This is a genomic window from Agrobacterium sp. FDAARGOS_525, assembly GCF_003938925.1.
Classification (GTDB): Bacteria; Pseudomonadota; Alphaproteobacteria; order Rhizobiales; family Rhizobiaceae; genus Agrobacterium; species Agrobacterium pusense.
The window spans coordinates 920,483-977,079 of the sequence record NZ_RKIU01000004.1 but is presented as its reverse complement, the minus strand read 5'-3'; the positions used below and the strand labels follow the sequence as shown (position 1 = coordinate 977,079).

General features: G+C 59.3%; 54 protein-coding genes (2 of these 54 running past the window's edge). 20 read left to right on the top strand and 34 right to left on the bottom strand.

The genetic code is table 11. The annotated features are described in order from the left end of the window. On the top strand, positions 1-244 hold the 3' portion of the coding sequence (locus EGT36_RS20895) for a hypothetical protein (protein WP_125271431.1). The gene continues 119 nt to the left of window position 1, outside the view; only the last 244 of its 363 coding nucleotides appear in the window; its start codon lies off the left edge, out of view; its stop codon occupies positions 242-244. Between the two features lie 176 nt (positions 245-420). Here EGT36_RS20895 and EGT36_RS20890 read toward each other — a convergent pair whose 3' ends face one another. The 3 genes from EGT36_RS20890 to EGT36_RS20880 form a co-directional block, all read right to left on the bottom strand. Continuing rightward, on the bottom strand, positions 421-1,350 hold the full coding sequence (locus EGT36_RS20890) for a sugar phosphate isomerase/epimerase family protein (protein WP_125270982.1): 930 nt from the start codon (positions 1,348-1,350) through the stop codon (positions 421-423). 182 nt (positions 1,351-1,532) lie between these two features. Next, on the bottom strand, positions 1,533-2,705 hold the full coding sequence (locus tag EGT36_RS20885; RefSeq protein ID WP_125270981.1) for a Gfo/Idh/MocA family protein: 1,173 nt from the start codon (positions 2,703-2,705) through the stop codon (positions 1,533-1,535). Positions 2,706-2,786: 81 nt separating this feature from the next. Beyond that, positions 2,787-3,689 carry a sugar phosphate isomerase/epimerase family protein gene (locus EGT36_RS20880; RefSeq protein WP_125270980.1) on the bottom strand — a complete coding sequence of 301 codons (903 nt, stop codon included), beginning with the start codon at positions 3,687-3,689 and terminating at the stop codon, positions 2,787-2,789. Here EGT36_RS20880 and EGT36_RS20875 point away from each other — a divergent pair. Continuing rightward, positions 3,676-3,957, top strand: a complete 282-nt coding sequence (locus EGT36_RS20875; RefSeq protein ID WP_125270979.1) for a hypothetical protein — start codon at positions 3,676-3,678, stop codon at positions 3,955-3,957. The two genes, EGT36_RS20880 and EGT36_RS20875, sit on opposite strands and share 14 nt — an antisense overlap. Next, on the top strand, positions 3,954-4,994 hold the full coding sequence (locus EGT36_RS20870) for a LacI family DNA-binding transcriptional regulator (protein WP_125270978.1): 1,041 nt from the start codon (positions 3,954-3,956) through the stop codon (positions 4,992-4,994). The genes EGT36_RS20875 and EGT36_RS20870 overlap by 4 nt, the downstream gene beginning before the upstream one ends. A gap of 185 nt (positions 4,995-5,179) precedes the next feature. Here the strand turns inward: EGT36_RS20870 and ehuA are convergent, their stop codons facing one another. The 11 genes from ehuA to EGT36_RS20815 form a co-directional block, all read right to left on the bottom strand. Continuing rightward, positions 5,180-5,959, bottom strand: a complete 780-nt coding sequence (gene ehuA / locus EGT36_RS20865) for an ectoine/hydroxyectoine ABC transporter ATP-binding protein EhuA (protein WP_006699965.1) — start codon at positions 5,957-5,959, stop codon at positions 5,180-5,182. Next, positions 5,956-6,648, bottom strand: a complete 693-nt coding sequence (gene ehuD / locus EGT36_RS20860; RefSeq protein ID WP_125270977.1) for an ectoine/hydroxyectoine ABC transporter permease subunit EhuD — start codon at positions 6,646-6,648, stop codon at positions 5,956-5,958. The genes ehuA and ehuD overlap by 4 nt, the downstream gene beginning before the upstream one ends. 12 nt (positions 6,649-6,660) lie before the next feature. After that, positions 6,661-7,326, bottom strand: coding sequence for an ectoine/hydroxyectoine ABC transporter permease subunit EhuC (gene ehuC / locus EGT36_RS20855; protein ID WP_037090508.1), 666 nt, complete (start codon positions 7,324-7,326; stop codon positions 6,661-6,663). A gap of 60 nt (positions 7,327-7,386) precedes the next feature. Beyond that, entirely contained in the window at positions 7,387-8,238 is an 852-nt protein-coding gene (gene ehuB, locus EGT36_RS20850; protein WP_004437452.1) for an ectoine/hydroxyectoine ABC transporter substrate-binding protein EhuB, read from the bottom strand. Between the two features lie 60 nt (positions 8,239-8,298). After that, entirely contained in the window at positions 8,299-9,312 is a 1,014-nt protein-coding gene (doeB, locus tag EGT36_RS20845; RefSeq protein ID WP_125270976.1) for a N(2)-acetyl-L-2,4-diaminobutanoate deacetylase DoeB, read from the bottom strand. Between the two features lie 4 nt (positions 9,313-9,316). Continuing rightward, positions 9,317-10,495 (bottom strand): ectoine hydrolase DoeA, encoded by a 1,179-nt coding sequence (doeA, locus tag EGT36_RS20840; RefSeq protein ID WP_004437460.1) that lies wholly within the window; start codon positions 10,493-10,495, stop codon positions 9,317-9,319. After that, the gene (gene eutC, locus EGT36_RS20835; protein WP_125270975.1) at positions 10,492-11,505 is read right to left on the bottom strand and encodes an ectoine utilization protein EutC; all 1,014 of its coding nucleotides are present in this window, start codon (positions 11,503-11,505) and stop codon (positions 10,492-10,494) included. The genes doeA and eutC overlap by 4 nt, the downstream gene beginning before the upstream one ends. Further along, positions 11,502-12,521 carry a hydroxyectoine utilization dehydratase EutB gene (gene eutB, locus EGT36_RS20830; protein WP_125270974.1) on the bottom strand — a complete coding sequence of 340 codons (1,020 nt, stop codon included), beginning with the start codon at positions 12,519-12,521 and terminating at the stop codon, positions 11,502-11,504. Before eutB ends, eutC begins: the two co-directional genes overlap by 4 nt. 68 nt (positions 12,522-12,589) lie before the next feature. After that, entirely contained in the window at positions 12,590-14,038 is a 1,449-nt protein-coding gene (gene ehuR, locus EGT36_RS20825) for a MocR-like ectoine utilization transcription factor EhuR (RefSeq protein ID WP_125270973.1), read from the bottom strand. Positions 14,039-14,207: 169 nt separating this feature from the next. Then, positions 14,208-15,611: an aspartate aminotransferase family protein gene (locus EGT36_RS20820; RefSeq protein WP_125270972.1), complete on the bottom strand. Its 1,404-nt coding sequence runs from the start codon at positions 15,609-15,611 to the stop codon at positions 14,208-14,210. Between the two features lie 13 nt (positions 15,612-15,624). Further along, positions 15,625-17,103, bottom strand: a complete 1,479-nt coding sequence (locus EGT36_RS20815; protein WP_022563372.1) for an NAD-dependent succinate-semialdehyde dehydrogenase — start codon at positions 17,101-17,103, stop codon at positions 15,625-15,627. 121 nt (positions 17,104-17,224) lie between these two features. On the opposite strand from EGT36_RS20815, the gene EGT36_RS20810 reads away from it, so the two are divergent. Then, on the top strand, positions 17,225-17,692 hold the full coding sequence (locus tag EGT36_RS20810) for an Lrp/AsnC family transcriptional regulator (RefSeq protein ID WP_006699972.1): 468 nt from the start codon (positions 17,225-17,227) through the stop codon (positions 17,690-17,692). A 218-nt stretch (positions 17,693-17,910) separates the two neighbouring features. On the opposite strand, the gene EGT36_RS20805 is transcribed toward EGT36_RS20810, so the two are convergent. The 3 genes from EGT36_RS20805 to EGT36_RS20795 form a co-directional block, all read right to left on the bottom strand. Continuing rightward, a complete protein-coding gene (locus EGT36_RS20805; protein ID WP_022563373.1) occupies positions 17,911-18,354 on the bottom strand; it encodes an SRPBCC family protein in 444 nt (147 codons plus the stop codon). A gap of 23 nt (positions 18,355-18,377) precedes the next feature. Then, complete coding sequence (locus EGT36_RS20800) at positions 18,378-19,001, bottom strand: TetR/AcrR family transcriptional regulator (RefSeq protein ID WP_125270971.1); 624 nt, start codon at positions 18,999-19,001, stop codon at positions 18,378-18,380. Positions 19,002-19,196: 195 nt separating this feature from the next. Continuing rightward, positions 19,197-20,096: a LysR family transcriptional regulator gene (locus EGT36_RS20795; RefSeq protein ID WP_004437488.1), complete on the bottom strand. Its 900-nt coding sequence runs from the start codon at positions 20,094-20,096 to the stop codon at positions 19,197-19,199. A gap of 119 nt (positions 20,097-20,215) precedes the next feature. Between EGT36_RS20795 and EGT36_RS20790 the strand changes: the two genes are divergently transcribed. From EGT36_RS20790 to EGT36_RS20765, 6 genes are all read left to right on the top strand, one after another. Further along, the gene (locus tag EGT36_RS20790; protein ID WP_072495008.1) at positions 20,216-21,148 is read left to right on the top strand and encodes a ring-cleaving dioxygenase; all 933 of its coding nucleotides are present in this window, start codon (positions 20,216-20,218) and stop codon (positions 21,146-21,148) included. A 140-nt stretch (positions 21,149-21,288) separates the two neighbouring features. Continuing rightward, positions 21,289-21,978: a hydrolase gene (locus EGT36_RS20785; RefSeq protein ID WP_004437494.1), complete on the top strand. Its 690-nt coding sequence runs from the start codon at positions 21,289-21,291 to the stop codon at positions 21,976-21,978. Positions 21,979-22,051: 73 nt separating this feature from the next. Next, a complete protein-coding gene (locus tag EGT36_RS20780) occupies positions 22,052-22,342 on the top strand; it encodes a XapX domain-containing protein (RefSeq protein WP_006699976.1) in 291 nt (96 codons plus the stop codon). After that, positions 22,342-24,324: an amidohydrolase gene (locus EGT36_RS20775; protein WP_004437500.1), complete on the top strand. Its 1,983-nt coding sequence runs from the start codon at positions 22,342-22,344 to the stop codon at positions 24,322-24,324. Before EGT36_RS20780 ends, EGT36_RS20775 begins: the two co-directional genes overlap by 1 nt. Before the next feature lie 203 nt (positions 24,325-24,527). Beyond that, the gene (locus EGT36_RS20770) at positions 24,528-24,968 is read left to right on the top strand and encodes a DoxX family protein (protein WP_125270970.1); all 441 of its coding nucleotides are present in this window, start codon (positions 24,528-24,530) and stop codon (positions 24,966-24,968) included. Next, on the top strand, positions 24,965-26,563 hold the full coding sequence (locus tag EGT36_RS20765; protein ID WP_006700134.1) for an MFS transporter: 1,599 nt from the start codon (positions 24,965-24,967) through the stop codon (positions 26,561-26,563). The genes EGT36_RS20770 and EGT36_RS20765 overlap by 4 nt, the downstream gene beginning before the upstream one ends. A gap of 48 nt (positions 26,564-26,611) precedes the next feature. Here EGT36_RS20765 and EGT36_RS20760 read toward each other — a convergent pair whose 3' ends face one another. Next, on the bottom strand, positions 26,612-27,394 hold the full coding sequence (locus EGT36_RS20760) for a pyrroline-5-carboxylate reductase (protein WP_125270969.1): 783 nt from the start codon (positions 27,392-27,394) through the stop codon (positions 26,612-26,614). A 119-nt stretch (positions 27,395-27,513) separates the two neighbouring features. Next, the gene (locus EGT36_RS20755; protein ID WP_004437510.1) at positions 27,514-28,365 is read right to left on the bottom strand and encodes a LysR family transcriptional regulator; all 852 of its coding nucleotides are present in this window, start codon (positions 28,363-28,365) and stop codon (positions 27,514-27,516) included. Between the two features lie 170 nt (positions 28,366-28,535). Between EGT36_RS20755 and EGT36_RS20750 the strand changes: the two genes are divergently transcribed. Then, on the top strand, positions 28,536-30,014 hold the full coding sequence (locus EGT36_RS20750) for an MFS transporter (protein WP_479829581.1): 1,479 nt from the start codon (positions 28,536-28,538) through the stop codon (positions 30,012-30,014). An 8-nt stretch (positions 30,015-30,022) separates the two neighbouring features. Here the strand turns inward: EGT36_RS20750 and EGT36_RS20745 are convergent, their stop codons facing one another. Beyond that, positions 30,023-31,180: an ATP-binding protein gene (locus EGT36_RS20745; RefSeq protein WP_125270967.1), complete on the bottom strand. Its 1,158-nt coding sequence runs from the start codon at positions 31,178-31,180 to the stop codon at positions 30,023-30,025. Continuing rightward, positions 31,177-31,875: a response regulator gene (locus EGT36_RS20740; protein WP_004437520.1), complete on the bottom strand. Its 699-nt coding sequence runs from the start codon at positions 31,873-31,875 to the stop codon at positions 31,177-31,179. Before EGT36_RS20740 ends, EGT36_RS20745 begins: the two co-directional genes overlap by 4 nt. A gap of 298 nt (positions 31,876-32,173) precedes the next feature. Here EGT36_RS20740 and EGT36_RS20735 point away from each other — a divergent pair, with 298 nt between their 5' ends. Then, positions 32,174-32,884 (top strand): phosphatase PAP2 family protein, encoded by a 711-nt coding sequence (locus EGT36_RS20735; protein WP_286084235.1) that lies wholly within the window; start codon positions 32,174-32,176, stop codon positions 32,882-32,884. An 86-nt stretch (positions 32,885-32,970) separates the two neighbouring features. Here EGT36_RS20735 and EGT36_RS20730 read toward each other — a convergent pair whose 3' ends face one another. The 7 genes from EGT36_RS20730 to EGT36_RS20700 all read right to left on the bottom strand — a co-directional run bounded on the left by EGT36_RS20730 (position 32,971) and on the right by EGT36_RS20700 (position 38,088). Further along, positions 32,971-33,255 (bottom strand): copper-binding protein, encoded by a 285-nt coding sequence (locus EGT36_RS20730; RefSeq protein WP_125270965.1) that lies wholly within the window; start codon positions 33,253-33,255, stop codon positions 32,971-32,973. Between the two features lie 23 nt (positions 33,256-33,278). Beyond that, positions 33,279-33,755, bottom strand: a complete 477-nt coding sequence (locus tag EGT36_RS20725) for a cupredoxin domain-containing protein (RefSeq protein ID WP_003498666.1) — start codon at positions 33,753-33,755, stop codon at positions 33,279-33,281. A gap of 35 nt (positions 33,756-33,790) precedes the next feature. Next, positions 33,791-35,140, bottom strand: coding sequence for a multicopper oxidase family protein (locus EGT36_RS20720; protein WP_125270964.1), 1,350 nt, complete (start codon positions 35,138-35,140; stop codon positions 33,791-33,793). A 14-nt stretch (positions 35,141-35,154) separates the two neighbouring features. Beyond that, a complete protein-coding gene (locus EGT36_RS20715) occupies positions 35,155-36,633 on the bottom strand; it encodes a TolC family protein (RefSeq protein ID WP_111814089.1) in 1,479 nt (492 codons plus the stop codon). Then, entirely contained in the window at positions 36,630-36,860 is a 231-nt protein-coding gene (locus EGT36_RS20710) for a hypothetical protein (protein ID WP_004437539.1), read from the bottom strand. The genes EGT36_RS20715 and EGT36_RS20710 overlap by 4 nt, the downstream gene beginning before the upstream one ends. Positions 36,861-36,946: 86 nt before the next feature. After that, positions 36,947-37,375, bottom strand: coding sequence for a hypothetical protein (locus tag EGT36_RS20705; protein ID WP_042936008.1), 429 nt, complete (start codon positions 37,373-37,375; stop codon positions 36,947-36,949). Positions 37,376-37,641: 266 nt separating this feature from the next. After that, a complete protein-coding gene (locus EGT36_RS20700) occupies positions 37,642-38,088 on the bottom strand; it encodes an acetyltransferase (protein ID WP_035207483.1) in 447 nt (148 codons plus the stop codon). 240 nt (positions 38,089-38,328) lie between these two features. Between EGT36_RS20700 and bioB the strand changes: the two genes are divergently transcribed. Genes bioB through bioZ form a run of 5 tightly spaced genes read left to right on the top strand, consistent with a single transcriptional unit; the run spans position 38,329 to position 43,429 of the window. Next, on the top strand, positions 38,329-39,339 hold the full coding sequence (gene bioB, locus EGT36_RS20695; protein ID WP_502697449.1) for a biotin synthase BioB: 1,011 nt from the start codon (positions 38,329-38,331) through the stop codon (positions 39,337-39,339). Next, the gene (locus EGT36_RS20690; RefSeq protein WP_125270962.1) at positions 39,336-40,481 is read left to right on the top strand and encodes an 8-amino-7-oxononanoate synthase; all 1,146 of its coding nucleotides are present in this window, start codon (positions 39,336-39,338) and stop codon (positions 40,479-40,481) included. The genes bioB and EGT36_RS20690 overlap by 4 nt, the downstream gene beginning before the upstream one ends. After that, a complete protein-coding gene (gene bioD, locus EGT36_RS20685) occupies positions 40,478-41,116 on the top strand; it encodes a dethiobiotin synthase (protein ID WP_125270961.1) in 639 nt (212 codons plus the stop codon). The genes EGT36_RS20690 and bioD overlap by 4 nt, the downstream gene beginning before the upstream one ends. Beyond that, positions 41,113-42,405, top strand: a complete 1,293-nt coding sequence (locus tag EGT36_RS20680; RefSeq protein ID WP_125270960.1) for an adenosylmethionine--8-amino-7-oxononanoate transaminase — start codon at positions 41,113-41,115, stop codon at positions 42,403-42,405. Before bioD ends, EGT36_RS20680 begins: the two co-directional genes overlap by 4 nt. 37 nt (positions 42,406-42,442) lie before the next feature. Continuing rightward, complete coding sequence (bioZ, locus tag EGT36_RS20675; protein ID WP_035207617.1) at positions 42,443-43,429, top strand: 3-oxopimeloyl-[acyl-carrier-protein] synthase BioZ; 987 nt, start codon at positions 42,443-42,445, stop codon at positions 43,427-43,429. 14 nt (positions 43,430-43,443) lie between these two features. Here the strand turns inward: bioZ and EGT36_RS20670 are convergent, their stop codons facing one another. Beyond that, positions 43,444-44,337 carry a DMT family transporter gene (locus EGT36_RS20670; RefSeq protein ID WP_022563395.1) on the bottom strand — a complete coding sequence of 298 codons (894 nt, stop codon included), beginning with the start codon at positions 44,335-44,337 and terminating at the stop codon, positions 43,444-43,446. Between the two features lie 44 nt (positions 44,338-44,381). Further along, entirely contained in the window at positions 44,382-44,783 is a 402-nt protein-coding gene (locus EGT36_RS20665; protein ID WP_034500184.1) for a tautomerase family protein, read from the bottom strand. A 90-nt stretch (positions 44,784-44,873) separates the two neighbouring features. Here EGT36_RS20665 and EGT36_RS20660 point away from each other — a divergent pair, with 90 nt between their 5' ends. Further along, complete coding sequence (locus EGT36_RS20660) at positions 44,874-45,716, top strand: LysR family transcriptional regulator (protein ID WP_125270959.1); 843 nt, start codon at positions 44,874-44,876, stop codon at positions 45,714-45,716. 457 nt (positions 45,717-46,173) lie between these two features. Here EGT36_RS20660 and EGT36_RS20655 read toward each other — a convergent pair whose 3' ends face one another. The 4 genes from EGT36_RS20655 to zorA form a co-directional block, all read right to left on the bottom strand. Continuing rightward, positions 46,174-48,906 carry a DEAD/DEAH box helicase gene (locus EGT36_RS20655; protein WP_172965682.1) on the bottom strand — a complete coding sequence of 911 codons (2,733 nt, stop codon included), beginning with the start codon at positions 48,904-48,906 and terminating at the stop codon, positions 46,174-46,176. Positions 48,907-49,139: 233 nt separating this feature from the next. Next, complete coding sequence (locus EGT36_RS20650; protein ID WP_125270957.1) at positions 49,140-50,564, bottom strand: EH signature domain-containing protein; 1,425 nt, start codon at positions 50,562-50,564, stop codon at positions 49,140-49,142. Next, a complete protein-coding gene (locus tag EGT36_RS20645) occupies positions 50,561-51,505 on the bottom strand; it encodes an OmpA family protein (RefSeq protein WP_125270956.1) in 945 nt (314 codons plus the stop codon). Before EGT36_RS20645 ends, EGT36_RS20650 begins: the two co-directional genes overlap by 4 nt. 7 nt (positions 51,506-51,512) lie before the next feature. After that, entirely contained in the window at positions 51,513-53,672 is a 2,160-nt protein-coding gene (zorA, locus tag EGT36_RS20640) for an anti-phage ZorAB system protein ZorA (protein WP_125270955.1), read from the bottom strand. A 348-nt stretch (positions 53,673-54,020) separates the two neighbouring features. Between zorA and EGT36_RS20635 the strand changes: the two genes are divergently transcribed. Then, complete coding sequence (locus EGT36_RS20635) at positions 54,021-55,571, top strand: class I SAM-dependent DNA methyltransferase (protein ID WP_125270954.1); 1,551 nt, start codon at positions 54,021-54,023, stop codon at positions 55,569-55,571. Positions 55,572-55,648: 77 nt separating this feature from the next. Further along, on the top strand, positions 55,649-56,597 hold the 5' portion of the coding sequence (locus EGT36_RS20630; RefSeq protein WP_210211235.1) for a restriction endonuclease subunit S. It continues 332 nt past the right edge of the window; the window shows 949 of its 1,281 coding nt (coding positions 1-949); it begins with the start codon at positions 55,649-55,651; its stop codon lies off the right edge, out of view.

Genomic DNA, 56,597 nt, shown 5'->3' with positions numbered 1-56,597 from the left:
AGTTCGTATCAGCCAGCAGGACTTCGAGAAAATTTGGCCGCTTGCCGAGGCTCGCTATCGGTTGAACGGCAGGTTTGCGGGCAAGGCCATTACGCTGATCGCCAATAATCCCCATTACCAGAAGTGGCATCCCTCCGATGGCGGCAGTGTCGAAAGCGTGTCGGATAGCGGTCAAAAATATACCACGCCTTATGTGATGGTGCACTTTCTGCTGGATGATGTCCGCGAGCCTGTCGAGGTTTAGTTCGCAGAGCCGCCTGCCGTCAGTTAGCCCCGGCCTTTCATGGCGTCCCGATATTGGACGTTGCGGGAATAGTCTCTCGCTTCAAAGGCTCTCGCATATGATCGAACGATCATTGAAGATTGAGGCAGCCATTGTATGAAAACGGGAGACGCGGCCGCTGGCCGCGCCCTTCGGGTTCAGAAGCCGCTTTTTGCAAGAAATGCCCTGCTGGCTGCCAGATCATCGAGAATGCTGCCAGTATTACGCGGATCGCGTTCCTGTTCGATGGTGATATAGCCGCCATAACCAAGTTCGGTCAGGAGGCTGCGGATGGCTGGATAGTCAATCGAGCCGCGGCCTATCGGACACATCACGCCCTTGGCGCAGGCCTCGAAGAAGCGGATGCGCTCCGCCATCACTTCCTGAAAGACCGCGGCGTCGATATCCTTGAAATGAATGTAGTCGACGCGATCCCAATAGCGGCGCAACGTGGCGACGGGGTCCATGCCGGAATAGGCCATATGGCCGGTATCGAGGCAGAAACCCGCAAGATCTGCGGGAATGTCCTCAACGATCTGCTGCAACTCATCGGCAAACTCGATGTAGCCGCCGGCATGGGGATGTAAGGTGGCGCGCACGCCATATTTGTCCCGGGCGAGCGTTGCGATGGCCCGGATGTTCTCCACCATGCCCCGCCAGGCGGTTTTATCGAGACGTGGCGCGCGGTCAGAATGTCCGGCGGCATAATCACGCTCGTCATGGCCCCAGTCCATCACCGTCAGATAGGGGGCGGAAAAGCGTTGGCCCGCATGGGTTTCCGGCTTTGGCAGGCGCGTTATCAGCGCGCAGATCTCCTCAGTCTGGCGTAGCAGATTGTCGCAATTTCCGGGTGAGACCAGATCGTCGAAGATGGTGCCGGCGACGATCTTGAGGCCTCGTTCATCCAGCGCCTGCGAAACGCGCCTGAGGTCGAGCGGCAGATAACCGTAGGGGCCGAGTTCCAGACCGCCGAAACCGGCTGCTTTCGCTTCGTCCAGCACCCTTTCCCAATGGGGAAGATGCGGGTTCTTGACGTCGTCGACACCCCAGCAGCAGGGAGCGGTGGTGATGGTGATCGGGTTGGTCATTTGATCCTCATGGCGGCAGCGACATCGGACTGTTCTCTAGCCCGGTGCAAGGTCTCAGCGGTTGATGGCAGCTTGCAGGGCAACGATGGAGGGCCGGCTGTCCGCTTGGTGAATTTGGTGAAATCCTCACTTGAAGGCTGACCCAGCCGGAGGAGGATTGATCCGGAATGCCCTTAAATCCATTATGCGAAATCGACCCAGGTGGCACCGGCATCGGCCGAACGAACGCAGTTTTCCAGCCAGCGAACGCCTTCTGTGCCGGCTGCGATGCCGGGATAGTGATGGGTCTTGAGAAAAGCCCTGTCACCGCGATTGGCCGCATCGATTGCCTGGGCGATCCAGAGGTAAATGTTCGACCAGCTATCACCGAGACCTTCGGTGTGCAGCGCGCCCATACGATCGATAGCAAGGCTCTCCTCTTCCAGATACGGCATGCCGTGATGCAGGATACGCTCCGGCTCGCCCTGAACCTGATAGATCAGTTGATCGGGACGGGAATCGGACCATTCAAGCGACGCCCTGGAGCCGATGAAGCGGTAACGCTGCGACCCCATATTGCCGGCATTGACGGAAGAAACCCACAGACGCCCGCGTGCGCCATTATCATAATGGATGAGAACCGTCGCATGGTCCTCCAGCGGCGCCCGCGTCGGGATGAAGGCCTTCCGGTCGCACAGCAGTCGTTCCACCTTCATGTGCGGCAGCACGATTTCCGAGAGATAATAGAGATGCGTACCGATATCGCCGAGCACGAAGGTCGGGCCAGCGGTACGGGGATTGGTACGCCATTTGACGGCCTCGCCAGCGCCCACATCGTCGCCGGCATTGAAGCCGTGGGTATATTGCAGATCGACGATGCGGATATCGCCCAGCATCCCCTTTTTGACCATGGCAGCCATCTGGTGCACCAGCGGATGGCCGGTATAGCCATAGGTGACGCCGACGATCAGTCCCTTCTGTTCGGCCAGCCGCGCCACCTCGTCACATTCTGCAACGGTGAAGAATAACGGTTTTTCGCAGATGACGTGCAGCCCGGCTTCAAGGCAGGCCTTGGTGATCTCGTAATGGGTAAAGTTGGGGGTGGCGATGGAGACGACGTCGATACCGTCTTTGCGCGCGGTTTCGCCAGCTATCAGTGCCCTGTAATCCGGGTAGCAGCGTTCCGCCTCCACGCCGAGATTGACGCCGAAATCGCGGCCCATTTCGGCATCCAGGTCGAAGGCGCCGGCGACGAGCTGGTAATTGCCATCGCGCAGGGCGCCGGTGCGGTGCTTGTATCCTACCTGTCCCGTGCGGCCGCCGCCCACCATGGCCCAGCGCAGCGGTCGCGAAATCAGTCTTTCTCCATTGATCATGTCGATCGTCTTTCCGTCGGATGTTTCGAATGGCGTAGCCAGAGGCAGGTTCTGCCTGGGCACCGGCACCGGTTTTTCGCGTTATTTCTTGAAATAGAGGTCGATATAGTCCTGCATCTTGGCGCGCATGTACCGGCTCGATTCATCCGCCCTGTCTTCCCAGGCGAAGACGCAGGAGGTCATGATGCCGTCGAAACCGATTTCAGCGAGCGTGCCGAAGAAGTCGTCCCATGGCACTTCGCCCTGACCGATATTCAGGTGCTGGTGCACCCTTGCCTGTGTCCCGGGCGGGTTGAGAATGTAGCGGAGCCCAGAACTTGCCCTGTGGTTGAAGGTGTCGCCCACATGCACATGGGCCAGCACGTCTTTGGCTTCCCGAAGCATCGCCTTGGTGTCGTCGCCGAAATAGAAGGTGTGTGGCGCGCAATAGAGGAATTTGACATTCCTGGAGTTTACCGTGCGGATGATATCAAGCGCCGGCTGCAGCGTTTCGCACCAGTCTTCCGGATGCGGCTCGACATGCAGGCTGATGTTCTCGCGCTCAAAGATCGGTACCAGCTCTTCCATCGAGCGCCACCATGCATCCTCGCAGGCCTCGATCATCGAACCCGTATGGCAGCAATAACATGAGCCCTTGTCGGGATGCGGTCCACGGCCGAACTCCGAGTTCATCGTGTCGACATCAAGTTCGATTGCGATCTCGATAGCGCGTTTCCAGTGTTTGACCGCTGCCTGCCGCTCGGTTTCATCATTGGAGGCCCAGCGATACATTGGCAGCAGCGCGGCGATGCCGACATCGGCCTCTTTCAAAGCCTTCTTGAAGGACCTGATACGTTCGGGAAACACGCGCGGCGCCTTGAACCATTCGAGGAAATCGGCACGCGGGCTGAGTTCGATCCAGTCGTAACCGAGCTCCTTAACTTTGGCGGGCAGCTCATCGAGGCTGGTGAAACGGTGCATGTGGGGGTCGATGGCGATTTTCATCGATCTTGATCCTTCTTATGTCTCGACTGGATGGCGAGGGCGGATGGCCGCAAAGGCAATGGACGCCATCACAAGCGACGCGGTTCGTATCGCGAAAGATTTCCTGAAAAATGCCATTGCTTCCTCCCCGCCCATCCTCCCGATGGGCCTGAATGACAGGCCGATTTATATCTTTCATTTTCGCGGAAATGGAATTTATATTTCATTTGGCGTTGCATTTCGTATCATTTCATGTCATTCATCAATGATACGATTGAGGGCGCCATGAATCGACCCACCATTGCCGATCTTGCGAGAGCCGCGGGCGTCAGCATCTCCACTGTCAACCGGCTGCTGCACGGTTCGAGCGCCGTACGTCAGGATACGATCAACCAGATTCTCAGGGCGGCGCAGGAGATCGGGTTTTATGGTCTGGGCACCATCAAGGACCGAAGGCGCGAGGCCTTGCCACATTACAGGCTGGGCTTCCTGCTGCAGCAATCCCACCGGCCGCTTTACCGCCTTTGGGGAGAAGGGATCGTCACTGCCGCACACCAGAGGCTGGAAAGCGTCATAGAGCCGGACGTGGTTTTTGAGGACGATCTTTCACCGGAGGCCGTTTCCGCCAATCTCCTGAAGATGGGGCAGTCCTGCAACGCAATTGCGGTTGTGACTGCCGATCACCCGCTTGTGAGCCAGGCCATTGATGAGTTGCGGAGCAAAGGTGTTCCCGTGGTGACCTATGTGTCCGATCTGTCAGCGGCGAGCCGGGCGGGTTTTGTCGGAACCGACAGCTGGAAACGCGGCAGGACGGCCGCTTGGTTCCTCAGCCAGACCGTGAAAGGCGAGGGGGTGGTCGTGCCCCTGATCGGCAGCAACCGTTATCAGTGCCAGGATGTTTCAGATGCCAGTTTTCGCTCCTACATGCGCGAGAACACGCCGGAACTGCAGGTAGCGGAAACACTGCTGACCCATGAAGAGCCGGAAAATGCCTATGCCGTCATTCGGGACATCATTGCTGCCGAACCAGGGCTCAGGGGGGTATATGTCAATGGCGGCGGCATATCGGGCGTCTTGCGGGCGCTCAGGGAGCTGCCTGCGGAGAAACAGCGCGGCATAAAGATCGTCTGCAACGATATCGGCCCGGAAACGCGCAAGGGCTTGAATGAGGGGCTGATTACCGCTTCGCTGCCACTGCCCCTCGACAGGATGCCGCAACAATTGATCGACGTGATGTTGCGGCGCATCGAGAACGCGGATTCGTCTTCCGTCGAACAGCGGATCGTGCCCTTTGAAATCCTGACGCCCGAAAGCATCTGGACATGATCGCAGGGTAGTGGGAATTCAAAATTCTCTAACTGCGTGAAATTACCGATTGGGAAAAGCCAATCCACACCAAGGCTGGTGGTGCGCGCGCCTGTTACGATACGTGGTGAAGAATGGCAGCGGTCGGTGGCACGGTGCGAGAACGCGGACGCTTTTCGTAGTCGGCTTTTTATGGGCAACCATGCTTACCGCAGAACCGAAGAGAGAAACTCGCGGGTCCGCTCTTCTTTCGGCTCTCCAAAAATTTCCTCCGGCTTTCCCTGTTCGCAGATGCGCCCCTTGTCGAAGAAGCACACCCTGTCCGATACCTCACGGGCAAAGCGCATTTCGTGGGTGACAAGCAGCATCGTCAGATCGTGCTCATGCGCGAGATCGCGGATGACGGAGAGCACTTCGCCCACCAGCTGCGGGTCCAGCGCCGAGGTCGGCTCATCGAAAAGCAATACACGCGGGCGCATGGCGAGCGAGCGGGCGATGGCGACACGCTGCTGTTGTCCGCCGGAAAGCTGAACCGGATAATGATCTTTCTTGTCCGCAAGCCCCACCATTTTCAATAGTTCGATCGCACGCGCCTCAGCCTCTCCACGGGCGATACCCAGAACACGCACCGGCGCCTCCACGATGTTGCGCAGCACGGTCATATGCGGAAAGAGATTGAAGCTCTGGAAAACCATGCCGACGTGGTTGCGGATCTGGCGCAGGTGTTTTTCCGAGGCCATGAAGGGGCCCTTGCCTCCCGGCTCATGGTAAGACATGTCAGCCAGCGTCAGTTTTCCCTCCTGGAAGGGTTCGAGTGTCATGAGAATGCGCAGGACCGTTGACTTGCCGGAGCCGGAAGGGCCGATGAGGGTGACTTTCTCACCCTTCGCCACGCTGAAATTGAACTGGTCGAGCACCGTCAGAATGCCGAAACGTTTCGTGACATCCGAAAATTCGATGAGTGGCTGATTGGTGGTGTTGGTCATCGCAAGGGTATTCCTGCTTTTGGGAGCGCCCTTTGCAGGCGGCTGAGGCCTGCCGAGCAGATTATGGTCAGAAGGAGGAAGATCAGGCCGACAAGCGTCAGCGGCACCAGATATTCGAAGGTGCGTTCGCCGATCATGTTGGCAAGCCCCATCATTTCAAGAACCGTGACGACTGAAAGCACCGGCGTTTCCTTGATCATGGCAACCAGATAGTTGCCCATGGCCGGAACAATGCGGGGAACGGCCTGCGGAATGATGATGTCCGTGTAGGTCTGCATGCGCGTCAGGTTAAGGGCGGTCGCCGCCTCCCACTGGCCGTGATGCACCGCTTCGATGCCGCCGCGATAGACTTCGGAGGTGTAAGCCGCATATTGCAGGCCGAGCGCCAGCGCGCCGGTCAGAAACGCCGGCAGGACGATGCCGAAATCCGGAAGCACGTAATAAAGGAAGAACAGCTGCACCAGAAGCGGCGTATCGCGAAGGAATTCGACCACCAACGCCGTCGGCCAGGAGATCATCTTCACCCGGCTGCGGCGCAGCAGGGCGAAAACGAGACCCAGAACCAGTGCGATGGCAAAACCGGCGGCGGCTGCCTTCAGCGTCACGGTCAGGCCGATCAGGATGATGGGCAGGATGGAGGTCGTGTAGGTAAGCCAGGTGGTCGTGTCCCATTCGTAACCATACATCATGAGAAGATATCCTTACGAATGGCGCGTGCGCGGGAAGACATTGCCGCGCCGCACGAAGCGTTCGATCGCCCGGATGACGACCATCAGGATCAGCGACATCGCGAAGTAACAAAGCAGCGTGACCGAATAGATGCTGGCGCTGTCCAGCGTCAGGTTGCGGATCGACTGTGCCGCGAAGGTGAGATCGGCAATCGAGATCAACGAGACGAGCGAGGAAAGCTTTAGTGTCTCGATGGCCAGATTCCCGAAAGCCGGCATCATTTCGACGATCGCCTGTGGCAAGGAAATGCGAAAAAGCGTCTGCATGCGTGTGAAGTTCAGCGCGCGTGCGGCTTCCAGCTGTTGCACCGAGACGGAGGACAGCGCGCCGCGAACGATTTCCGCGCCGTAGCCGCCAGCATGGGCGGCAAGCACCAGCACCCCTGTCGTGATCGGATCGAAGCTCAACCCGACCAGCGGCAGGGCATAATAGAACCAGAATAGCTGCACCAGCAGCGAGGTGCCGCGAAACACTTCCGTATAACAGAGCGCGATTGCCGACAGGATGGGTCCGCCCTCGACGCGCAGAATGCCGAAGAAAAAAGCGAGTACGGTGCCGACGACAAGTGCTGCCACCGTAATCGTCATGGTGACGACGGCGCCTTGCCACAACATCGGCAGATAGGCAGTCATGTCCATCTGGAGTTTTCCCGAATTCCCGAGGAACGGCGCCCGGTTATGCCCGGGCGCCGGCTGGCATTATTTGCCGGCGCAGAGATCGGCGACCTTCTTTTCGGCCGCTGCCGCGATACTCTGTTCGGAGAGACCGTATTTGGCGAGGATTTTCTTGTAGTCGTCCGTCTTGCGGAATTCGACCAGGGCAGCGTTGAAGGCGTCACGCAGCTCCTTGTCTTCCGGGCGGAAAGCGAAACCGCCGTAGTTGCGCACCGGCGCATCCTTCACGACCGGATCGGTGAAAGGCTTTACCTGCTCAACGTTCGCCTGACCCTTGGCGAGTTCCGAAACCGTCAGCTCCGTGGCCGCATAGGCGTCGGCGCGGCTCTGCACGGTTGGGATGGCATCGGCATTGGCTGGGATGAAGACGATCTGTTCTTCCTTGACGCCAACGGCGCGCAGGAAGTCGACATTGTTCGCGCCCGACACGACGGCCACCTTCAACGAAGGGTCCTTTGCGATATCGGCATAGGTGGTCAGCTTTTTCGGATTACCCTTTTTCACCAGCAGGCCTTCGCCATAGGACGAGTTCGGCTCGGTAAAGGCAACCTGTTTGCAGCGCTCGGGCGAGATATTCTGTTCGGCGGCCGCAAAATCGAAGCGACGGGCCTTGAGGCCGGGGATCAGCGTGCCAAAGGGCGTCACCGTCCAGTTGACCTCTTCGATGCCCATCGATTTCAGAACCGCATTGGCCACATCCGGGCCGATGCCAGCGGAGGTGCCATCCGGCTGCATGTAGGAATAGGGCACTTCATTAGCCGTGGCGGCGCGAATGTAGCCCTGGCTTTTGACTTCTTCGACGGTGAGCGCGCTGGCTGACGTCACGCCGATGGTAAGGGCGAGGGCGGAAAGGCCGGCGAATTTGGTGATCTTCATGTTCTAACTCCTCTGGTTGGGTTGCGTGGTCCGTTTTCGGATCTCACGGTGTTCTAGTGGCTAGGTATTCTCCGTGACCGTGGCGATGACGGAAAGGCAGTCTCCAGCCTTGATGAGGCCGGGTACGTGGCGCGCGGCAAGCAGCCCTGACATGGAGGCGCGGTAATCGACCGGTGCGAGGCCGGTTTTCCCGATGGGATAAACCCGTGCGATTGTCTCACCAACCGTGACCGCGTCTCCCAGATCGCGGACAAAGGCGACGAGACCGTCGTCTTCGGCAAAGGTGAAGCAGTCGCTGGAGGGCATATCCAGCCAACGGCTTGGCGCGGCAACGGGCGAACCGGCCAATATGCCTGCATGTCGCAGCAGATTGATGGTGCCCCTGCGGGCGATATCGATCGATTTCGCGCTCGCCGTGCCGGCGCCGCCGAGTTCGGTGGTGACAAAGACCTTGCCCATTTCCTCGACGGTCGTGTCCAGCATGCCGACGGCGTCGATTTCCAGCATCTTCATCGAATAGGGGGCAGCAAAAGCGGCCACGGCATCAAAGCAACGGCTTTCCTGAGTTTTGTCGGGCAATTCGTGCGCCGCTGCATAGGGCAGGAAATCAAGCGTCCTGCCGCCGGAATGAAAATCGAGAACGATATCCGCGAGCGGTATCAGATGACGGGTGACGTAGTCGGCAATCTTCTCCGTCACGGTACCGTCAGGGCGACCGGGAAAGCTGCGGTTGAGGTTTCCCCGGTCGATGGGTGAGGTGCGTGTACCTGCGCGAAAGGCCGGGTAGTTGAGCGCTGGGACAATGATGATGCGGCCTTTCACTTCGGCCGGCTCGAGCGTCTGGGCGAGTTCGAAAAGCGCCGCCGGCCCCTCATACTCATCGCCGTGATTGGCGCCGGTCAAAAGGGCGGTCGGCCCCTCACCATTGGCGATAACGCAGATCGGGATCATCACCGAGCCCCAGGCACTGTCATCGCGGCTGTAGGGCAGCCGCAGATGACCGTGTTGCACGCCCTTGCCGTCGAAATCGACGGAGGGCGTGATCGGGGAGGGGCGAAGCGCGGTCTTCAGCATCGTCTCAGCCCTTCACGAAGAGTTGCCGCGGTACATTGGAAAGGCATTCGACACCGGTGTCGGTAATCGCGATGCTCTCGGTGATTTCGAGCCCCATGTCCTCCAGCCACAGGCCGGTCATGAAATGGAACGTCATGCCGGGTTTCAGCTCCGTGCGGTCGCCGGGGCGAAGGCTCATGGTGCGCTCGCCCCAATCAGGCGGATAAGAAAGTCCGATCGGATAGCCGGTGCGGTTGTCCTTGATGATCCCGTATTTTTTCAACACGGCAAAAAAGGCATTGGCGATGTCTTCGCAGGTATTGCCGGGCTTGGCTGCGGAAAGACCGGCCTCCATGCCCTCGAGCGTTGCTTTCTCTGCGTCAAGGAATGCCTGTGTCGGTTTGCCGAGAAAGACCGTGCGTGACAGCGGGCAATGATAACGACGGTACGCGCCGGCGATTTCGAAGAAGGTACCTTCGCCTGAGCGCATCGGCTTGTCGTCCCATGTCAGGTGCGGGGCGGAAGCGTCGGCACCGGAAGGAAGGAGCGGCACGATGGCGGGGTAATCGCCGCCGAATTCTGCGGTGCCCCGAATGCCGGCATCGTATATCTCTGCCACGAGATCGCACTTGCGCATGCCCGGTTCAACGACGTCGACGATACGCTTGTGCATCAGTTCGACGATCTTGCCCGCCTTGCGCATATAGTCGAGCTCGGTCGGGCTTTTGACAGCACGCTGCCAGTTCACGAGGCCGGCGGCATCCTTGAAACGTGCGTTTGGCAGATGTTTGTTCAGTGATGCGAAAGCTGCTGCCGAGAAGTAATAATTGTCCATTTCGACACCGACCGTCAGGCCTGACCAGCCCCGTTCCTCGATGATCTGCGACAACAGGTCCATCGGGTGCCGCTCGGTCGATTGAACATAGTGATCGGGATAGCCGATGATGTTGTCGTGGGCGAGGTATGCCGTGCGCTTGGCTCCATTCGCATCCTGTTTGCGACCGTACCAGATCGGCTCACCATCAGGCGGCACGAGCACACATTGGTGGACGTAGAAGGACCAGCCGTCATAACCCGTCAGCCAATGCATGTTGGACGGGTCGGTGACGACAAGCAGGTCGATACCGGCACTTTCCATGGCTTTACGGGTTTTAGCCAGGCGCGCGGCATATTCCTCGCGCGTAAAGTTCAGCGTTACACTCACGCTGCGTCTCCCATTTTTACGCTGTTTTCGATGATTTGGCCGCTGCCTGCGTCTTTGGCGCGGGCAAAGGCGAGATTGGCGATGGCTGTGTCCTGCACGCCGGTTCCGGTCAGATCGGCAAAGGTGATGTCTTCGTTCGAGAGGCGGCCCTGTGACTTGCCGGCAATCACCTCTCCAAGCTCGGCGAATGGCTGATCCCGCTCGACGTAACCCGCGGCAATTGCGTGATGCAATTCGCCGAGAATGCGGGTCTGCGTAAGCCTGTCCGCGACATAGCGCACTCTGGCGAATACGGCCGGATCGATCTCGTTCTTGTGTTCGGCATCCGATCCCATCGCGGTCAGATGCTGGCCTTGTTCCAGCCAGTCGGCGCGCAGGATTGGCTTTTCGGCCGGTGTCGTGGTGACGATGATGTCAGCGTTTCGCACCGCCGCCTGTGGATCAGCCACGGCGGAAACTTCGATGCCGTGCTCCCTGGCAAAATCGCTAGCGAGCTTTTCAGCCTTGTCATGGTTTCGTGCCCAGATCCTCGCAGTTTTAATCGACCGCACCAGCGTCAAAGCCTCGAGCTGCAGACGCGCCTGCATGCCCGCCCCGAAAATCGTTGCGACGGACGCGTCCTTTCGTGCCATGTGCCGCGCCGCAACTGCACCGGCCGCAGCGGTGCGCACATCGGTAAGATAACCGTTGTCGAGAAGCAGGGCCTCCACCACGCCGGTCCTCGCGCTGAAGAGGATCATCAGGCCATTGAGGCTCGGTAGCCCAAGCGTCGGATTGTCGAAGAAGCCGGGGCTGACCTTGATGGCAAAGCCGTCGAAACCCGGCACATAGGCAGTCTTAACATCCACTTCGCCGCGAAATTCGGGAACATCGAGCCGGAGGATCGGCGGCATGGCGACAGCTTTGGTGGCAAGGGCGCCCAACGCCTGCTCCACGCAGTTGACCGCGGAAAGGTCGAGCTTAACGATGGCGCGCAGGTCTTTTTCGGTGAGGATGGTGATGCGGCTCATGCGGCTCCCCTGTCGATGATGGTCTTGTGGAGCGCCGGATCGATGTTTTCGCCCGATACGATGATCGCGGTCGGGCCGCTGATGTTGACTTTGCCCGACAGGACGGCGGCGAAGCCAACGGCGCCCGCGCCTTCGACTGTCAGGCCTTCCTCGTGCGCCGCATGGCGGATGCCTGCTGCGATCTCGTCTTCGGAAACCAGCACGATGTCATCAAGCAATGCCTGGCAAAGTGCAAAGGTCACACGGTTCGCCAGTCCAATCCCGCCGCCGAGCGAATCCGCCAGCGTTTCTTCCTCCTGGACCGAGACGGGGCGACCGGCTTTAACCGACGCATGCATGGCCGCACCCCGCTCCATGGAAATACCGACGACCCGCGCCCTCGGCTTCAACGCTTTCACCGCAACGGCGATACCGCCCGCAAGGCCTCCGCCTGATAGCGGAACGAGAATTGTCGCCAGTTCAGGCATGTCCCCGACAACCTCGAGACCAATCGTGCCTTGGCCCGCCACGACGTCGCTATGATCGAACGGAGGTATAGCGGTCAGGCCACGGCTTCTGGTCAGGCGCTGCACTTCCTCCTGCGCGTCATCCTGTGATCTGCCGACGATCCGGATGTCGGCGCCAAGCGCGCGGATTGCCTCCACCTTGTTTGCCGGCACCAGCGCCGACATGCAAATGGTCGCAGGAATGCCGAGTTTCTTTGCTGCATAGGCCACGGCCCGGCCATGATTGCCTGTCGAGGCGGTGACGAGGCCACGTTTGCGCGCCTCATCGTCAAGCGAGAATATGGCATTCATCGCGCCGCGCAGTTTGAAGGCGCCGATTGGTTGACGGGTTTCAAGCTTCAGATGAACGGGATCGCCACAGCGTTCGGACAGATTGTCCGAGCGGACCAGCGGGGTTCGCTCCACCTGTCCGGCAAGCCGCGCGGCCGCCTGCTCTATCGCGGCCAGCGAGACCGGAAGCGGGCTTTTTTCGGCGGATATGGACGGGTTTTCGCTCTTCATGATTGTCATGTTGTGAGCGAAGTAAAATCATGTCAATTATTATATTGTAATGATTCAATGATTTTCGATCGACAGCCTCAGCCGATCGAGCCGATATCGTAGACGGGCGGCAGTTGTTCGAAGGTCTGCCGCACTGTGGTCAAAGCTTTGATGAGGGCTGCATGATTAAGGCGGCCGCCGAGGCATATGCGGATACCGCCGCCATGCCCGGGTCCGGCAATGAATGGTTCTGATGGGGTTACCGCGACATTCTGGTTCGTCAGCGCACGCACCAGGCCGTCCTCCGTCCAGCGCGTCGGGACCTTCAGCCAGGCGCAGAAGGAAAGGGGATGGGTCGAGGCGATATGCTGGCCTAGGATATCCACGGCAATTTTCTGCCGCGCCCGTGCCTCGGCGCGCTGCACGTCCAGCAGCCGCAAGGCAGTGCCGTTTTCGACCCAGCGCGTCGCTATTTCGGCCATGAGATAGGTTCCGCTCCAGCTCGATACCCGCAGGATGGACGCGGCGCGGATGGAGTAGGCTGGCGGCACGACAAGATAGCCGACGCGCAGCCCCGTCAGGACCGCTTTGGTGAAGCTGGTGACGAAAAAGCCGAGATCAGGCAGCATTTCAGTGATGGATGGCAGATCCTCCTCGATGATCGGCCGATAGACTTCGTCTTCAATGACAAAGATGCCATAGCGTTCAGCGATCGCGGCGATCGCCTGCCGTCGCGCCGGGCCCGATACATGTCCGGTGGGATTGTTGAGGGTCGGAATGAGCACCAGGGCTCGCACACCACCGGCTGCGCACGCGGCCTCCAGCGCATCGGGCAATATGCCCTCTTCATCGGTCGGCAGGCCCTTGAGGCTGAAACCGAGAATGTTCGACAGGCCGATAATGCCGTGGTCCGTGAGGTTCTCGCAGAGAACCACGTCGTTCGATCGAATGATGCAGCTCAGGGCAAGGAAAATGCCGTGGGCTGCGCCGTTAGTGACGAGGATACGCTCCGCCCCGGCGGTCACGCCCATCATGGTGAGCCAGGTTCGGGCGGTTTCCCGGTGGCTGTCGAGGCCGGCCACCGGCCGGCAGGGGCGCATGAAACCCGAATTGTCACCATCGGCCAATTCACGAAGGATGGCGCGTGAGGCGTTTTCATGCTCGTCGAGATAGACGCCGCGGATAATGGAGAGATCGAGGACTTCAGTCGGGCTGTGGTCGAGCATCATGCGGCCCGCCCGTTCCGTCACCCGTGTCTTCACGAAGGTGCCTCGGCCGATCTCGCCGCTGAGATAGCCCAGCCGCTCGGCCTCCTTGTAGGAGAGGCTGACGGTCTGGACGGAGAGGCCGAGTTCACGGGCGAGGTCGCGATGGGTCGGCATGCGGTCCATCGGCTTCAGAACGCCGGCGTCGATATCGGCGATGATGCGTTCGGTCAGTGCCGAATGTTTCGTTTCGCCCTTCTGCTTGGCGAGAACTGGCCGCCATGCCACCGGTTTCGTTGCGGGAACCGGATCGAGGCTGAGCGGATTGGCTTGACGGCGCATGAAATTGTCTCGTTTTAGACGAAGATGATTTCATGACATTATGCACGGTTCGGTGAAAAGATGAAGCCTTATGCAGCGTAGATGACAATTGCATCCAAAACAGGCGCAATCGTCATCTCCCTGCTGTCCAGACGAGCAGTTCCCGGTCCGGTAAAAGCCTCGCTGGTGATCAGATTTTTTCGCCAGCCTGGACCAGATCATCCATGACGCTGCGGACGGCGGCTTCGGCGATGGCGATGATCTCGTCCACCTCCGCCTTCGTCGTTACGAGCGGCGGTGCAAAGCCTAGAATATCGCTATGCGGCATGGCCCGCGCAATAAGGCCGCCATTGCGTGCCGCCTTCGAAACGCGTGCACCAACCGCAAGACCCGGTGCAAAACGTGTCTTCTTTTCCCGGTCCGCCACGAATTCGATGGCGCCCATCAGGCCCACGCCACGCACCTCGCCGACGATTGGAAGCTGTGCGAACCTTGCCTTCAACTGCTCCTGAAAATAGTTGCCGACGGCCCGTGCATTGCCCGGCAGGTCTTCCTTTTCCACGATATCAAGCACGGCGTTTGCCGCAGCCGCACCGATGGGATGTCCGGAATAGGTGTAGCCGTGCGAGAAGGCGCCGACGCGATCAGCGCCGTCCTCCATCACCTTGTAGACTTTCTCTCCTACGATCGCGCCGGAGAGCGGGAAATAGGCTGATGTCAGCCCTTTGGCGACGGTGATCAGATCCGGCTCGATGCCGTAATGTTGTGAGCCGAACATGGAGCCTGTACGCCCGAAGCCGGTAATCACCTCATCGGCGATCAACAGGACATCGTATTTTCTGAGAACATCCTGTATCGCCGGCCAGTAGCCTTCCGGCGGCGGCGTGATACCCCCCGTGCCAAGCACCGGTTCAGCAATAAAGGCACCGATTGTGTCGGGGCCTTCGCGCAGAATGAGCTCTTCCAGTTCGTCGGCGCGCCGTTTTGAGAATTCCAGTTCAGTTTCACCGGCTTCAGCGCCCCAATAATGGTGGGGGACGCCGGTATGCAGCACGCCAGCGCGCGGCAGGTCCATGTGGTCATGATAAAAGCTCATGCCGGTCATGGAACCGGAAACGACGCTGCAGCCGTGATATCCCCGCTCGCGGCAAATGATCTTCTTCTTCTCCGGTTTGCCGCGCAGATTGTTGTAATACCAGACGAGCTTGGCCTGGGTCTCGTTGGCGTCCGAGCCGGACATGCCGTAAAACACCTTGCTCATCTTGCCGGGAGCCATCTTCACCAGCCGGTCGGACAGGATCGCCAGTTCGTCCGTCGTGTGAGCGGCGTAGGAATGATAATAGGCGAGCCGATAGGCCTGACGGGAAATGGCTTCCGCCACCTCGGTGCGACCGTAACCGACATTGACGCAATAAAGACCGGCAAAGCCATCGATCAACTGCTTGCCGTGGGCGTCCTGAATGCGGATGCCCTTGCCGGTTTCAACGATGGTCGGTTCCCCGAGCTTGCCGCTGGCGAAGTCCTTCAGCTGCGTGAAGGGGTGCAGAACCGCATTTCGATCCATTTCCGCGATATTTTTGATGTCGATGGTCATAGGCGGGTTCCTTTCAGGCAGCCAGATTGCCGAAGCAGACATATTTGGGTTCAAGATATTCCATCAGGCCGTGGCGCGAGCCTTCGCGACCGAGGCCGGATTGTTTCCAGCCGCCGAAGGGAATTGGCGCACCGGTGAATTTCGGCGTATTGACGGCAACCATGCCGTATTCCAGCTGGTCGGTCAGGCGCATCGCCCGGCCCAGATCGTTGGTGTAGACATAGGCCGCAAGCCCCATCTCGGTAGCATTGGCGCGGCGGACGACCTCATTCTCGTCATCGAAGGGAAGGATGGCGGCCACAGGCCCGAAGGTTTCCTCACGTGCGATCAGCATGTCTTCAGTCACATCAGCCAGCACGGTTGGCGTTACGAAATTGCCGCCGAGCGGACTGTCCTGCCCGCCGCAGACGAGGCGCGCGCCGGCGGAAAGCGCCTGTGCGATCTGCTGACGGCACTTTTCGGCGACCAACGGCCGTGTCATCGGCCCAATGTCGATGCCCGGTTCAAGGCCGTGGCCAACGGTCAGTCTGGAAGTTGCGTCGGCAAATCGATCGATGAAGCGGTCATAGAGCGTTCGCTGAACATAGATGCGATTTGCCGCCAGGCAGTCCTGGCCAGATGTAGCGAATTTGGCGCTGATGCACCCCGCCACCGCTTGAGAAAGATCAGAATCCCCAAATACAATGAAGGGTGCATGACCACCCAGCTCCAGCGAAGCTTTCTTGACGGTTGCCGCCGACTGGGTAAGGAGCAGCCGCCCGACCTCCGTCGAGCCAGTGAAGGAGAACGCCCGCACATCGGTATGCTCCAGAAGACGACGCGCCAGAGGCGCGGCTTCACCGGGCAGTACCTGCAATACGCCGGCCGGCATGCCTGCCTCCTCCGCAAGTTTTGCCAGAGCCAGCGCCGAGAGCGGAGTTTCGGGTGCCGGCTTGACGATCATGGTGCAACCGGCGGCAAGGGCCGCTCCTGCCTTGCGGGCTATCATGGCTGACGGGAAGTTCCATGGCGTGATCGCTGCCGTTACGCCGATCGGCTGCATCCGTACGGAGAGATTGCCACCTTTCAGGTGGCTCGGTATTGTCTCGCCATAGGATCGCTCGCCTTCGCTTGCGAACCAGTCGAGAAAATTGGCCGCGTAGGAAATTTCCCCCTGCGATTCTTCCAGCGGCTTGCCCTGCTCGGCGCTGATGATAATGGCGAGATCGCGCGCATTGTCGCGCATCATTCTGCCCCAGCTCCGCAGGATGTCGCCGCGTTCTACCGGCAGCGTCTCGCGCCAGTGAAGGAAGGCTGCGCTGGCGGCCTCTATGGCGGAATCGACATCATCGAGAGAGCAGGCGGTCACATCCACGAGATGGCCGCCGCCTGCTGGGTCGATAACGCTCAGCCTCTCGCTGCGCTCCACCCATACCCCGCCCAAAAAGGCGCGATGCTCGATCAGATCGGGCCGGCGAAGGTTCTTCAACGCTGCGCTGGCAATACCTTTCATGAATATGCTCCATTTTCATTTGCGTGGAGCTTAGCGTCGCTGCATGATCGATCTCCGGCATTTATTTCCTGCTTGACGCAGAAATAATGCTAATTTTTACCCAAGTACGCAGGAATTCTGCATGACCAATATTGATCGAGCCGACAGGGCGCTGCTTGACGCCGTGCAAAAGAACAACCGTCTGACGTCGGAGGAGCTTGCGCGGATCGTCAATCTCTCGCCGACGGCCTGCCAGAGGCGGCTCAAGCGATTACGGGAGGAGGGAGTGATCGAGGCGGATGTGGCGATTATCTCGCCCAAAGCCGTGGGACGGGGCATCACCATGATCGTCCTCGTGTCGCTGGAACGGGAGCGCGCGGACATCGTCGATCGCTTCAAGGCGGCGATCCGTGCGACGCGCGAAGTCATGATCGGCTATTATGTCACCGGCGATGCCGATTTCATTCTGGTAATCACGGCAAAGGACATGGAGGACTACGAGGCCTTCACCCGCCGCTTCTTTTATGAAAACCACGACATTAAAGGGTTCAAGACAATGGTCGTCATGGACCGCGTGAAGGCCGGATTCGCCTTTCCTATCGAAGACTGACCGGCCAGAGGCCTGCCAACATGTCTGTGTCGGGACTTCCGCCTTTTGTACGGTCGTTCTAGTTCTGGACGGGCTGCAAGACCCTGCCCAAGCAGCGGGGAAAGGAAGGAGGCCCGGATATCCGTGCGATGACAGATCCGGAGCCTCCGGGAGCTGGGAGTTCATGTAAGCCCTGCGCAGGCAGATCATGCGCTCGCAATTTAGAACATTGTCGAGCGCTATTGCGTGATTTCGGGTTCCACGAGTTTGGCAAGCTTGCGCAGTGACTCCTGCCAGCCGAGATAACACGCATCAGCCGGAATGATATCCGGCACGCCCTCCTGTTCGATATTCACTTCGGTGCCGGATGCCACTGCCTTCATGTTCACCGTGACTTTCATTTCGCCAGGCAGGTTGGGATCGTCGAAGCGGTCCGTGTAGACAAGGCGCTCTCCGGGCACGAGTTCAACATAGGTCCCGCCAAAGGAATGACTGTCGCCCGTCGTGAAATTTCGGAAAGACATCCGGTGATTGCCGCCGACCTTCGCATTCAGTTCATGAACGGTACAGGTGAACCCGAATGGCGGGAGCCAGCTTGAAATCGCATCCGGTTCGATGAAAGCGCGATAGAGCTTTTCGGGTTTCGTTGCGAAGACGCGATGTAGACGAATGACGCTTGGCATGGTTTCCTCCTGTTGATGCGTTGTCATTCAACGTGGTCGATCATTGTCGGGCTGAACAGCAGCCGGATATAGCGGTGAAGATGGTCGAGGCTTTCGACGGCTTGCTGCGGATTCCCGCTCGCTTTTGCCAGAATGAAGGCGCCCTGGATGACGGCTTGAATGTGCAGGGCAAGACTTTCCGCCGTAAATGTCTCTGTTATCCTATATTGATTCAGGGCTGCTTCGATATCGCTGACAAGTGTTTCGGCGTGGCCTGAAATGCTGGTCCAGCACGCTTGCCGGATCGCCTCGCTGGTCTCGTAAACCTCCTGCGCCATGGTGCCGACAAAGCAGGTAAAATCCGGCAATTCGCCCTGTATCAACTGCTTGCGGAAGGCGACATAGTTCAGCAGTCGCTCCAGTGGATCAGCGGCATCGTGATACGACGCGGTTTCGAACACGGCACCGGTTACCTCCGACCAGTGCTGGGCAGCCGCGACCGCCATTTCCTCCTTGCTGGAGAAATGGTGAAAGAATGCACCTTTGGACAGCTCGGCCTCGGCGCAGACATCGTCAACTGTCGTCGCGGCGTAACCTTTCGTCCGGATGACGGTAAATGCCGCCTCCAGCAGGCCCGGCCTGGTCAATGGGTTCTGTTTCCTTGCCACATCAAATCTCCCTTGCTTGATTAAATACAGACTAGTCGGTATTTAATCAAGCGGAATTTTACTGGTGTGTTGTCCGGTGACTTCCCGGTCCAATATTGTTGGGCAGGATGGCGCATAACAGAAGGCGCGCGCTCGATCCCGCGAGGGAGCGCGCCGCTCCCACGCCGTCATTAAAATGCGCAGATCCGGGCAGTTCTACTCCAGCGCCACCATGTAGGCTGGTAACTGTTCTTCGAAAAATTTCGAGAAAGTTGCGATGCGGGGCGGCAGGGCCTGATAGGGCGGATAATAGAGCGTCAGCCAGAGTTCCGGCGGCGACCAGCCGGGCAGGACATGGACGAGGCGGCCGCTGTGGATATGCTGTGCGATGTTGAAGCCCGGCAGCAAGGCGACCCCTGCGCCATCCGCAGCCATATCGGCCAGAACCTCGCCGCTATTGGCGCTGAAGGCACGACCTGCCGTTATCGTGATACTTGACCCGCCATCTGACAGAACCCAATTCTCCCGACGGCTCTCGCCGCTGTAGGCAAGGCAATCGTCAGGCGTCAGTTCAGCGGGGTGTTTCATCTGCGCGAACCGGCTGCCCGGAGCCGCCACCAATATGCGCGGTACAGCCCTGATCTTGCGCCATATGGTGAATTTGTCCGATGGGGCGGACGAGATACGGATCGCCAGATCGTAGTCATCATCCACGATATTGACCAGGCCATCCGATAACGAAATCTCGAAGCACATTTTCGGATAGAGTTCCCGGAAGCCCGACAGGATCGGCGGCAGCACCGTTTTGCCGAGCCATGTCGGCGCGCTGATCCTCAGGCGTCCCTCGTCGGCCTTGTGGGCGTTGCGAACATCGCGCCGGGCGTTCTCCAAAGCCTCGACCGCCGGCTGAATCTGTGCGGCGAAGACGGCCCCGTCCGTCGTGAGCGATACCTGACGGGTGGTCCGGACGAATAATTGCACGCCGAGATCATCTTCAAGTGCTGCAATCGCACGGGTGACGGCCGCTGCCGTCATGCCGAGTTCACGGGCCACCTGTGCGAAGTTGCGCTTTTCGGCCGCCATCAGGAAGGTTTTGAGAGCTTTGTGATCGTTCATCTCTATTATTTCAAAAATCGCAATTCATTCGAGAAAAATATTGCAATTCCGCGATGCAATCAAGCGGGTTACATCTTTCTCCATCGAAACGGGCATACCAACAGCGAAAGGCGCCGACGATGATCAAGGATATCAAGGGCCTGCACCACGTTACCTCGATGGCGTCGGATGCGCGGCAGAACAACAGCTTCTTCACCGATACGCTCGGCCTGCGCCGGGTCAAGAAAACCGTTAACTTCGACGAGCCAAGCGTCTATCACCTTTATTACGGTGACGAAAAGGGAACCCCGGGCACCGTCATGACGTATTTTCCCTTCGCCAACATGATGGCCGGCCGTCCGGGCGTCGGCGAAGTGGGCGAGACACAGTTTTCCGTCCCCAAGGGTTCGCTCGGCTTCTGGAAAGATCGTCTCATTACGAAAGGTGCCGCCGGCCTTCAGGCCGATACGGTCTTCGGTGCACAGCGCCTGCGTTTTACCGGTCCGGATGGCGATGGACTCGCGCTGATCGAAACGGATAACGATGCTCGCGCTCCATGGCTTGCCGAGGGCATCTCCGAAGACAACGCCATACGCGGCTTCACCGGTGCGCGCTTCAATCTGAATGATACGGCCGCGACCGAGGAACTGCTTCGCTTCATGGGATATGAGCGCGCCGATGTAGAAGGCGATGTAACCCGCTTCGTCATTCCCGGCGGCAACGGCGCCGATACGATTGATCTCGCCACACTGCCAACGACGCCCTTTGCCCGTCCGGGAGCCGGTTCGGTTCATCACATCGCTTTCGCGGTTGAAAACCGTCAGAAGCAGCTGGACGTGCGCAAGGCGCTGATGGACACCGGCTATCAGGTCACCCCTGTCATCGACCGCGATTACTTTTGGGCGATCTATTTCCGCACGCCGGGCGGCATCCTGTTCGAAATCGCCACCAACGAACCCGGTTTCGATCGCGACGAGGATACCGCGCATCTGGGCGAAGCGCTCAAGCTGCCAAGCCGTTATGAGCCTTTCCGCAATCAGATCGAGGCGAACCTCGCTCCCCTTGCGGCATAAAGCGGGTCCTTGATCCGCATCCACTGAAGAAATCATATCCACGCTTTCAAGGCGGCTGCCCCTGCCGGGCAGCTGACCGGCGAAGCCTTGTCAATTTCACCGCCGTCGATCGGCAATCACCACCTGAACGGAGAACCACCATGTCGAAGCTTGAAGTCCTTACTCCCGCCAACAGCCAGATCATCTTCATCGACCAGCAGCCGCAGATGGCTTTCGGTGTGCAGTCGATCGATCGCCAGACCCTGAAGAACAATGTCGTCGGCCTCGCCAAGGCTGCAAAGATCTTCAACATTCCGACGACAATCACCACGGTTGAAACGGAAAGCTTCTCCGGCAACACCTTCCCGGAACTGCTGGCAGTATTCCCGGAAAACGACATTCTCGAACGTACCTCGATGAATTCCTGGGATGACCAGAATGTCCGCGATGCCCTGGCGAAGAATGCTGCCAACGGTCGCAAGAAGATTGTTGTTTCCGGCCTCTGGACGGAAGTGTGCAACACCACCTTCGCTCTTTCGGCGCTGCATGATGTCGCCGATTACGAAATCTACATGGTGGCGGATGCATCTGGCGGCACCTCTGTCGATGCGCATAAATATGCCATGGACCGCATGGTGCAGGCGGGGGTCATCCCCGTCACCTGGCAGCAGGTGCTGCTGGAATGGCAGCGCGACTGGGCCCGCAAGGAAACCTATGACGCCGTCACCTCGCTGGTGAAGGAACATTCAGGCGCTTACGGCATGGGCATCGATTATGCGGTCACGCATGTTCATGGCGGTGCTGAGCGCGTCAAGCACGGCAAGCGCATCGGCCCTAACCCCGCGAAATAAGCTTTCAACCCTGACGCGCCGGCGGGATCAATATACCGGCCGGCGCGGCTTTATCCACCCAAAGGAGGTTTCCATGAAAGTCTATCTTCTGTCGCTTGGCGCCGGCCTGCTCGTCGGCATCGTTTACAGCCTGCTCAATGTGCGTTCGCCCGCGCCGCCCGTCATTGCCTTGGTCGGTCTGCTGGGCATCCTGGTCGGAGAACAGATCATCCCTTTCGCAAGAACGATCATCGACAGGGAACCGGCCGCCGTTTCGTGGTTCAACCAGATCAAGCCGCACATGTTCGGTCATATGCCCAGGGGTGGTGTAGAAACGGTAGATATCGCCAAGGGCAACGCACCCATCGAGAGGGAGAGAAGCTGATGCCAACACGACGCACTTTCCTCGGCGCGGCATCCAGTCTCGCCTTTCCGAATCTGTTTTCACCGGCTAAGGCCGCTGATCCCATCAAGAGCGGAGCTTCGTCCATGCATCCAGATACCATCCTTCACAATGGCCGCGTCACGACACTTGATCGTGGCAATCCGAATGCAACGGCAGTCGCCATCAAGGATGGTCTGTTTCTGGAGGTGGGAAGCGATACCGAGGTCATGGCCCTTGCCGGGCCGGAAACGAAGATCATCGACCTCAGGGGCAAGCGGGTTCTGCCGGGCCTGATCGACAACCACACCCACGTCGTGCGTGGGGGCCTGAACTTCAATATGGAACTGCGCTGGGACGGCGTGCGCTCGCTTGCCGATGCCATGGACATGCTCAAACGCCAGGTCGCGATAACGCCAGCCCCGCAATGGGTGCGCGTCGTCGGTGGTTTCACAGAGCACCAATTCGTCGAAAAGCGCCTGCCGACCATCGAGGAGATCAATGCGGTCGCGCCGGATACGCCGGTCTTCCTTCTGCATCTTTACGACAGGGCGCTGCTGAACGGCGCGGCGCTGCGTGCCGTCGGTTATACCAAGGACACGCCCAACCCGCCCGGTGGCGAAATCACCCGTGATGCCAACGGCAATCCCACCGGCCTGCTGCTCGCCAAGCCGAATGCCGGCATTCTCTATTCGACGCTTGCCAAGGGGCCGAAACTGCCGCTCGACTATCAGGTCAATTCCACCCGCCATTTCATGCGCGAGCTGAACCGGCTGGGTGTAACCGGCGTCATCGATGCCGGCGGCGGCTTCCAGAATTATCCGGATGATTACGAGGTGATCCAGAAGCTGTCGGATGAGAACCAGATGACCGTTCGGCTGGCCTACAACCTCTTCACGCAGAAGCCGAAACAGGAAAAGGAAGACTTCCTCAACTGGACGCAATCGGTCAAATACAAGCAGGGCAACGATTATTTCCGGCACAATGGTGCGGGTGAAATGCTGGTCTTTTCCGCGGCCGATTTCGAGGATTTCCGTCAGCCGCGGCCCGATATGCCGCCGGAGATGGAAGGCGAACTTGAAGATGTTGTCCGGATCCTCGCGGAAAACCGCTGGCCCTGGCGTCTGCATGCCACCTATGACGAGACCATTTCGCGGGCGCTGGATGTCTTCGAAAAGGTCAATCGTGATATCCCGCTCGAAGGGCTTAACTGGTTCTTCGACCACGCAGAAACCATTTCTGACCGCTCCATCGACCGTATCGCCGCGCTTGGCGGTGGCATCGCCACCCAGCACCGCATGGCCTATCAGGGCGAATATTTCGTCGAGCGTTATGGCCAGGGCGTGGCCGAAGCCACACCACCGATCCGGCGCATGCTCGATAAGGGTGTGAACGTTTCGGCCGGAACGGATGCAACGCGCGTCGCCTCCTATAATCCGTGGGTGTCGCTCTTCTGGATGGTGACCGGCAAGACCGTTGGCGGCATGCAGCTTTACCCGCGCGCCAATTGCCTCGACCGCGAAACGGCGCTGCGCATGTGGACGGAAAAAGTCACCTGGTTCTCGAATGAAGAAGGCAAGAAGGGCCGCATCGAGAAAGGCCAGTTCGCCGATCTCGTGGTGCCGGACAAGGACTTCTTCTCCTGTGCGGAGGATGAAATCTCCTTCCTTACCTCGGAACTGACGATGGTGGGTGGCAAGGTCGTCTATGGCGCCGGTGACTTCAAGGCACTGGACGAGAGCAATATTCCGCCGGCCATGCCAGACTGGTCGCCAGTGCGCAAGTTCGGCGGCTACGCCGCCTGGGGTGAACCGGATGGCGCCGGCGCCCGCTCGCTGCGCCGCACGGCCATCTCCACCTGCGGCTGCGCCAGCGATTGCGGTGTGCATGGTCACGACCATGCCGGTGCCTGGACATCGAAGCTGCCGATTGCCGATCTCAAAGGCTTCTTCGGTGCCCTGGGCTGCTCCTGCTGGGCGGTATAAGCCTCATCGGCAAAGAAACCCACCCACGGGCGGCGCATGTGCCGCCCGTGGGATACGACCAATAGCCGATAAAAGAATATTACAAATTACGCAATTATATCGAAACTATTGATGCAATTGTTGGCGATAATCCTTTGCGCCAATATCGCTCCATCAGATGAACGCCAGCGCCGCTCGAACCGAACGGCCAGTAGGAGCACATTATGACTGAGCCGTCTTCAACCCTTCGCCTTCGGGGCTTCCTTGCGGATATCGTTGCCGCACCCGCCACAAAAACCCTTGCGCTTCTGGCGCTTTGCTCGGCCTATATTCAGGGACCGCTGACGAAGATTTTCGACTTTCCAGGGGCGATTGCCGAGATGAACCATTTTGGCCTTCAGCCGGCGGCCGCATTCGCCGTCGTCGTCATCCTGTTCGAACTCACCGCCTCCGCTCTGGTCATGTCGGGCTTCCTGCGCTGGGCCGGAGCTCTGGCACTGGCGGGCTTCACTCTTGTCGCCACCTTCATCGCTCTCCGCTTCTGGGAAATGGCGCCGGGCATGGACCGCATGATGGCCACCAATGCCTTCTTTGAACATCTAGGTCTCGCTGGCGCATTTGTTGTCGTCGCTGCAATCGATCTCACGAAAGGAACGGGCAAATGAGCGCCGCAAAATCCTCCGCAAGCAGTTTTGCTCCGCTTGCACAACCGGTCTTCGCCGTCCTCTGGGCCGCGACGGTGCTGGGCAATACCGGCAGCTTCATGCGTGATGTCGCGAGTTCATGGTTGATGACCGATCTTTCGGCCTCTCCGGCGGCTGTCGCCATGGTGCAGGCCGCTGGAACCCTGCCGATCTTTCTTCTGGCGATCCCGGCCGGCGTGCTGACCGATATTCTCGACCGCCGCAAGTTCCTGATCGCAGTTCAGCTGTTGCTGGCCTCTGTCAGCGTCACACTCATGGTTCTTGCGCACACCGGCCTTTTGTCCGTCAGCGCCCTGATCGGTCTCACCTTCCTCGGCGGTATCGGTGCGGCGCTGATGGGACCGACCTGGCAGGCCATCGTGCCGGAGCTGGTGAAGCGCGAGGATATCAAGAGCGCCGTGGCTCTGAACTCGCTCGGCATCAATATCGCCCGTTCCATCGGTCCGGCTGCTGGCGGCATCCTGCTTGCGGCCTTCGGCGCGGCCTTTACCTATGGCGCCGATGTCGCCAGTTACTTCGTCGTCATCGCCGCCCTTTTGTGGTGGCCACGGGTAAAGAACGCTGACGATGCGCTGGCCGAAGGTTTCCTCGGCGCTTTCCGGGCGGGCCTTCGTTACACCCGTGCCAGCAAGCCGCTTCATGTCGTGCTGCTGCGGGCCGCGATCTTCTTCGCTTTCGCCAGCGCCGTCTGGGCGCTGCTGCCCCTGGTTGCCCGGCAATTGCTCGGCGGAGACGCCAGCTTCTACGGTATCCTGCTCGGTGCTGTCGGCGCTGGCGCCATCGGCGGCGCGCTGGTCATGCCGAAGCTGCGCGAACGTTTCGATGCAGATGCCCTGCTTCTCGGTGCTGCCGTCATTACCGCACTCGTCATGGCCGCGCTTTCACTCGCACCGCCGAAGTGGCTTGCCATCATCGTCCTGCTGTTCCTCGGCGGCGCATGGATCACCGCTCTAACGACGCTGAACGGGGCCGCCCAGGCAGTTCTGCCAAACTGGGTGCGTGGCCGTGGCCTTGCTGTCTATCTCACCGTCTTCAACGGCGCGATGACAGCCGGCAGCCTTGGCTGGGGTGCTGTTGGTGAAGCCACAGGTGTGCCGGGTGCATTGCTGATCGGTGCTGCGGGACTGCTGGTTGCAGGCCTTGTCATGCACCGCCTGAAACTGCCTGCGGGTGATGCGGATATGGTGCCATCAAACCATTGGCCGGAACCGCTCGTTGCCGAGCCGGTGGCCCATGATCGCGGCCCGGTGCTGATCCTGATCGAATATAATGTCGAAAAGCATCACCGCTCCGCTTTCCTGCATGCACTCGACGAGCTTTCCCAGGAACGTCGCCGCGATGGCGCCTATGGCTGGGGTGTCACGGAAGACTCCGCCGACCCGCAGAAGATCGTCGAATGGTTCATGGTGGAATCCTGGGCGGAACATCTTCGCCAGCACAAGCGGGTCTCCAATGCCGATGCAGATTTGCAGGGCAAGGTGCTGGCTTATCATTCCGGGCTGGAAAAGCCTGTCGTGCGCCACTTCCTGACGATCAACCGTCCGGGCAAAGCATAAACAGAAGGGGCCGAAAGGCCCCTTTTGTTCCTACCGTTGCACCGGCTGCTATCGCGCAATCCGCTCGAGCACGCGGCTCAATGCATCTTTCAAGGCCTTTGAACCGCCTTTGCCATCGAAGTCTTTGAGCACCTGTTCGTTGAGGCCGCCTTTGGTGGCGAATTCACGGCTGATATCGTTAAAATCCGCCTTGCTTCCGGCCAACACCGCCACCTCGGAGAGGCCGCCAAAGAGGGGCGCAAGATAGGCACGCGCCTTTTCTTCCGGCAGTCCGTTTTCGGCCAACCATTCCGTAGCTGTCTGCATGATGCCGAAATAAGTAGCCATCAGAGCGCTTCCGGCGGCCAGAAGGTCGTATTCGGCCTTGGTCTCGCATTCCACCGCATTGCCGAGCACGTTGAAGATTGCTGCCGTATCCCTATCGGCGGGATAAATGGCGGTGACGCCTTTGCGGCGGGCGACGAAGGGCAGCGGGATCGCCTGGGTGAGATGTACCTCCGCATCGATCCAGTCGAGAAGGGCTTCCCGGCTGGTCGCAGCCACGACGCTGATGACTTTCTGTTCGTCCCTGAACCGTAGCGGCCGGATGACCTCCTCGGCGATCTGGGGACGGATTGCCAGCATGACGGTATCGCAGCCATCGACGATCGCCTGATTGTCGCTTGAGACGATCACCTGCGAAAAATCGGCAGCCAGTTCAGCCGAAACATCCGCGCTGCGCTGGGACACCATGACATGTGGTACGGCGGCGGGTCTGGCAAGCAGGCCGCGTACCATCGCGTCGGTGATGGCGCCTGTTCCGATAAAACCGATTTTTTGGGGCAGGGACATGAATACTCCACTGTGGCGGCTGGATCGAGAGATGGTCGGTCCTTCCAGTTTGGCGCGATGCTAGATTTTCCACCGGTAAATGTCGACAGGCGGTCGGGCTATCTGTGACGCCACGGCACTTAGGTCGGCCGATGCTCGCGAAAAGCGGCAGCGAGCGTTCGCAACGCCTCACGCGATCTGCTGTCCGTCAGGGTCGAGAACATGATGATTTCGGTGGAAGGCAGGGACGGCAGCCCAAAACGCTGGCTCACCTCCACGGTGCCGGGTGGGGCAAGACGGGAGGAGAAGGCGGAAATCGCAAGTCCCGCCGAAACGGCCGCGGTTACCATGGACGATGTGCCGCCGAGGAAGACCTCCGTCCAGGCTATGCCAGCCCCGTCCAGGGCGCGGGTGGCTATATCACGCACGCCACAGGCGGGAGACAGTGCCGCAAGCCGCAACGGTTCACCCTGACGATGTTCGAATTGCGGGGTTGCATACCAGCCGAAATGCTCCGGTCCGAGAACCTCGCCGTCGCGCCGGTCGTCCTCGCGTCTGATGATGGCCGCATCGATTTCCCCACGGTCGAACGCGTCGAGCAGGGAGCGCGAATGGTCCATCCGCACTTCAATCGTCAGGCCCGGGTCATGGTCGTTGAGGCGGGCCAGAAGGGTTGGCACCTCCGGTCCTGCCACGTGGGCGGCAATGCCGAGGCCAAAACGACGGCGCGGTGAGGAAAGGCCTGCCAATGCGCGATCGTGTGCGGCGAGAAATTCGCGGGCGGGCGCCAAAAACACTGCACCCTGCGCGGATAGCCGCACCGAACGCGGTGTGCGTTCGAGCAGCCGCTGGCCTAGCCTGTCTTCCAGTCGCTTGAGCTTGACGCTGATCGCGCCCTGGGTGGTGCCGAGCGCTTCGGCCGCGCGGGTGAAGCTCTGCATATCGGCGATGGTAACGAAGGCTTCGACGGCCTCCACATCCAGCGTGCTCATGTCGACTATTCCAATTTGTTGTCTCTGAAATAGCCAATCATCCAATTCAGTTATGGTCAAGCTTTGTCTAGCCTGTCGCCTCGTAGATCGGTTTCACAGTTGCGAGGCGAGCCAAGAAAGGCTGAAGAATGACCCTTGTTATTACCGAACAAACGGGCAGCAGAAGCGCCATGGCGCTCGCTGCCGTTTGTCTCTCCGCTCTTATGTTCGGACTGGAAATCTCCAGCGTTCCGGCGATCCTGCCGACACTGGAACAGGTACTGCACGCGGATTTCCGGCAACTCCAGTGGATCATGAACGCCTATACCATCGGCGTGACCATGGTGCTGATGGCAACCGGTGCGCTGGCCGACCGCTTCGGCCGCAAACGTGTCTTTATTGCCAGTATTGCTGCCTTTGCCCTTTCTTCCCTTGCCTGCGGAATGACGCAGAATGTTCCGGTGCTGATCGGCGCGCGCTTCTTTCAGGGCTTGAGCGGCGGAGCGATGCTGGTGTGCCAGATCGCCATTCTGTCGCACCAGTTCCGTACGGCGCGGGAGCGCGGCATGGCCTTCGGCTGGTGGGGCATCATCTCGGGCGTTGGGCTCGGTTTCGGCCCGATCATCGGTGGTGCCATTGTTGCGCTGTGGAGCTGGGAATGGGTTTTCCTCGTTCACGTAGCGCTCGCCATCGTGACGTGGCTGCTTGCTTCGGGCGGTGTGAGAGAATCGCGTGACCCGGAGGCGGCACGTCTGGATATCGCCGGCATGGCCACGCTTTCGCTGTCCGTTTTTTGCCTTGCCTTTTTCATCACACAGGGACCCGAGCTTGGTTTTGCGAGCCCGGCGGCGCTTCTGATCCTTGGCGCCTCGGCTGCGAGCTTCATCGCCTTCCTGATTGCCGAAAAGCTTAGTTCAAGACCGATGTTCGACTTCTCAGTGTTCCGCATCCGGCCTTTTTCCGGGGCGATCATCGGTTCGGCCGCGATGAATATCAGCTTCTGGCCGTTCATGATCTATCTGCCGATCTGGTTTCAGGCTGGCCTCGGTTATGACAGCGTCACCGCCGGGCTCGGCCTGCTTGCCTATACGCTGCCAGCCTTGGTGGTCCCGCCTCTGGCGGAACGCCTGTCGCTGCGCTACCAACCCCGCCTCGTCATTCCGGCAGGACTGTTCACTATCGGCCTCGGCTTCATGCTGATGAAGCTGGGGAGCGGTATCGAAGAGGCGAACTGGCTTACAATGCTGCCCGGCTGCATCCTCGCCGGAATGGGGCTCGGACTTACCAATACCCCCGTTACCAACACGACCACGGGCGCGGTTTCGCCCGCCCGTTCGGGCATGGCTTCGGGCATCGACATGAGCGCACGCATGATCTCGCTTGCCATCAACATTCCGATCATGGGCTTTATTCTGGTCGAGGGCGTGGGGGCGTCGCTTCGGGCGAACCTGCCGATCGCGCCGGATGTGTCTCATGTGCAGTCGCTGGCGGAAAAGATCGCCGCGGGAACTGCTGGCGCCTCGGCGCAGGGCGTTTCGGAAGAGCTTGTCCACCGGGCGCTTGCGGATGGGTTCGGCCTGGTCATGCTCTATGCCGGCATCAGTGTATGGCTACTCGCCGCCATCAGCTTCATGATCTTCGGGCCGGCGCGAAAGCCTGCCCATGACTAGGGTGGAGTTCAGGATGCCTCCCGGAAAATGACGGTCACGATCGTTCCGCCGTCCGGGCGCGCCTTTATCTGCAGATCGCTGTCATGCGCCTGTGCGATTGCGCGGGCAATGGACAGGCCGAGACCTGTCCCGCCGGTCTTACGCGCGCGTGACGGTTCCATCCGCCAGAAGAGTTCGATGCCGTGCGCCTCGACGCCGGCGGGGAAGCCCGGCCCTTTATCCTCGATCGAGACGAAGGCGCGCCCGTCCTGAAGCCCGGTCGAGCAACGCATAAATCCGCCGCTCGCCGCGTAGCGGCGCACATTGTCCATCAGGATCAGCAGCAGCTGCCGAAGGCGTTGACGGTCGCCGCAAACTGATGCTGCCTCCAGCGACATCTCGAGATCAATGCCTGCTTCGTTCATGAGCGGCCGTGCCGCCTCCGCCACGGCCGCGCATTCGGCGGCAAGATCAAGTGGCTCGGTATCTTTGACGAGGCTGTTGGTTTCGGCCAGAGAAAGCGTGCGCAAATCATCCACGAGACGTGCCAGCCCCTCCACATGGACGATGAGGTGGCGAATGGCTTCCTTGTCGAGGGGAAAGAGATCATCGGCAATGCCGTGCAAACGGCCCTGCAGGATCGTGAGCGGGGTGCGCAGTTCATGGGCTACCGCCATCGTGTTGAACTTCAACCGGTGCTCCATCATCTGAAGTTCCCGGATCAAGCTCTCGAAACTGTCGACGAGAAATGCGACCTCTGCGATGTGGCTCCCCCTGATCTTTGCTCCTCCGCTGAAGTTGCCGGTCGCCATGCGCCGCGCTGCATCGGCAAGTTCGCCGAGAGGTGCCGCAATGCGCCGAGAGATGAAGTAACCAAGCAAGCTGCAGAGAAAGACACCGAGCAATCCGAAAATGAACACGGATTTGATAAGCTCGTTATCGGCCTCGTCCTCGAGGCCCGGCAAAACCCTGACAAGGGCCTCAAGCTGACGCTGGTCCGGCATCACACCCCGGTCTATATCCGAGAAGGCCTTGGAGGCATCCGGCGATAGCTGGGCGATCATGCGCTCCTGAATATTGTCCGCATACCAGGAAACGCCGAAATAGACCAACGCAACCGCAAAGATGAGCATTGTAGTAATCGTGATCGCCGTCATCGTCCGCAGGCGGAGCCGCCAAGGCTTCATGGTTTTTGCTCCCCTGCCAGCCGATAACCGATGCTGCGCACCGAGACGAGATAACCGCAGGCGCCATGGTCCGTCAGTTTTTTGCGCAGATTGGCAATGTGTGTGTCGATGGTGCGCGCCAGCGCATCGCTTTCCGGCAGGCAGGCGTCAAGAATATCGGCACGCTGAAAGGCGTGGGTGGGACGACGCGCCATATGGGCGAGGATCCTGAACTCGCTCAGCGTGAGCGGCAGAACGGCCCGCTGACCGTCGTTGCAGACGGCTGCGACATAGGCTTCGGTGTCTACCTCAATGGGCCCGAAGCGTAAAACCCCGCCAGAGCCCGGTTGCCGCGTGCGTTTCAGCACGGCATTCACCCGCGCGATCAATTCATGCGGATTGAAAGGTTTGACGATGTAGTCGTCAGCGCCGAGGCGAAGGCCCGTCAGCTTGTCCATGTCCTCGGCGAGAGATGTGACCATGATGACAGGCGTCTCCCGTTCCCGCCGGATGCGGTTCAAAACCTCGATGCCGTCGAATTTCGGCAGGCGAATGTCGAGGAGAACCAGATCAGGTCTCAACATGGAGAAATGGGTCAGCGCCGTTTCTCCGTCGCTGGCTCTGACGGTTCTGTATCCTTCGCGAACGAGATAGGCGTCCAGGATCTGAATAATATCGGGGTCGTCTTCGACGATTAGAATTAGTCCTTTGTCCATACTCAATCCGCAAATTTACTGGTGTCGGCCGTGGCAGCGCCGGGACGCTAAGCGGATGCGGAACATCGGGCAAGAGCCGCTGTGCCTGAATGGATCCCACCGGCACTCCTTTCCATACACTCTTGTGTCTTTCTCCGCAGAGCCTTGACATTTCTGCGGAAGAGAACTGGCCATGCACCAGTCTCTCACCCATAAAACCCACCCCAAAAAGCGGCGTTTGACCCAACGGTCGAAATTTCGTGTCAACTTTATTTCTGTCATTCGTCAGGCATTTGCGCGTGCCTCCTGCAGTCCCTTTGTGCTGGCTCTTCTGGTCGCCCTTGCGATGATGATTGTCTTTACCATCAGGCCGGATATCGATCTTGGAGTAAGCCGGCAATTCTGGGCGGAAGGTTTCACACTCGGCGAGGACGAGTTCCTGATTTCCGTTCGCGATCTGAACCGCAGGCTTCCCTGGGTCTTGCTGTCCGGACTTGTGTTCATGCTTGTCGTAATGCCCTTCTCGCGCGGCTTGCCACGGCTTTTTCCACCACACAGACTGCTGCTTATTATCGTCTTTTTTGCCCTGGGACCGGGCGCTGCGGTGCATGCCCTGAAAAACCTGTTCGGCAGGGCAAGGCCGCGGCATCTCGCAGAGTTCGGGGGAGAGCTGGTTTATACACCGGTTCTTTCCCTCGGTGGCAGCTGCACCCGAAACTGCTCTTTTCCTTCCGGTGAAAGCGCTTCCGCAATCGCCCTTCTGGCCTTCATCATTCTCCTGCCAGAGAAATTTCGCCTGATCGGCACCGCGATATTGACGCCGTTCATCGTGATTTTCTCCCTGAACAGGGTGGCGATGGGAGCTCATTTCCTCTCGGATGTCCTGATTGCATGGCCTTTGATGTTTGCGGTATTTCTTCTGCTCCATCGGCCGTTCATCAACAATCGGCGTGCGATCGACGCGACTTTTTCGCGCAAGAGCGATGGTGCGCGGCGCTCCGCCGAAACAAGACCGTTTGCCGAACAATAACGCCCGTCGGGCATCCGACCGCTAATATCAAAAGGGCAGCGGAAACCGCTGCCCCTTCCGTTTCTTCTGCGCAGATGATGGCAGCCTTATTTCACCTTTGCGACGACAAGCTTGCCGTCGGCGCGTTCGGCGATGAACTCGATATTGGCGCCTTCCTTGAGCTTGGCGAGCATCGCATCGTCCTTGACGCGGAACACCATGGTCATGGCTGGCATGTCGAGGTTCTTCAGTTCTTCATGGATGATCGTGACCTTCTTGGCGGCAGCATCGACTTTCTTGACTGTTCCCCTGGTGAATTCCTCTGCAAATGCGCCAAATGGAGCGGTGAGTAGAAGTGCGGCTGCGACGGTGATCTTAATGACGGTCTTCATGGTGAGATTCCTTCGGTTGTGGGTTACTTGGCGGATACTTTGAGATCGCCGCGCATGCCGGCCTCGTAATGTCCGGGTTTCAGGCAGGCGAATTCGAACATGCCGTCATTGGTGAATTTCCAGATGATTTCGCCGCTTTCTCCCGGCGCGAGGGTGATAGCGTTCGGGTTGTCGTGTTCCATCTCCGGCGCCTTGGCCATTGCAGCCTTGTGCTCCAGATTGGCTTTTTGCTCGTCCATGATGAATTCATGGTCCAGCTCGCCGGCATTCTTGACAGCGAAGCGAACCGTCTTGCCCTTCCTGAATTCGAATTTGGCGGGCGTGAACAGCATCTTGCCATCGGGTGTCTCTTTCATCGTCACCTGAATGGTCTGGGTTACCTTTGCCTTGTCGCCCGGTTCGCCCACCGCCATCGCTTCATGGCCGCCGCCGTGGGTGCCGGATGCGAGCGCTGGCGTGGCAAGAGTGGTGAGAAGCAGTGCAATTTTCAGTCTGGTCATGTCATTCTTCCTTGGTTTGTAAGGGTGGGTCGTCTTCAGCCGTGTCTCATCGGTTGCGGCGTGATCTGCGTTTTGGGGTCGGTGTTCTTTTGGCTGTCCGGCAATTCGCCGGTCCATTCCCAGGCCTGCGTGCCGGGCGGATTTTCGTACCAGCCGGGGTCTGCGTAATCGCCCGCGGAAATGCCTTCGCGAACCTTTACGACAGAGAACATTCCGCCCATTTCGATCGGGCCGTGCGGGCCCCACCCCGTCATCATCGGAACGGTATTTTCGGGGATTTCCATTTCCATCGCGCCCATGTCGGCCATGCCGGCGGTGCCCATCGGCATATATTCCGGCCGGACCTTGCGGATCTTTTCGGTGACGCTTTTTTTGTCGACGCCGATGAAGGTGGGGACGTCATGTCCCATGGCGTTCATCGTATGGTGTGACTTGTGGCAATGGATCGCCCAGTCGCCGACATATTTGGCGTCGAATTCATAAGCCCGCATGGCGCCGACGGGAATATCGATGCTGACCTCCGGCCAGCGCGCCTCCGGCCGCACCCAGCCGCCATCCGTGCAGGTCACCTCGAAATCGTAACCGTGCATGTGGATCGGATGGTTGGTCATGGTCAGGTTACCGACGCGCACGCGCACCCGGTCGTCCCTGGAAACCACCAGCGGATCGATGCCCGGAAACACCCGGCTGTTCCATGCCCAAAGATTGAAATCCGTCATCGTCATGATTTTGGGGACGGAGGTGCCGGGATTGATGTCGAAGGCGTTGAGCAGGAACACAAAATCGCGGTCCACCGGCATGAAGGTGGGGTCCTTCGGATGGACAACGAAGAAACCCATCATGCCCATCGCCATCTGCACCATCTCGTCCGAATGCGGGTGGTACATGAAGGTGCCCGACTTCAAGAGGTCGAACTCGTAGACGAAGGTCTTGCCGACGGGGATATGCGGCTGCGACAGTCCACCCACCCCGTCCATGCCCGATGGCAGGATCATGCCGTGCCAGTGGATCGTCGTATGTTCCGGCAGCTTGTTGGTAACAAAAATGCGCACCCGGTCGCCTTCCACGGCCTCGATGGTGGGGCCCGGTGACTGGCCGTTGTAACCCCATAGACGGGCAGTCATGCCCTCGGCCATTTCGCGTTCCACCGGCTCGGCGACAAGGTGGAATTCCTTGACGCCATTGTTCATCCGGAAGGGCAGGGTCCAGCCATTCAAGGTGACGACGGGATTATAATCGGGACCGGTGGTGGGCTTTACCGGCGCCTGCGTTGCCGCCGTTTCCATCACTGCCGCTTCCGGCAGGCTGCTGTTGGAGGTTTTCGCCCAGGCCGCCGAGGAGACCATCGCGGCGCTGACGCCCAGAAGTTGTCTTCTATTGAACATGGTCTTTCCCTTTCTCAATGTCCGCCACCACCGCCGCCGGAAGCGGCGGCAACCTCGGTCTCTCCGCCAGACGCGCCTGCGCCGCCGCCATAAATGGCGGGAGCGAGGCCGGCTTCGGCGAGCCAGAAGTCGCGTTTGGCATTGATGGCCAGCAGGTTTGAATTGACCTTCTCGCGGCTGTCGGCCAGCAGCTCGAACGTGTTGGTGAGCATGCCGTTATAGGTCAGCAGCGACTCTTCCTCGATCTTGGTGCGCAGCGGCACCACGCTGTTGCGGTAATGCCGGGCGATATCGTAATTCGAGCGATAGGCCTGATAGGCCGAGCGGGCCTCCGAGCGGATATTGACCGCCTTTTCCGCCAGCAGATTGGCTGCACGCATATAAGCGAGCTCGGATTCCCGCATGCGCGCCTGGCCGGAATCGAAGATCGGAATGACGAATTCCAGTTCCGCGTTGCCGGTCGTCTGCTTGTGCTTTTCGCCGTCTTCCAGCTCGCGCTCGGTCTCGAAACCGGAGCGCAACTCGAGATCGGTGACATAGCGGGTGGCTTCCGTGAGCTTGAAGGAGCGCGCAGTCGCCTCAAGATCGAGTTTTGCCATCTGCAGATCGACGCGGCGTTGCAGCGCCTCCGCCTCGATCATGTCACGCTTGGCGAGTGTTTTTGGAAGCTGCGGCAGGCGGCTGGGAATGGCGTATTCGATATCCGCTCCCCATAGACCCATCAGCCGCGTCAGTTCTTCCTTGGCAAGGCGGGCTTCAAGCCGCGCCTTGGCGATCTGGCCCGTCAACTCGGCATAAAACACCTGCTCGCGGGCCTGGCCTTCCTTATTGAGCGAGCCCGCCTCGCCAAGCTTCTTGGCGAGTTCAGAGGCGGCGTCCGCCGCGGTCTGCGCCTGCGCCAGTTGGCCGACATTTTCGAGGGCGGCAACGGCGTTGATCCATGCCCGGCGCGTATCTGCCGCCAGTTGCAGCGTTTTCAGCGCGGCGGCAAGCTGCGCCTTGCGGAAGTTGGTATCGGCAATCGCCACGTTCTGCTTGAGGGTGGCGAGTGCCAGGATATTGGTGACGACCACGCCCTCGATTGACTTATAGGCCCTGAGGCCGGGGGTGCCGATCCCCGTCAGCCCGATGCCGACCCGCGGATTGACCAGCATGGTCGATTGCCAGGCGGTGGCAGCGGCTTCCCCCAGATCGGCATAGGCCGCCTGCAGGCCCTTGTTGTTCAGCAGCGCAACCTGTACGGCGGTTTCGGCATCAAGGACCTTGCTGGCCGCCATCAGCGTTTTGACGCGGGCCTGTGCTGCCTGCGCTTCGACCCGGTTCTGCACCCAGATGGCCTGTTTGCCGGTCGCTTCCGATGTCTTTGCCGAAACATTGATGAACCCAGCATCCGACGCCGCATATTGTGCGGCCGAGACACAGCCACTGAGAAAAAGCGGCATGGATAGAACGGCTGCCAGTTTTGCGCCGAGTTTGAATGCACGTGGTGTCATGATGCGTCTCCTTTTGGAGCCTGCGCATCGTTCTGGTCACGCCAGGGTTTGGGATCGACCGGCATGCGGGCCGTGTAAGCCGAGACCGGGCTTTGGTAGCGGAGGGGGGCGACGGCAAGCGTCGGGTTTGCCGCGTCGTCATAGGAGGCGGCGTCATTCATCATCGATGTGGCTGTGCAGCCGCCCAGAAGCAGGGGCGCCGCAACCACAATATAAATTGGGTTCATGGGTCGTTTCCGAACAGGAGATGTAACGGCGTAGCGGCGCTACAGCCGCTCACGCACGGTCATTGCCCAAGGCGGGCTTTGCCTGTTCAGATGTTCGGGGGGCGGTGAAGAAGCGGGGTCTGCCCCAGCGCCTTGCTGTCATCGAGGAAGGAGCGGATGCCGCTGACGACGGGCGTGCCGACTGTGCCGTGATCGATCAGTACCGCCATGCCGAGACAGAAATCGCCGCAGCATTGTGGCTTCGCGGTTTTTTTGACACCACCGTCCTCGTCGGACATTCCCTGCAGGTCCTGGACGCCGTGGCGACCATGAGTGTCGGACATCATCGCCGAGCCGCCATGATCCATCATCTTGCCGTGATTCATCGTGGCGGATTGAGCGTGTTGCATTCCGCCGGCGTCGGGACCATGCATTGCGGCATTCACGGTGGAAACGCTGTAGCCAGCCAGTGATAGGATCATCACCAGTCTAAACATAAGGGCCAGCAATTTCGATGCTCGCAACGTTTCACGCATGGCCTTTAGAAAAGCCGCTGTCCCGTGATTTGTCAATGGATATGGTTCATAACCATTGATGAAAACCTTGACGTGAAGCTGATTGCCCATCCGATTTCATGCGAAAGACCACAGCCTGATGCGGCCCTTTCGCCGACGATGCGGGTAATATCGGCCTCGGCGATGAATTCGGGAGGAGGCAGCGCAAAGCGGCTCCGTCGCAGAAAATGGGCTCGGAAATGGATGATGGTGTGCATGGCACTGTCATCCCCCGCGCCGTCGGCGGTCTATTCTTCCGTCGGGCGAAATCGAAGATGGATGAGCGGATAGGGCCGCCCCTGTCCGTCGAGATCGGAGCGTCCCGTCGGCTTGAAGCCCAGCCGGCGATAAAAGCCCAGTGCTTCGCCGTTTTGCTCGTTAACGTCGGTTGTCAGTGCCGGGTGAAGCGCAAGCGCACTTTCCACCAGGGCCTTGCCGATGCCTTTGCCGTGATGGTCCGGATCGATGAACAGCGCCTCCATATGGCCTTCATGCAGAAACATGAAACCCAGGGCACGGTCTGTTTCGTCGACGGCAAGCGTCAACGGCGCCTGCGGCAAAAATGCCGTGACTTCCTCGCCGATCGCAACGCGATCCTGCGGAAGTAGAAAGCCATGGGTTGCGTCAACGGCCCTGCTCCATATGTCGAGGATGCGCGCCGCGTCGCCGTTGGTGGAGGTGCGAAGTGATATCATTCCCGAGCTTTAGCAATTCGGACGGTTTCGCGCCATGGGCCTGCTCGATCTTTTCGTGGGCAAATATGTGGGGAATTGCCACCCTCGAAATGCGGCCTGTCTGTCCCGATCGATCCTGTCTGCCTTTCGCGTCGAAAAAAACTCTCAAGAAAAAAGTGCTTGCAAAACGCCATCGGAAAAAAATAGATAAAAACAAGTTCTATCTATTTATTCAAGGATTGTGAGTGACGTATGGATCAGATGGCACTGCGGACTAACGACAAACCGGCTGCTTTGAGCGATACTGAAACGAATTCCGCCGTTGAAGAGGCAAAAATTATCTATAATTTACCCTTCAACGATCTTTTGTTTCGAGCGCAGCAGGTGCACCGGCGTCATTTTGATGCCAATGCAATCCAGATGAGCCGGCTTCTTTCGATCAAAACGGGCGGCTGCCCCGAAGATTGCAGTTACTGCAGTCAGTCCGCCCGAAATCCGACCGGTCTGAAGGCTTCCAAACTCATGGAAGTCGAGCGGGTACTGGCGGAGGCGCGCAAGGCAAAAGAGGGTGGGGCGACGCGTTATTGCATGGGCGCGGCCTGGCGTAATCCCAAAGAGCGCGACATGGAGGCTGTTGTCGCCATGGTCGAAGGCGTGAAGGCGCTCGGCATGGAAACCTGCATGACGCTCGGCATGCTGACGCCGGAACAGTCCGAGCGGCTGGCCGATGCCGGGCTGGACTATTACAATCATAACGTTGATACGTCAGAGCGGTTTTATTCCGAGATCATTACGACCCGCACCTTCGAGGACCGGCTGGCGACGCTCGCCAATGTCCGCGATGCCGGCATCAAAGTCTGTGCCGGCGGCATTCTCGGCATGGGGGAGACGGTCGAGGACCGGATTTCGATGCTGGTGACGCTCGCCAACCTTCCGGCTCCGCCGGAAAGCGTTCCGATCAACATGCTGATCCCGATCCCCGGCGCGAAACTGGCCAATGCCGATCCTGTCGATCCGATCGAATTCGTCCGCACCATCGCGCTTGCCCGCATCCTGATGCCGCGTTCGCATGTAAGGCTTTCTGCCGGGCGTACCGAGATGAGCGATGAGACGCAGGCGCTCTGTTTCCTGGCCGGCGCCAATTCCATCTTCATCGGCGAAACGCTGCTGACGGCGGATAATCCGGGGGAAGATCACGATACGGCGCTCTTCCGCCGACTCGGCCTCAAGCCAATGGAATTGCCGCCTGTGGAAGCAGGAGGCTGCCGGTGAACCTTGCGGCGCTCTCCCCCTATGAGGCGAAGCTTGCCGGCCTCAGCCGCAAATCGCGGCTTCGTGCGCTTGCACCGCGCGAGGGGGTCGATTTCACTTCGAACGATTATCTCGGCCTTGCCGAAGCGCCGCGCCTGAAGGCGGCAATCGTTGATGCCATGGCAAGAGGCGTGCCGGTGGGCGCCGGTGGCTCGCGATTGCTGCGTGGCAATCACCCCGAACACGAGGCGTTGGAAGCGGAAGCGGCGGCGTTCTTCGGGGCCGAAAAAGCGATCTATTTCAGCAGCGGTTTTGCCGCCAATGTCGCGCTTTTTTCCACCCTGCCGCTGCGGGACGATCTTGTCCTACATGATGCCCTTATCCATGCCAGCGTGCATGATGGCATTGCGGCGGGAAAGGCCAAGGCGGTGGCTGTGCCGCATAATGAGGTCGAGGCATTCGAGCGGGAAATAATCCGCTGGCGGCAGGCGGGCGGTAAGGGGCGACCATGGATCGCTGCCGAGAGCCTATATTCCATGGATGGCGATTGCGCGCCGCTCGCGGCGCTTGCCGATCTTGCCGAACGGCATGGTGGTTTTCTGGTTGTCGATGAAGCCCATGCCACCGGCGTCTTCGGCCCCGGTGGGCGTGGACTTGCTGCGGCACTGGAAGGCCGTGGCAATGTGGTGGCGCTTCACACCTGCGGCAAGGCGCTCGGGGCCTCCGGCGCGCTTTTGAGCCTGCCTGCGGTTCTTGCCGATTATCTCGTCAACCGCGCCCGCGGGTTCATCTATTCCACCGCCCCTTCGCCGCTGATGGCGGCGGCGGTGCGGGAAGCCCTGCGCGTCGTCGCGGACGAGCCCTGGCGGCGGTCGCGACTGGCAGAACTGGTCAGTTTTACCGGCGAGGAGTTACAGCGCCAACTCGGCGTGGCGCCAAGCGGTTCACAGATCCTTCCGGTGATGATCGGCGACAATGCACGCTCGCTGAAGATTGCCGCGCGGCTGCGGCAAGGGGGCTTCGATGTGCGGGCGATCCGCCCGCCGACGGTGCCGGAAGGCACGGCGCGGCTGCGCATCGCCATCACGCTCAATGTGGAGGAAAGCCAGATTGCCGCTATGATCGGGTTGCTTGCCCTCTCGTTGCGGGAGGACGCGGCGTGAGTCTCCGTTTTGTCATCTCTGGCACCGATACCGGCATCGGCAAGACGGTTTTTGCCGCAGCGCTTACCCATGCCCTCAAGGCTCATTACTGGAAGCCCGTGCAGTCAGGGCTTGAGGAAGAAACCGACAGCGAGACGGTTGCAAGGCTTGCCGGCGTGCCGCACACGCACATCCTGCCGGAAGCCTATCGCCTGAAGACGCCGGCCTCGCCGCATCTTTCGGCTCGTCTCGACAATTCCACGATCGATCCCGCATTTTTACAGCCGCCGCGGCTGGATGGACCGCTTGTCATCGAAGGCGCAGGCGGGCTTCTCGTGCCGCTGACTGAGAGCGTGCTCTTCGTCGATATCTTCGCCCGCTGGCAAATTCCGCTCATTCTGTGCGCCAGAACCGCGCTCGGCACCATCAACCACACGCTGCTGTCGCTCGAGGCGTTGCGGCAACGCGCCATTCCGGTGCAGGGCGTGGTTTTCATCGGTGAGGAAGACAAGGAAAACCAGCGCGTCATTTCGAATATAGGCGCGGTGCGTCCGCTCGGCCGGTTGCCACGCCTGGCGGATCTGACCAGCGACGCGCTGCATCAGGCCTTCGCCCAACACTTCAATCTCGCTGATTTTCTGGAGGCACCGGAATGAGCCGTTCCCCGGTCTGGCATCCCTTCACCCAGCATGGGCTGGAACCGCCGATGAAACATGTGGTCTCGGCGCAAGAGGCGTTTCTGGTGGATGAGGACGGCAATCGCCTGTTCGACGCCATTTCATCGTGGTGGGTCACCACCCACGGGCACCGGCATCCGGCAATCATGGCGGCCATCCGTGCCGCCACCGAGACATTGGACCAAGTTATTTTTGCCGAATTTTCCCATGAGTCCGCTGAGACGCTCGCCCGGGGGCTGATTGAGCTTGCTCCCGCGGGCTTAAACCATGTGTTTTATTCCGACAGCGGCTCGACGGCGGTGGAGGTGGCGCTGAAAATGGCGCTCGGTTATTTCCACAATCGCGGTGAAAAGCGCGATCGTATCATGGTGATGGAGCATGGCTATCATGGTGATACGATCGGCACCATGTCGACAGGCGAACGCGGTGTGTTCAATGCCGCCTATGAGCCGCTGCTTTTCGGCGTCGACCGTCTGGCCTTCCCGGAGGCTGATCGCGAGCAGCGCACACTGGATATGTTCGAGGTCTATTGCCGCTCGGGCCGCATTGCCGCCCTGCTGATCGAACCCCTGGTGCTCGGAGCCGGCGGCATGAAGATCTATGGCGCCCATGTTCTTGCCGGGCTGAAACAGATAGCCGAACGCCACGGCTGCCTCGTCATCGCCGATGAGGTGATGACCGGCTGGGGCAGGACCGGAACCCTGTTTGCCTGCGAGCAGGCGGCAATTTCGCCGGATATTCTCTGCACCTCCAAGGGGCTCACAGGCGGTTCCCTGCCGCTGGCGGCAACGCTGTGCAGCGCAAAGATTTTCGATGCGCATTTTTCGACCGACCGTCGCAAAACCTTTTTCCATTCGAGCTCCTATACGGCCAATCCGATCGCCTGCGCCGCTGCCGTCGCCAATCTTCAGGTCTGGCGGGATGAACCGGTTCTCCAGCGCATCGGGCAGGTGCAACAGGCGCTGGGCGATAATATCGGGCGATTTGCAGATGATGGCCGTTTCGCCAATATCCGGCAGGCGGGCACCATCGCCGCGCTCGATCTTGTGGTGCCGGCTGGGGGGTATCTTTCCGCAGCGGGGCCACGCATGCGCCAGCTGTTCCGCGAGCGCGGTTTCCTCATCCGCCCGCTCGGCAACGTACTTTACCTGATGCCGCCGTATTGTTCGACGCCTGACGACCTGACACGCGCCTTTGACGTCATCGGTGAGGTTGCCGGGATCGTTACTCAGGCTGCACCGGTAAATTCGCGCGCCGCCGGGAGCTAGGAATGGAGATGCCAGGACCGTTGCGAAAGTCATGATAATGCAGACACGCACTTCCCGTATGGCTGGTTTCGGCCATGCCGTTCCTGCCCGTTGCGTCGGCAATGCTGAAATAGAGGCCAACCTCGGGTTGGAGGCCGGCTGGATCGAGCGGCGCACCGGCATTCGCTCCCGTTATTGGGCAGAGAAGGACGACACGCTGAGTGGCCTTGCGGAAAAGGCGGGCCGGATGGCGCTGGCGGATGCCAAGATCGATCCCGATAACATTGCGCTTACGCTGCTTGCCACCTCCACGCCGGACCATCTTCTGCCGCCTTCCGCGCCGCTGCTGGCACACAGGCTCGGTTTGACGCGCTCCGGTGCGATCGATCTTGCTGGCGCCTGTTCCGGTTTTCTTTATGCGCTCACCCTCGCGGATGGTTTTGTCCGTACCCATGGCCGCGCCGTCCTTGTTGTCGCGGCCAATATTCTCAGCCGTCGCATCAATCCGGCGGAAAGGGCGAGCGCCGTCCTGTTTGCCGATGCCGCCGGCGCTGTGGTGCTCACCCCTTGCCCTGAGGCGAAACGCGGGCTGTTGTCGGCCGATCTCGTTGCCGATGGAAGCGGTTACGATCTCATCCAGATTGCGGCAGGCGGCAGCAGCCGGCCCTTTTGCGCTGATATGTCCGCCGAAGATGCCCTGATGACGATGCGCGATGGCCGGGAGGTTTTCTCCCGCGCCGTGGCGCTGATGAGCGAGACCTCACAGCGCGTGCTGGAAGAGGCGGAACTGACCGCAGCCGATATCGGCCGTTTCGTACCGCATCAGGCCAATGCCCGCATGTTTGATGCCGTCTGTGGCAATCTTGGTATCGAGCGGGGAAAGACGGTTCGCACCATAGAAAGCTTCGGCAATTCGTCCGCCGCCACCATCCCGCTTTCGCTGTCCATGACCAACAGCGGACGACCTTTCGCGAGCGGCGAAAATCTGCTTCTGACGGCAGCCGGCGCGGGCATGACGGGCGGAGCGGTTGTTTATCGCATCTAACCCCGCGGCGGCCTTCAGCGCCAGAACACGAGCGCCATGCCGATAACGACAAGAGCGGCTCCCACCCACGCACCAGATGCGGGCCGCTCCCCGGTTCTAAGCCAGAGCAATGGCAGGATGATGACCGGCGTGGTGGCCGAAAGTGTGGAGACAATGCCGACCTTTCCGCCAGAAAGCGCAAACAGCAGCAGCGTCATGCCGAAGCCGAGCGCGATCGTGCCGGTCAGCGCCGTCTGGAGGAAAATGCTGCCCGTCAATGGCCCCTTGGGTTTTACGGCCTTGATGGGGAGCATTGTCAACATCGTAAGGCAGATTGCGGCGACGCCCACCCGCAGCATGGATGCGGCGATGGGATCGATACCTGCTGCCATCACAGGCCTCGCGATCAGCGAGCCAACGGCTTGGCTGAGAGCTGCGAGAAGGCCGACGAGGACGCCGAGCCAGAGCGGTCCCTTCACGCTTTCCCATGCGTGCAGCTGCGACTTGCGCTTGCCGAAAAGGATGGCCAGCAGAACGCCCGCAAGGGTGAGGCCTATACCGGCTATGGCTGTCACGGAAAGCTGTTCCCCGAGAACAGCCCAGCCAAGCACGGCGGAGATGGGAGCGTTGAGCGCAAACAGGATTCCGGAGCGGCGTGGCCCCAGCCGGTTGAGGCAGGTGAAAAGCAGCGTGTCGCCAACGAAGATGCCGATGAAGCCGGAAAGCAACAGCGCCCACAGCGCATCCGGTTGCAGGTCCCGCCAGGTTCCTGAAGCGAGGACGTAAAGACCGAGCACCGAGGCGACAAAAAGCTGCCTTGTCCTGTTGAAGGCAAGCGCACCAAGATGCCCCGCCGGGCGGGCGGCGAGCAGTCCCGTTATCGCCCAGCAGGTTGCAGCGCCCACGGCGGCCAGTTCATAGAGTACCATCTCGTTCCACTGCTCCGCGGGCTTTTCTTATTAACCCGCCCCCATCATGCGTGCTTGCGCGCCCACCGCAGGTTCTGCGTTTGCCCGCCATAACCATAGGTGTCGCCATCCACGGCGTGAACCAGCACATAGCTTGCTTCGTGCACGGGGCCAAGCAGCCTGTTCATCTCTTCATAAACACGGCGTACCCATTCGGTCGTCTCGTCCTTGATGTTTGTGTGATCGGTAATCGAAACCTCGACATAAAATGTGCCGACCTTCTGTTCGGCGACGCTCGATCCGGCGATGATCCAGTCGGCGGGATCGGCACTTTCGACGAGAACGGCGGTAACCGCCGGGTCTTTGTGCAGGATGTCCGCAGTCAACCGGGACAGGAGAGCGGCGATTTCCAGCTTCGGATCGTCAGCGTCTTGAGGTTTGGTGTAGCGGGTTTTGATCATGGGCATGGTGTTTCTCCTTGTTGCCGAAAACCACCTTGCGTAAATTTCATCATAATGAGAAGATAATGAATAATATTCTATTCATAGCGATTTTATATGATTGACCTTGAAAGCGTCCGCCTCTTCATTTTCGCCGTTGAACTGGGCAGCCTGACTAGGGCGGCCGAGGCTGCGGGAACCGTGCAGCCCGTCGTCAGTCAGAAGCTGAAGATGCTGGAGCAGCGTCTCGGCAGACGGTTGATCGACCGCTCGCCACGCCACCTTCGGCTGACGGAGGATGGGCAGGTGTTTCTGCCGAAGGCCCGCGAGCTGCTGGCCAAACATGAGGATGCGCTGAACTTCAGTGACGAGCCACCGCTGCACTTTGCACTGGCGGCCAGCGATCACGCGATCGGGACCCGCCTTTCGGCGGCGATAAGAGCAATGCGCGCGTCGCTGCCGGCCAATGCTGTGATTGATGTGACCTTGGGTTTTTCCCGGCGGGTGAAGGAAAGCTTCGCTTCCGGACTGGCCGATGCCGCCATCATCCGTCGCAATGGCGGCGGGTCCGATGGCGAAGTGCTGCGCACCGACAGGCTGGGATGGCGTGTGGCCCCGGACTGGCGACCGCGCACCAATAGCGCCGTTCCGCTCGTCTCTCTTGGGGCGGGGTGTGGTGTCCGGGATATTGCGATAGCCGAGCTCGGAAAGGCTGGCGTCGCCTGGCGCGATGCGTTCACCGCTGGAAGCTGTTCTGCGCTTCTGGAAGGAGTGCTTGCCGGCGCAGGCATCGCAGCCCTCGGCGAGATCAGCGCGCGAGGCTTGCCGGATCGCGGCCCCGAGCTGGGCCTGCCACCGTTGCCAATCTCTGACATCGTGCTTCTTTCCCGCGCGCGTACACCGGCCCACGCCTCAGCCATCAGGGCGCTCGCCGTCGCGATATCGGCCGCGGGTGAGTAGCGTCGGAATGATATCCGCTACGAGACAAAAATCGAGGATGTAAAGGGAGTTAAGGTGTTGGCTGGGGAACCTGGATTCTCACATGATTTCAACGGCTTAGTTTAAAAGCCTTGAAATTCCCTCTGTTTTCCCATCGCGAGCGACCGTGGATGCCACCTTTGTGCCCTGGCTTTGGGCATCAGTCAACAGGACGGGCGAGCGGTAATTATTTCCGCGTTCCGGCCTAACATTTGCGGCGATGCGGCCATAAGGCAAACTGATCGAATAGCTCCGCTCAGTATTTGAAATTGTACGAGGTTGCTTCATCGCAACTTCCCGATGGCTTGAGCGCCAGGTAGCGGCAACAATCTCCGCTCTGAGCAAATTCGCGAGCCAGTCAAAAACAACGGGCTTGTCGGCAAGCTTACGCCTCATGATCGTAAGCAGTATGCTACGGCCGGAATCGGCATCGCCAGTCTCACCCAACGACGTCCGCGAACAAGCCATCGACATCTCTTTCCGAAGTCGGTGGTGCAAGCATGTCTCGCGACAATGATCGCTTGCGCTCAAGCAAATCGTGCAGTTTTTGGTCGAATGACCCTTCTCCATGTGTGGGGTGGATCGCCATGGGCAGGTGAATGGTGACATCCTTGGTTTGGCCGATGCGGAAGGCGCGGTCGTTGCATTGGTCTTCGACCGCCGGGTTCCACCATCGGCTGAGGTGGATAACATGATTGGCCGCCGTGATCGTGAGGCCGATTCCCGCAGCTTTCGGTGAGAGGATGAGGAGATCGAAACCTGTGGGTGCTTTTTGGAAAGCGTCGACGATCTCCTGGCGCTGTCGGCCGACCATCGTTCCATTGATGACGGGTGGCCGCGCAGGGAGATTCAAATGTTCCGCGATCGCTGCTGCAAACGTCTGCTGCATGGCCCGGTCCTCAAGAAACACAAGCGCCTTCTCCGACCGGCCGCGGATGTCTTCAAGAAGGGTGATGGCCTTCTGCACTCGAGCAGAACTGTTGATCCACGACATGCGCCACGCCGCATCATAAGCATTGGCCGCGCCTGTGCGATCAGGATGCAAGGATATGCCGCGGAGCAGATGGAGGGTCTCCAGCATGCTCTTGCGGCTTTTCGAGCCTGCCTTTGCAGCCGCGACGGCTTCATCATAAGCCCTTGCCTGGCTCGCGGGCATTACGACCGAGTATGGCATGATATGCTTGGCTGGCAGATCCTTTGCGACGTCATCCTTCATACGTCGCAACATGATGGCTGGCGCATTGCCCTGAGGCCGATCCATCTTCGCTTTGAGTTCCGCAAGCGCCTGCGGATCTTCATCGCCATACGTGCTGGAAAAGCTCTTGAGATCTCCCAGATAGCCGGGCGCGATCCGATCCATAATGCACCATAAATCCTCCAGCCGGTTTTCGATCGGTGTTCCGGTCATGCCGAGAACAAAGTCGATGTTCATTGTCTTGGCGGTGTGGCTGTTGATCGAATCGGGCGACTTCACTTTCTGCATTTCGTCGAAGATTGCGATCGAATAGGCGATGCGCGCAAAGCTTCGGTGATAAAGGGCCAGTGTCTCATAAGTGGTGAGGATCCAGTCTGCTTGTCGAATATAGTCGACATCGAGCGCGTCCTCCTCGGTCCATCCGGTGCTTTTGCGGGTCTTGAGTGCTTTTAAGCCTGAGCCGAATGCCTCGACACAGGAACCAAGCTTTCCCGGCTTGAGATGAATGCCAGCCTCTTTTTTCCAGTTGTCAAGAAGGGACGTCGGAGCAACGATTAGGATCGGGCCCTGCAGCGCCCGATAGGCACCTCGTCTCGCCGCCATGTTGTCCCTGATCCAGGCGAGAAACGCGAGCGCCTGAAATGTTTTGCCAAGTCCCATGTCGTCGGCGAGCAGCGCACCGGGCCAGCCTTGCGTCCAGCAACTGCAAAGCCAGTCAAAACCCTCAAGCTGATGTTGCTTGGGCTGTGTGCCGTTTATGCTCTGCGTTGGAAAGCCGTTGGGGATTAGCCTGCTTCGTTTCGCCAATCTGGATTGAAAATCGAGCTCCTCTAAATTTTGCCTGATGATCAGGACGTCATTGTCCGGATCCTCGCGGGGCGCCCTGTCACCCTGCGGCTCGCCGGAATAGGACACCCCGTCTTCATCGAGCCTCGTGAGCATAGATCGAACATCCGTGGTTGGATAAAGCTCTTGCTCGAAAGTGATCTCCTGGGAGCGGTCCTGCTCCGCCTGGTCACATAGAACCTGTAGCTCCTCGATCTTGTCCGGAGTGGCATTGAGCGTCTTGCTGCCAATCCGAACGACGAAATTTTCCGGCAGCCATTGGTTGGTCTTTTTCTTGATCCAGGGCAGGCTTGGTTTTTGCCACAGGCCCAAGCCTTCGATCCGATCGGAATATTGTGCCGTCTCGACGAACAGGCTGGACGCGAGCACGTCGCCGTCATCGCCCAGCGCTGCTGCGATACGGGTACGCGGGTTCTTCAGGAACTCTCTGCGGGTCTCGGCCGATGCACCACGCATCTGTTTGACGACGTCAAGGGCGGTGCGCAGTGTCGGCTCCAGCAGAAGGTATGTGTTCCGGGCAACCACGTAAGCCGCTTCGGTCCTGCCGGGGCGGGAGAGTGCCTGTTCGTAAAACGTGTCCTGGAGGATTGGCGGCAGCAGCGCATCGGCATCGTTGCTACGCTTGTCAGTGTCCGAAGCCCAAGCCGCGGCATCGTCTCCATCGGTTTCCGGCGCATCATTGCCATCATCGACCTCGCCACGCTCAGGTTCGATCGTCCGCGACATCAGCACCGGCAGGAAATCGGTTCCATGAGCGGTTTCACGGACATCAAGGCCGAATGCGCCGGCCTGATAAATTGTCAGAGAACCCACAAGCTTGTCGGCCTGCACATCGCTGCCAAGATAGGTCTTCAACTTATCCTGAATCTGCTGCCAGAAAGGAAGACGCTCGGCGAAGGGTTGGCCGGCGGAATTGTTGTAGTCTCGGGCTGCGACGTGGATTTCATAGAGCGGACGAGACAATCGGGCCCACTCACCGTCCACGCGAAGGAAGGGGCCTTGAAAGTCCGGGGTGATCGGCCGCGAATTCTGGTCCTGCCAGTTCAGGAGGAGGGTACTATCGGAGTTGTCGATTCGACCGCGCATGGAAAGGCTGACCGAAAGACCAATCAGTTTGGGCACGCCCAGCATATCGGCCTGCGTCGCCGACAAAGACAAGATGAATTCCGGCTTCGCGAAGAGACCATCACCTGATGAAACGAGGTCACCGGCTGCGACCGCATGGGATAGAAAGCGAAGGCCGTGATCTCCAGCGGCAGCCTTGTCGCCCCACTGCTGATAGGGAATTACCTTCTTGCCGAGCAGGCCCCGCTTTTCAAACTCGATAAGAGCGCCGTTATGCTGCGGTGTGCTTTTGAAACTCATTATCGGCCCTTCACTCCGTAGTCGCTCTCCTGCAAACGGGTGTTCGTCATACGATAAATTCGCTCAGCGACAATTCGCTGCCAACTGTAGGTTTTGGGCGAGCTATGTGTTTTGACGAGATAGCGCGAGGTTTCGATATCGTCTTTCGAAATTGTCACATCGTCCGAACTATAGCTTCTCTGATAAAGCTTTGGCGCGCCGCGCTCGGACGCATCGGACCAAATGTTCACCTTTCCATTGTGGCTCCAGTCGGCGACAATTCCTTGACCGACCTCGAGGAGAAGCACTGCGTGTGTGCGCTGGATCTGTTTGGAGCCAGCACTGACAAATGTGGCAAAGTCCACGTTCTTGCCAAAACGACTACGCGCCAATTGGGCACCATCCTCCGCGAAGATCACCCATGCGCCCCTGATGATGCCTTTCCTGTGTGCGGCTTCCCAGAACGCGCGTCGATATCGCCACATCTGAGCGTCGTTCGGATCCTTTACGGTGAGCCCCACGATATCAAGGAATTGCCGAAGCGACTGCTCCGTTAGCCAGGAGATGATCAAGGCCTTGATGTGCGGAAAGCGTTCCCAGCGGCCGGGATAGGTTCGCGGATCCTTGAAAATCGAAACAATGAAATTCAAGAAGAGATCTTTAATCGCCTTCTCGGGCGACTTGCCGAGGAACGGTTTGATCAAGGCTTCGGCTATCTCCAGATCAAGTCCCTTAAAGACAAGCTCGTTCCGGCTGTCGAACGCGTATGATCTGACCATCTCCAGGCGCCTCATATGGTCGGGCTCCGCGCCGTTGCCGAGTTGCACCAGCAGGTTTCGGGTGATCGCCTCCGTGAAGCCGGACTGCGCGTCGAGCGCACCAAACCCGAGAGATCGCATCGCGTCGGAGGGCGACATAGCCTGCCGCAACGCTAAGGCGGCGATATTCTTGGGGCCAAGGAGCGGATCGTAGAGTGCGTAGTCTTTTTGATATGATGCGAACGGCTCGCCCCAGCGAACACTGCCTTGTTGCAGGATGGAACTGATGGCCTCAAGTCCCGGCCTGTCTTGTCGAAACTGTATCAAATAGACTGTAGCGAGCGTCCTGAAGAGCTTGCGCTTGTCGCTCCGATCCACTTCGTCGACAATTCGCCTCAGCACTGCGGGTTGGTCGGCCAGCGGCGTCCTAGCCTCCCACAGGCACCAAATAGCGTCTCGAAATTCCTTCGTCGACAAGGCATCGCCTGCCTGCAGCATCGGTAGCAGCCGCGCTGCAATTTCATTGATGGATGCCAAGTCACGCTTTGCACGATCATCAATGCCGGTTGCGCCAATTGATCGTGCTGCTTCATGCACGTAAGTGTGTTTGGGTATCACGTCATGCCCGGTCAGCCCCGACGCGCGAGCTGACATGCCTGTGCAAGCTTCGCGGAATAGCCCAATCATCTAAGTGTCGCCGCCTCCCGCAGTTTCTCTATCTGTCCCTCCATGTCGTCGGTGAGACGGAGCACGTCCTTCAGTCTATCGGAAGGGTCAACCTGCATGACAAAGCGCATGTCGATACGCCGGTTCTTCTCCAAGGCCTGTTGTGTGATTTCAACGCCTTGCGCAGGAAGCTCAGTTCCCGGTATCGGACGCGTCGAGGAGTAGCCTGAGACAGACAGGATTTCTTTCTTCTCCGGGTTCCTAAGCCCTCTCAGCGAGGGCTCGAAGGCAGTCAGAGTTCGGTAAGTCTCGACAGCCCGTTCGGTCGATAGCTGCCAATTCCGGCTATCACCGGCCGCGGTCTCCGATCCCTGTCTGTCTGTGTGCCCCTCAATGAAAACGGTGTCGATTGCTGCGCCAGGCGCAAGCTGTTTGCAATCCGTGGCCTTACTTGAAACGACGCAACTTGTGTATCGCGGCAATACTCGCGCGAGCACTGCAGCGAGCTTTCGAACATTGTCTGCAGCTTGGGCGCTCAAGTTTGACTTGTCGGTGGCAAAGCGGATTGCGTTTTCCGTCAGACGCAGAACGCCGTTTTCGCGATCGATCTGAACGTCGAGGCCCGTGGCCTTCAGCTCGCGCTCAAGATCGTTCAGCAATGCGGTCCGCTCGCGCTGCGACTGGCTGAGATCCTCAAGTTCTTCGTTTATCTCGGATCGCAAGCTATGGAGCTGCTCGCTTACCTGCCTGACCTTCTCCAGGACTTCTTCGATCTGCACTTTCGATTTATCGGCTTGCTGTTCGGATTCGTCTGTCTGCTTCTGAAACTGCAACGCGAAAACCATCAGCATGATGATGAAGATGAAAAGGATGCCGACCATCATGTCGGTCATCGACACGAAGTAATTTTCCTCTTCCTCTTCGACCGCCGGTTTGTCGGCGGCATCGTCGAATGCCAGCATGGCTCACTTACTCCGCCGCAGGCCGGACAGCCGATCGCAGGTCCGAGATCGAGCCGGAGAATTCGTCGAAGGAATCGCTCATTTCCTTGACTGAAGAGGACAGCGTATTGACGGCATTGGCGAGCCCGCGATCGATGTCGGTCGCATAGCGGCTCAACGTATCGCCCTGCCGCTCCGTTGCGGTCGCGAGGTCGCTGACCGATTTCGCCAGCGCTTCGTCGATGCGGGCGAACCGTGCTTCATAATTGCTCCAGATCGCGGCCATGCTCTCCGATTGTTCACGCAGGGATCCGTTCAGTTGCTGTGACGCTGCCTGGCTTGCAGCGAGTGCCTCGACTGCCAAGCGAAGCGAATTTTCGAAGCTCGACGTTGCCGAAGCGATCTTATCGCCAGACTGTAGTAACGGTGCGGATGCGGAGCGAATATCGGTTGCCGTCTTTGAAAACGCATCGGAGACAATGCGCGTTTGTGACGTGGCTTCCCCAAGGACACTCGCCTGTGACGAAAGTGCTGAATTTGATCCGCGCAATGCACTTTCGAAGCGGTCTACTTCCTGACGGATAGTGGCAATTGCCTCGGCAAGGCCTGTCTTGATAGCCTCGGCGGCTCCCACTGCAACTGCGCTGACGGTCGAAACCGCACTTTCCTGCGCCGTTCTGATCTGTTCCTGCGTTTTTGCCACGCCGTCTCGCAGATCGCTGTCGAGAGAAGTCATGCTGCCGGTCAGGGTGCTGACCTGAGTTTCCAGCTTCTCCATGACCCGGCCCATGGCCGCCTCGATCCGCTCCGAAGCGCCGCCCGCGGCGCGCCCAAGCTCCATGTCGACCTGCTCGCTCGCCTTGTCGAATGTGGCCTTCATGGCAGCGAGAATCTCCGCAAGCCCGTCGCGGTTGCGGTTGGCGCCGTCGTCCATTGAGCGGGCGGCGTCACTGACCAGGCGGTTGAGATTTTCCGCTGCCTCGCTCATACGGCGCGCAAAATCCTCTCCCGAACCGCGGACGCCTGTCTGCATGTCGGCGAGGGTTGCCTGCATGGCGCCCAAGGTTTCCGCAAGCTGGCGCAATTCCGTGCCGGCGCTACCCTGGACGCTCGAGGAGAACTGGGCGAGCATGTCGTTGATGCCGCTCTGGCTGTTCTCCGTAATCTTGCCGAGCACACCCGTAATGCTGTCATTAATCGGCGCCATTGCCGACGCGAACGCCGACTGGATCTGCGGCTCCAACTGCCGACCCATTTGGGCAAAGAACTTGTCGCTATTGATTTCCTTGAGTTGGTCCCGCTGTTCTTTGGCTGCTTCTGCGATCTCGATGGCAACCGATTGAGGTGGGACATATTTGAGCCTGCTCTCAGCAGCCTCGCAAAATTTGTGCACGCTGGCCTCGAGCCAGATCGTGTAGACCTTGAAGACGATGGAAAGGAGAAGAGAGCAGCCAAGTCCGGCGATGGATGTGGTGAACTTGAAGGATGCGATTTGCAGCAGCTCGGTCATCGCTACCTGCATTTCGTCCACATTGCCCGCACTCGAGGCGCTTCCTGCTTTGTAGAGGGCCAGGACGATCCCTGCGAATGTCAGCAGCAAGCCGACGGCAACAAAATAGCCGGGAATGCTAGCCATCATCTTCAGGCCAAAAAGACGGTCCCGAATGGTGCCGAAATGGATGAAGCTCTGAGGCCGCACCGTGTTCTTGATGAGCGGCGGCTCACCGGCTGACGGCTTTATCAGGGTCTCATCAAATTCACGCCAGGCGTGGCCAAGCAGCTTGCTGCCTTCCAATTGGTGATAGATCGACTGGTCGTATTCGTTGGCAAAATCAGCCCGTGTTTTTGGGCGTGAGACAACGCGGCGAAGATTGTAGAGCGAGCTGATGATCGCAGCGACGTGCAGCAGCCCGAAAGTCACTATCAAGGAAATGGCCGCAGCGAAGATAAGCGACGCGAGACTGAAGATGAAATCGGTGTTGCTCAGAGCGTCCAGCGCAGCTTTTGCACCATTCGCGCCAACCTGGCCATTCAGCAACGCCAAACCATTACTGATGCGTTCGATGATCAAACCGATATCGAGCGGCGGCAACACATAGCTGAGCGCGAAGACAGTCCCAAGCGCCAATACCCAAAATGCAACCAGTCTTACAAACCAGTTCCAGAACAAACTACCGAGATTCCCCATGCCCCTACCTGCGGTTTCACCAGAGGCTGGTTCGCAATTCGCCCCAGCGCCCGATTTCCCTGAAAGACTGTGCGATGCAAACGCATCAGTTGTTTTTATTCCCGCTAAATGATGCAGTTGTCCAGATTACTCTACTGAAAATTGACGACATAACAGCTTGGTTCACCTCCAAAGCTGCCATCCACGAGGATGCGAGCCATGCGGTGTTTCCTTCAGTATCTTTTCGGAAATAATTTCCGCCATGAGGGGCATCCCGCCCGCCAATCAACCCAGGATGGTTCAGCCGTCTTTACACATCCCGAGCCACCATCCTATTGTCTCCCCAAATGATTTGGGGAGACTGCCCTCGTGGCGAAAGAGAACAATGGTGACCTCGGCTTTACGGCCGAGCTTTTTAAGGCAGCGGACAAGCTCAGGGGCAATCTGGAGCCTTCGGAATACAAGCATGTCGCGCTCGGCCTGATCTTCCTGAAATACATCTCCGACGCTTTCGAGGGTTTGCACGCCAAGCTGAAGGCGGACGAGCATGCCGATGCGGAAGACCCGGAGGAATATCTTGCGGAAAACGTCTTCTGGGTGCCGACGGAGGCGCGGTGGCCTTATCTGCAGGCCAACGCCAAGCGGCCCGAGATCGGGAAGCTGATCGACGAGGCGATGGAGGCAATCGAACGCTTCCCGTCGAACGAGGGTTTGAAGGGTGTTCTGCCGAAGAACTATGCTCGACCGACGCTGAACAAGACCATGCTCGGCGAGCTGATCGATCTCTTTTCCAACATCGGACTGCATGACAGCAAGGACACCGCCAAGGACCTGCTGGGGCGGGTCTACGAATATTTCCTGTCCGGTTTCGCCGGCTCGGAAGGCAAGCGCGGCGGCGAGTTTTTTACGCCCCGTTCCGTGGTGCGAACCCTCGTCGAAATGCTGGAGCCCTATAAGGGCCGCGTCTATGACCCCTGCTGCGGCTCGGGCGGCATGTTCGTGCAGTCGGAGAAATTCATCGAGGAACACGGCGGGCGGCGCAATGACATTGCCGTCTATGGCCAGGAGATCAACCACACCACCTGGCGTCTGGCCAAGATGAACCTCGCCGTCCAGGGCATCGATGCCGATATCCGCTGGAACAACGAGGGCAGTTTCCACCGCGACGAACTGCCGGACCTTAAGGCCGATTTCATCCTTGCCAACCCGCCCTTTAACATTTCCGATTGGGGCGGCGAGCGGCTGGCGGAAGATGCCCGCTGGAAGTTCGGCAAGCCGCCAAACGGCAATGCCAACTTCGGCTGGCTGCAGCACATCATCCATCACCTTGCCCCGCGCGGCACGGCGGGCGTGGTGCTGGCCAATGGCTCGATGTCATCGCAACAATCCGGCGAGGGCGAGATTCGCAAGGCGATGATCGAGGCGGATCAGGTGGATTGCATGGTGGCCCTGCCGGGTCAGCTCTTCTATTCCACCCAGATACCCGCCTGCCTCTGGATTCTCGCCCGCGACAAGAGCGCCAATGGCCACCGAGACCGGCGTGGCGAAATCCTCTTCATCGACGCCCGCAAGCTCGGCTTCATGGTGGACCGTGTGCGCCGCGAGTTCACAGCACAGGACGTCGAGAAGATCGCAGGAGCCTATCACCGCTGGCGGTCGAAGCCGGAAACGCGGGCGAAGAGCGGTTGGGCGGATTATGCGGATGAGCCGGGTTTCTGCAAATCAGCCAGTCTGGAGGAAGTGCGGGGGCACGGTCACGTGCTGACGCCGGGGCGGTATGTGGGCGCGGCGGATTCCGAGGATGATGGAGTTTTGTTCGCTGAGAAGTTTGAAGGGCTACGGGAGACTTTGCTTGGGCAGTTCGCCGAGGGACGAGCATTACAAGAGAAGATCGAGAGCGTACTGCGAGGCATCTCGTGATTTATCCGCGACTTCCTATAGAGCATTTCGTCCGCCTAGGTTCAATTTCGTTGCAGACGGGCCCATTCGGTTCACAGTTGCATTCCTACGACTATGTCGACGCCGGCGTGCCAGTCGTGCCAACTGAGGCAATCCGCAATAGAAGGATCGACAGAAGCAGCCTTCCTCACGTTTCACATGAGACCGCACAGCGGTTGTCAAAACATCAAGTGATCCTGAAAGACATTCTTTTTGCGCGACGAGGAGCGCAGGCGACCGGACAAACTGCTATCGTTCGCCACGAGGACGTTGGCGCTGTTTGTGGCACCGGCGCAATTCGTCTTCGCGTCAATTCGCTTCAAAATGATATCGACGCAACATTTCTTTCTCACTACTTGTCCACGTCTGAGGCCGTGAGTTGGATAAGGGCGCAGGCAATTGGCGCCACAATGCCCAACCTCAATGAGGGAATTATCAAGCGCCTCGCGATCCCTCTGCCAAGCTTTTCCGAACAGCTTCTCATTGCTACGACACTTGACTCGATCGACGACAAGATCGAACTGAACCGGCGGATGAACGAGACGCTGGAGGCGATGGCGCAAGCGATCTTCCGCGACTGGTTCGTGGATTTCGGCCCCACTCGCCGCAAGCTGGAGGGCGCCTCCGATCCCACCACCATCATGGGGGGGCTCGTCCAGGACACCGGGCGGGCACAAGCCCTTGCCGATCTGTTCCCGGCTGCGCTGGGGGATGATGGGCTGCCGGAGGGGTGGAGGCTCGGCGTCGCTTCAGCTCTTGTTGAGTTCAACCCAAAGGAGCCGCTGAAGAAGGGAACACCTGCCCCTTATAGCGACATGTCCTCTTTGCCAACGTCTGGACCATTGGCAGAGCCACCTGTTGAAAGGGAATATGGTTCTGGTATGCGGTTCAGGAACGGCGACGCCCTGCTCGCCCGGATCACGCCATGCCTAGAGAATGGCAAATCGGCATTCGTCAATTTCCTGCCGGACGAGCAGACGGTAGGCTGGGGTTCTACAGAGTTTTATG

Bases quoted from the DNA above. Each gene is read 5' to 3' on its own strand.
- EGT36_RS20890 (WP_125270982.1), bottom strand. From the start codon at position 1,350: ATGACCAACCCGATCACCATCACCACCGCTCCCTGCTGCTGGGGTGTC.
- EGT36_RS20885 (WP_125270981.1), bottom strand. From the start codon at position 2,705: ATGATCAATGGAGAAAGACTGATTTCGCGACCGCTGCGCTGGGCCATG.
- EGT36_RS20875 (WP_125270979.1), top strand. From the start codon at position 3,676: ATGGCGATTTTCATCGATCTTGATCCTTCTTATGTCTCGACTGGATGG.
- EGT36_RS20880 (WP_125270980.1), bottom strand. From the start codon at position 3,689: ATGAAAATCGCCATCGACCCCCACATGCACCGTTTCACCAGCCTCGAT.
- EGT36_RS20870 (WP_125270978.1), top strand. From the start codon at position 3,954: ATGAATCGACCCACCATTGCCGATCTTGCGAGAGCCGCGGGCGTCAGC.
- ehuA (WP_006699965.1), bottom strand. From the start codon at position 5,959: ATGACCAACACCACCAATCAGCCACTCATCGAATTTTCGGATGTCACG.
- ehuD (WP_125270977.1), bottom strand. From the start codon at position 6,648: ATGATGTATGGTTACGAATGGGACACGACCACCTGGCTTACCTACACG.
- ehuC (WP_037090508.1), bottom strand. From the start codon at position 7,326: ATGGACATGACTGCCTATCTGCCGATGTTGTGGCAAGGCGCCGTCGTC.
- ehuB (WP_004437452.1), bottom strand. From the start codon at position 8,238: ATGAAGATCACCAAATTCGCCGGCCTTTCCGCCCTCGCCCTTACCATC.
- doeB (WP_125270976.1), bottom strand. From the start codon at position 9,312: ATGCTGAAGACCGCGCTTCGCCCCTCCCCGATCACGCCCTCCGTCGAT.
- eutC (WP_125270975.1), bottom strand. From the start codon at position 11,505: ATGAGCCGCATCACCATCCTCACCGAAAAAGACCTGCGCGCCATCGTT.
- eutB (WP_125270974.1), bottom strand. From the start codon at position 12,521: ATGACAATCATGAAGAGCGAAAACCCGTCCATATCCGCCGAAAAAAGC.
- ehuR (WP_125270973.1), bottom strand. From the start codon at position 14,038: ATGCGCCGTCAAGCCAATCCGCTCAGCCTCGATCCGGTTCCCGCAACG.
- EGT36_RS20820 (WP_125270972.1), bottom strand. From the start codon at position 15,611: ATGACCATCGACATCAAAAATATCGCGGAAATGGATCGAAATGCGGTT.
- EGT36_RS20815 (WP_022563372.1), bottom strand. From the start codon at position 17,103: ATGAAAGGTATTGCCAGCGCAGCGTTGAAGAACCTTCGCCGGCCCGAT.
- EGT36_RS20810 (WP_006699972.1), top strand. From the start codon at position 17,225: ATGACCAATATTGATCGAGCCGACAGGGCGCTGCTTGACGCCGTGCAA.
- EGT36_RS20805 (WP_022563373.1), bottom strand. From the start codon at position 18,354: ATGCCAAGCGTCATTCGTCTACATCGCGTCTTCGCAACGAAACCCGAA.
- EGT36_RS20795 (WP_004437488.1), bottom strand. From the start codon at position 20,096: ATGAACGATCACAAAGCTCTCAAAACCTTCCTGATGGCGGCCGAAAAG.
- EGT36_RS20790 (WP_072495008.1), top strand. From the start codon at position 20,216: ATGATCAAGGATATCAAGGGCCTGCACCACGTTACCTCGATGGCGTCG.
- EGT36_RS20785 (WP_004437494.1), top strand. From the start codon at position 21,289: ATGTCGAAGCTTGAAGTCCTTACTCCCGCCAACAGCCAGATCATCTTC.
- EGT36_RS20780 (WP_006699976.1), top strand. From the start codon at position 22,052: ATGAAAGTCTATCTTCTGTCGCTTGGCGCCGGCCTGCTCGTCGGCATC.
- EGT36_RS20775 (WP_004437500.1), top strand. From the start codon at position 22,342: ATGCCAACACGACGCACTTTCCTCGGCGCGGCATCCAGTCTCGCCTTT.
- EGT36_RS20770 (WP_125270970.1), top strand. From the start codon at position 24,528: ATGACTGAGCCGTCTTCAACCCTTCGCCTTCGGGGCTTCCTTGCGGAT.
- EGT36_RS20765 (WP_006700134.1), top strand. From the start codon at position 24,965: ATGAGCGCCGCAAAATCCTCCGCAAGCAGTTTTGCTCCGCTTGCACAA.
- EGT36_RS20760 (WP_125270969.1), bottom strand. From the start codon at position 27,394: ATGTCCCTGCCCCAAAAAATCGGTTTTATCGGAACAGGCGCCATCACC.
- EGT36_RS20755 (WP_004437510.1), bottom strand. From the start codon at position 28,365: ATGAGCACGCTGGATGTGGAGGCCGTCGAAGCCTTCGTTACCATCGCC.
- EGT36_RS20750 (WP_479829581.1), top strand. From the start codon at position 28,536: ATGGCGCTCGCTGCCGTTTGTCTCTCCGCTCTTATGTTCGGACTGGAA.
- EGT36_RS20745 (WP_125270967.1), bottom strand. From the start codon at position 31,180: ATGAAGCCTTGGCGGCTCCGCCTGCGGACGATGACGGCGATCACGATT.
- EGT36_RS20740 (WP_004437520.1), bottom strand. From the start codon at position 31,875: ATGGACAAAGGACTAATTCTAATCGTCGAAGACGACCCCGATATTATT.
- EGT36_RS20730 (WP_125270965.1), bottom strand. From the start codon at position 33,255: ATGAAGACCGTCATTAAGATCACCGTCGCAGCCGCACTTCTACTCACC.
- EGT36_RS20725 (WP_003498666.1), bottom strand. From the start codon at position 33,755: ATGACCAGACTGAAAATTGCACTGCTTCTCACCACTCTTGCCACGCCA.
- EGT36_RS20720 (WP_125270964.1), bottom strand. From the start codon at position 35,140: ATGTTCAATAGAAGACAACTTCTGGGCGTCAGCGCCGCGATGGTCTCC.
- EGT36_RS20715 (WP_111814089.1), bottom strand. From the start codon at position 36,633: ATGACACCACGTGCATTCAAACTCGGCGCAAAACTGGCAGCCGTTCTA.
- EGT36_RS20710 (WP_004437539.1), bottom strand. From the start codon at position 36,860: ATGAACCCAATTTATATTGTGGTTGCGGCGCCCCTGCTTCTGGGCGGC.
- EGT36_RS20705 (WP_042936008.1), bottom strand. From the start codon at position 37,375: ATGCGTGAAACGTTGCGAGCATCGAAATTGCTGGCCCTTATGTTTAGA.
- EGT36_RS20700 (WP_035207483.1), bottom strand. From the start codon at position 38,088: ATGATATCACTTCGCACCTCCACCAACGGCGACGCGGCGCGCATCCTC.
- bioB (WP_502697449.1), top strand. From the start codon at position 38,329: ATGGCACTGCGGACTAACGACAAACCGGCTGCTTTGAGCGATACTGAA.
- EGT36_RS20680 (WP_125270960.1), top strand. From the start codon at position 41,113: ATGAGCCGTTCCCCGGTCTGGCATCCCTTCACCCAGCATGGGCTGGAA.
- bioZ (WP_035207617.1), top strand. From the start codon at position 42,443: ATGCAGACACGCACTTCCCGTATGGCTGGTTTCGGCCATGCCGTTCCT.
- EGT36_RS20670 (WP_022563395.1), bottom strand. From the start codon at position 44,337: ATGGTACTCTATGAACTGGCCGCCGTGGGCGCTGCAACCTGCTGGGCG.
- EGT36_RS20665 (WP_034500184.1), bottom strand. From the start codon at position 44,783: ATGCCCATGATCAAAACCCGCTACACCAAACCTCAAGACGCTGACGAT.
- EGT36_RS20660 (WP_125270959.1), top strand. From the start codon at position 44,874: ATGATTGACCTTGAAAGCGTCCGCCTCTTCATTTTCGCCGTTGAACTG.
- EGT36_RS20655 (WP_172965682.1), bottom strand. From the start codon at position 48,906: ATGCTGGGCGTGCCCAAACTGATTGGTCTTTCGGTCAGCCTTTCCATG.
- EGT36_RS20650 (WP_125270957.1), bottom strand. From the start codon at position 50,564: ATGATTGGGCTATTCCGCGAAGCTTGCACAGGCATGTCAGCTCGCGCG.
- EGT36_RS20645 (WP_125270956.1), bottom strand. From the start codon at position 51,505: ATGCTGGCATTCGACGATGCCGCCGACAAACCGGCGGTCGAAGAGGAA.
- zorA (WP_125270955.1), bottom strand. From the start codon at position 53,672: ATGGGGAATCTCGGTAGTTTGTTCTGGAACTGGTTTGTAAGACTGGTT.